A 57,671-nucleotide genomic window follows, 5' to 3' on the forward strand; every position below is an offset into this window, starting at 1 on the left:
GCTTAAAATATAATTACCAATTTTTTCATTGTTCGTATATAAACAATGGATTTTTTGACATGCACATTTTTAATAATTAATTTTAATTTACTTTACACTTGACTTCTATTAGCTGGTCTTCGACGCAGCTACCGCTGCTGAGCACCCTCCTTAAAACGGCAGGGGAAACACTTCCCCTACAACCCCTTCATTTTTTACTCTATAATAAATCTGTTTCATTAGAATATTTCTTCAAATCAATAACTTATCCACAGATTCAAGAATTTATAATTTCCTATAGAGCAAAAAAAGCAACCCAATCGGGCTGCCTAATTTATCAAACGTTATTTTTCCTCAGTATCAATAAATCTAATATAATATGCTACTCTAGTAGATTCTTCTGTTTTATTTACAACTTCATATTCTTTACCTTTAAGTTCTGCAACATCTTCTAGTGTTCCATCATAAATGTTTATTCTTATTATTTTGCTAGTATGATCTCTAAGTATTTTGTACTTTCCCATTCTTTTCTCCTTGTAAACGTTTCTACCTCTTATTCTTTCCAAGCGGTAGTTCCTTAGTTTTAAATTTGTTGAACCTAATTTATATATTGTTTCCAAAACTAGTATATTTTTAATCAACAAATATTACATTACTTATGTTATCACTTAAAATTATATATAATATTACTGTATCTGACAAGTGTTTTAGCAAACTTTCGACAAAAAATTCTTCACATTCTAAACTTGTAAAAAGCTTCCTACAAAAAAGAGCCTTAAAAGGCTCTGAATTTGTTGAAAAGTCACAAAATATTGTTTTAACTCTGTTTTAATCTTATTTAACTAATTAAACAAATTTTTGACCCAATTGATAAATCCTTTTTCTTCTTTTTCAGAAGACTTTTTATGACCCATAGTAGTTTTTCCTGATGCCACATCATCTTCATTTGCTTTGATTGCTTCTGTCTTCATAACAAATTTCACCTTACCATCCATGTTATCGCCAATATCAGTGAATGCTTCATAGTTCTCTGATAATTTTATTATTTCATCTTTTATATCTATTAAATATTTAACTTCTTCCATTTTTTCATCTAGTTCTAAGTAAGTTTTGTTTATTCCTTCTTCGTGGAATTTCTTCATATTAACACTTAATTCTTTAGTTCCACTTTCTAACTTTTCGCTTGCTTCATTTAATGCATTTCCACCATCAACAAGTTGATCTACTCCTGCTTTTAGCTCCGGAAGTTTGCTCTGTAATCCAAGAACTCCTTCATTGTAAAGTTTATTAAGTCCTTCAGAAACCTGCTCTGCACCAGCTACAAGTGTTGGGGTCTTTTCTGTTATTCCTTTTGCTCCTTGCTCTAATTTAGTTGCTCCTTCATTAAGACCAGCTAACCCTTCAGATAAGCCGCCTATTCCTGCATTTAATTGCTCTAATCCTACATTTAACTTAGTTGCTCCCTCTGTTAAACCTGCTGCACCAGCAACTAGTTTTTCTGAAGTAGGTTTTAACTGCTGTCCACCATCTGCAATAGCTTTCATTCCATCTGCTAAAGCAACACTTCCAATCTTTAATTCATCCATTTTCTTAGAATATTCTTTTGTTCCCTCTGAAAGCTTTTGTGCTCCTACATCTATTTTCTTTATGCCCTCATTTAATTTCACAATTCCATCATTTAGCTCATTCTGAGCTCCAACATATTGAGTAAATCCAACTTCTACCTTCTTAGCGCCTGCTTCCAATGCACCCATGCCTTTATTAAGATTATCAAGACCTGTAATAAGCTGACCACTTGATAACTTCAATCCATCTATAGCTTTTTTCTGCATTGCTAATTGAACTTCTAATTTCCCAACTAATTCTTCATTACCTTTTATCTTGCTTAATGCTTGTATTGTTTCTTGCAATTGAACATTAGATTTTAAAAGCCCCTCTATCAACTGTAGTTCTTTTTCTTTTCCATCCTTAATCTGCTTAACAGCCGCAACACTTTCACCTGTTCCTTTTGATAAATTACTCATTCCATCTTTTAATTCTTTATTTGAAGCTTGTAATTTATTCATTCCACCTGCAAGTAGTTCCGAATTTTTTGATATATCTTCAGTTCCATTTGCTATTTTAGCAGCATTAGAAGCTATTTCATTTGCCCCTTGAGATAATTTTTCTGCTCCTTGGGATAATTCTCTGCTAGACTTTTCAGCCTTAATACTTCCTTGTACCAGCGTACTAGTCCCTTCTGCAACCTTTAAAGAAGCATCTGCAAACTCACCAGTTTTCCCAGCTAATTCTTCTGCACCAGCTACAAAGTTTTTCCCTCCAGCCATGAACTGTTTTGTTCCCTCAACATACTTAACTGCTCCTTGTGAAAAACCCACTGCCCCTGGTCCAAACTGTTCAATTCCCTGAGCCAATTCTTTAATGCCTGCTGCTACCTGTTCTCCACCATCTTTTGCAGTCTTTGTCCCATCTGCAAGCTGAACAACTCCTTCACTAAGAGGTGTCATTGACTCTGCAAATGTATGCAATCCATCATTAAATTCTCCCATTTTCTCTGAAAATTCACTCATATTTTCAGAAAGTACACTACTTCCATCATTTAATTTTCCACTTGCATCCTTAAGTTCTGAAAGTCCATCCATTAACTCATCTAGAGTATCTGCTTTCTTAAATTCATCAGTAATGTTAATATTTGGTGTTGCAGTCACCATAATAGATCCAAGTTCAAAGTCTTCAGCATCTGCTGTAATCTCCAGATATTGTGGTAGATTCAAGGATTCCTTAAACTCTTTAAAAAGCTCACTTTCCTCAAAGCTCTCTTCAAGTCCTGGTAATGCTACGAATGTAACCACTTGATTATTCGCATCACCGATCATCTCTCCTCCATTTATCTTTACGTTTTTAAACTTATCTATAGGGAGATTCACCACTGTAATAGCTGCAAATGGAGTGTAGATTTTTTTCATTTTACCATCAACTAAAACCTCGTGTTCTTCTCTATTAAAGTACTGGATTTTAATTTTCACCTCTCCAGTTTTCCCTGCTATTTCTTCTGGTTGTATTTCCTCACCATCTAATGTATAAGTTATTTTGATCTCTAAAGGCAATTGCTTATCTGAATGTCCTTGATAAAATATATCATTATTATTAACTTTCCAAACAAGATTGCCATCCTTCTCTACAGGTAATTCTTCCCCTTTAAGATTGCTTACATTCTCCAAATCTGATCTATCATAAATTTCAATATTTTTTTCATCACTGTGAATCCAATCACTTACAATTGTTTTTTTAGCCTCACCATTTTCAGAAAGTATAACGTAAACTGATTCATCTTTATTAATAATGTCCTGTGCATATACAGCATTTGTTCCAACTAATGAAGCCGCGATTACTAAACAAGCCACTCTTTTAGACATACATTTCATTTTTGATTCCTCCGATTTTATATGATTAAGAATTATATACCGCTTCTTTTTTTGCTTCTTTATTTTTCCAGTTCCTTGTTGTTACTGATATTAATTTCTCACCAGCTAATAATAAAGATGGAAGAATAAATATTATAACAACCATACTTATTAATGCTCCTCTAGACATCATTAAGCACAATGACTTTATAAGTTCCATATCTGAAATAACACCTACACCAAATGTAGCCACAAAGAATGCTAGAGCACTTGTCACAATCGATCTTGCAGAACCTTTTACTGCAATCTCAGCTGCTTTAACCTTATCATGTCCATTCCTTAATTCTTCTCTAAATCTTGTTGTCATCAAGATAGCATAATCAACTGTTGCCCCCAATTGTATACATCCTATTACTATTGAAGCTATAAAAGGTATTGTGGTTCCAGTATAGAATGGTATACCCATATTTATGAATATTGCAAGTTCTATTGACATAACTAAAATTACTGGTATAGTAGCAGAGCCAAATATCAATAGTATTATTAAGAATATAGCTAATATAGATGCAAAACTTACTCGTTTAAAATCCGATTCAGAAATCTTTATTAAGTCCTTCGTAAGAGGTCCCTCTCCTGCGATCATAGCATTTTCATCATAGTTTTTTGCTATGTTTGTCATTTCCTCAATCTGAGCATTTTCTTCCGCTCTCGCCGCTTTATATTTGGAATTTGCTAATATCAATTTATATCCGTTATTTTGAACCATTTCCATTATATCTTGTGGAATAAATTCTGCTGGTATTTCAGGTCCCAAATATTTATCAACTGCTATAACCTTTTCTATTCCATCAACCTTTTCCATTTTCCCAACCATTTCTTTAACTTTATAAGAAGATAATTTATCACTTATAAGTATAAAATGTGTAGTACTCATGTTATATTGCTCTTTTAATTTATTTGTAGCTACAATAGATTTCATATCTCTTGGTAGCGATTCGTCTAGGTTGTAATACACCCCTGTATTTATCTTTCCATATATTGAAGGTATAAATGCTATTAAGAATATTACTATAAATAATTTATATTTCTTTGTTACAAAAGAAGCAGTCTTCTCAAAACTTGGAAGTAACGTTCTATGACTGAATCTATGAATAGGTTTATCAAAAACAAGTAGTAATGCTGGTAATACAGTTACTGTACAAATAACTCCAAATAAAACTCCCTTAGCCATTACTATTCCAATATCTTTACCTAGAGTAAGTTGCATTACACATAATGCTAAAAATCCAGCTATAGTTGTTAATGAACTTCCTGATATTGAAACTATGGTTTTCGATATTGCCTCTGCCATTGCTTCTGTTTTATCACTAAATTTTTCTCGCTCTTCATCATATCTGTGAAGTAAGAAAATAGAATAATCCATCGTAACTCCTAGTTGAAGAACCCCTGCAAGTGCCTTAGTTATATATGATATTTCCCCTAAAAAAATATTTGTTCCCATATTGAAAATTACCGCAAATCCTATACCCACCAAAAATACAAATGGGATAATTGTTGATTTCATTGTCATTGCTAGTACAAGAATTGATAGCACAACTGCAATAAGAATATACAATGGTGTTTCCTTATCTGATAAATCTTTAGTATCCTTCACTATGGCAGTAATACCACTTAAGAAGCACTGTTCTCCAGCTACTTCTCTAATTTCATCGATGGCTGCATGTGTTTCATCTGATATTTTTTCATACTCAAAGTTAATTAGCAGAATCGTTGAGTTCTCACTGAAAAGCACCTCTCTAATATCATCTGGAAGCATTTCATTTGGAACACTTACATTTAATAAATCATCAATCCATATAACATCTTTTATATTTTCAATGTTACTGATCTTACTTTTAAGTTTCAGTATATCATTGGTTTCCATTCCTTCTACAATTAACATGGAAGATTCTGCTGCTGTAAAATTCTCACTCAATATCTTCTGTCCCTCAGTGGAGTCAAATCCCGCTGGAACATAATCTAAAATACTATAGTTTATGCGGGTATTTATCATTCCATATATTGCTGGAAGCAGTAATACCGTAGCAATGATTAAAACCAAAACCCTCTGTTTGGCAATAAACCTTCCAAACTTTTTCATAATCCCATCTCCTCATATATAATTTATGACTTTTGGTCATTTTTTTATCTTAAAATCATTATACTCAAGAAATGACCAATGGTCAATTATTTTTTCTATTAAATCCCATGAATAAATTGTAAATAAAAAAGGCGCGTTTTACGCACCTTAATTTTGAATGATTTTTCTAATTGTCTTATAAAGTAATGGTTTCATATTTTGAATTTCATCTGGTTCTTTTAATATTATAGAGCTATATACTATAGCACTTGTAAGCTCCACAATCATAAATAATATTTTTTCAGCTTCATCTTTGGTAATTCCTTCATGTTCCAACTCGTCTATAAAATAATAAATTATTCTCCTTGCATTATCATACTGCTTAATATTTCTAAAAGCCGAATCGAATAGTCCCCATGAAAGATTTTTATGTATGAGTTTCAAAAGCTTTTTATCATGCCTCAATACTTCTATAATGTAATCAACAAACATAATAACCGAATCCACAAAACCCTTATTACCACTTTTGATAACTTCTTCCATTGCTTCAATTAAAATAGTATTGCTTTTTCTTACTACAATCAAATCCACTATATCATATTTATCTTGAAAATATAGATAAAATGTTCCTTTTGCAACACCTGCTTTTTTCACTATTTCGCTTATAGCAGTGTTGTTAATTCCTTTTGAAGTAAATAAATCATACGCAGCTTCAAATAATTTGCCTTCTTTCAGTAATTTATTTTCTTCACTCTTACTCATTTTTTTGTTAGTATTGTTATCTTCTTTCATAAATATCACCTTGAATTTCCATTATTATCAAATACATATTATAACCTTATTATAACCTAAATGTTATTTGAGTGCTATAGATAAACTACTTTGCATATTAATCTACAAAGTAAAAAGAAGAAACTTTCTGAATTTTATTCATTATTCAGAATATTTAAAATTTAAATCCATAAGGTACATGTCTACATTATCTAAGCTTATGAAATAAAAAACAAATGTTATCGTACCTATAATAGCTGATATTATTAGTATAAATATTATTTAAATTTTTATCATTAAGAAAAAAAAGCCTAATAATCAACTGATTTCCTTGATTACTAGGCTCTTTGAATATATTTGTAATGATAACTAATTTATTATTATAATCTTAACAAACCTGTTGTTCTTCAAATTGGCTATTATAAAGATTTGCATAAAAGCCTTTTTTCTCTAACAACTCTTCATGAGCACCTTGTTCCACAATGTCCCCATTATTCATAACTAATATTACATCTGCATCACGTATTGTTGAAAGACGGTGTGCAATAATGAAGCTAGTTCTATCTTGCATAAGGTTGTTCATAGCTTTTTGAATTTGTACTTCTGTACGTGTATCTACTGAGCTTGTTGCCTCATCTAGAATAAGTATCTTAGGATTTGATAATATAGCTCTTGCGATTGTTATCAATTGTTTCTGTCCTTGAGATACATTAGAAGCTTCTTCATTAAGTATCATATTATAACCATCTGGTAACATGTGTACGAAGCTATCTACATGAGCTGCTTTAGCAGCCTCTATAACTTCCTCATCTGTAGCATCTAAGCGACCATATCTAATATTCTCCATAATTGTACCGTTATACAACCAAGTATCTTGTAGAACCATACCAAATTGACTTCTTAAATCATTTCTTGTGAATTCACGGATATCTTCACCATCCACTAAAATAGCACCAGAGTTAACATCATAGAAACGCATTAGCAGTTTAACCATTGTTGTTTTTCCAGCTCCAGTTGGTCCAACAATAGCAACTTTTTGACCTGGCTGTATCTCAGCTGAGAAGTCATTTACTATGATAGTATCTTCTTTATATCCAAAGTGGACATTTTTAAATTCAACATGACCTTTAACATCATCAAGCTTAACTGGTTCTGTTGATTCTGCAATTTCATCTGATTCATCTAAGAATTCAAAAACACGTTCTGCAGCTGCTGCTGTTTGTTGAAGTACGTTAGAAATATTAGCAAGCTGTGAAATTGGTTGAGTAAAGTTTCTTACATATTGAATAAATGCTTGAATATCTCCAATCTCTATAGTTCTCTTTGCTGCAAGTGCACCACCAAGTACACACACTGCAACATATCCAATATTACCTACAATGTTCATAACAGGCATCATCAAACTAGATAAAAACTGTGATTTCCATGCAGTACCATACAATTTATCATTCATCTCATCAAACTCTTCAACACTTTTCTTTTCACAGTTGAAGGCTTTAATGATTAAATGACCACCATACATTTCTTCAATATGTCCATTTACATTCCCAAGATAATCTTGCTGTTTCTTAAAATACTTCTGCGATCTTTTTACAATGAACATTACCACAACCATGGAAACCGGAATAATACAAAGAGCCACTAAAGTCATCCATCCACTTATGCTGATCATCATAACCAAAACTCCAATTACAGTTGTTGCTGAAGTTATAATCTGAGATAAACTCTGGTTAAGCGTTTGATTCACTGTGTCTACGTCATTTGTAATACGGGATAGCACTTCTCCATGATTTGTACCATCAAAATATCTTAATGGCATTTTATTAATTTTTTCAGATATATCTTTACGCATTTTATAACTAACCTTCATTGAAACACCTGTCATGATGAATCTCTGAATGTATGAAAACAGAGCACTTAATCCATATAATCCAATTAAGATTAATATAATTCTACCGATGTAAGTGAAATCAACACCAGCTGATGCTCCTGATATTTTACCCATAACCCCTTCAAAAATCTTTGTTGTTGCTTTACCTAATAATTTTGGTCCATATATTGCAAATGCCGCACTTGCTATGGCAAATGTTATTACAATTATAAAGGATGCACGATAAGCTTTCAAATATGATAAGAGTCTTTTAATTGTTCCTTTGAAGTTCTTGGCTTTTCCTCCACCCATCATCATACCGCCTGGACCATGTCCTCCGCCGCCTCGTTTCATTCTTCTATTTACTGCTTTATCTTGCTGGCTCATGACAATTCCTCCTTCGACAATTGTGAAAGGGCAATCTCTTGATAAGTCTCACAAGTCTTCATCAATTCTTCATGGGTACCTAAGCCCACCATCTTACCATCATCTAATACAATAATCTGCTCTGCTTTTTTAATGGTAGATATACGTTGTGCCACAATCAGCATAGTACTGTCTCCAGTTTTTTCTTTTAATGCTCTTCTTAGGGCTGAATCTGTTTTAAAGTCTAAAGCTGAAAAACTATCATCAAATATAAATATCTTTGGTTTTTTAGCAAGAGCTCTAGCAATTGATAGTCTTTGCTTTTGACCACCAGACACATTAGTTCCCCCTTGAGAAATCTCTGTGTCAAAACCTTCTGGTTTTTCATTTATAAAATCCATTGCCTGAGCAATTTCAGCTGATTCTTTTAAATTTTCTGATGATGCATTCTCATCTCCATACTTTAAGTTTGATTCAATTGTTCCACTAAATAAAGATGCTTTTTGAGGAACATATCCAATAACATCTCTCACTTCATGTTGAGTTAAATCACGAATATCAATATCATCAATTGTTACTTTACCACTTGTCACATCATAGAAACGTGGTATTAAATTCATAAGAGTTGTTTTACCTGAACCTGTTGACCCAATAATAGCAGTTGTCTTTCCTGGTTCAGCTTTAAAGCTAATCTTCTTTATCATATCTTCTTGAGCACCTGGGTATCTGAATGATACATCTTTAAATTCCACAACACCGTTTAAATCTTCATCAAAATGTTTTGGTTCCTTAGGATCTATAATAGTTGGTTCTGTTTCAAGTACTTCTGCAATACGCTGTGCAGATACTGACGCTCTTGGTATCATGATAAACATCATTGAAAGCATTAAGAAAGCAAAGATTATTTGTAATGCATATTGCATAAATGCCATCATATCACCAACTTGCATTGCTGAATCAGCAATTTGATGAGCTCCAACCCATACTATCAATAAAGTTACACCATTCATAATTAAATTCATAGCTGGGAATAAAAATACCATTACTCTGTTAACAAATAAGTTTGTTTTTGTAAGATCTTCATTAGCTTTATTAAACCGTTGTTCTTCAAACTTCTGTGTATTAAAGGCACGAATAACCATCATACCTGAAAGATTTTCTCTAGTAACCATATTCAAACGATCCACTAATTTTTGTACCATTTTAAATTTGGGCAGCACTATTGAAAATAATATTGCTATCAATCCTAATAAAATTATCACAGCAATTGCAATAATCCATGACATAGAGCTATTTTTACTAGTTGCCTTAATTATTCCACCAATACCTATAATAGGAGCATAGAAAACCATACGTATCATAATCACCATTAAGGTTTGTATTTGAGTAACATCATTTGTACTTCTTGTAATTAAAGAAGCAGTTGAAAATTTATCAAATTCTCTATTTGAGAACCCCGATACTTTTGTGAATATATTTTTACGTAAGTTCCTACCTAATCCACCAGCTATTTTAGCTGCAATGAAACCAACAGTAATTGAACAAACTGCTCCAAGTAATGAAACCAGCAGCATTATACCACCAATTTTTAATATATAATTTCTTTGTATCTTCTCTGTATCCATTCCTAAAACTTCATAATTCTTTTGTACTACACTAATACCAGCTTGGATTGTCATAGCTTCATCCATCATTTCAAACTGTTTACTAGCGCCTTCCATCATTTGATTTCTCTGTTCCACAGGCATTTGACCTAAGACAACAAATAAATCTGTACCTGCTGGAATTTTCATGCCGTTAATCTCAATATCTCCACCATTGGCATCATCCATCATCTTGTTTATGCCCTCTACAGATAACAATGCTTTTGCCATTATTGGATTTAATTCATTAACTTCTGATTTATCAATATCTTTTAAAGTATAGATTACTTCTCCATCTAAGTTTGGATAAGTTTCTAAATAATCCTCATATTCTCTATCAGATGGATTAATTAAATCGTAACTATTATTTACTTTTTCCTTATTATCTTCATTTAAAAACAATATTAGTTTATCCATATCACTTTGCTTAAGAATATTCGGAACTGCGTGTTCCACTCCACCCTGTTGAATCCCTGTATTCACAATATTAGACATGTAATCTGGTAAAGCCAAATCAGTCATAGCTTGTGCATATAGGAGTCCAATTGCAACAAGGAGTGGTAGGATAAACGGTTTTAGAAATTTTACAAGTTTGTGCATATTGTTATCTACTCCTCACTATTATTATCATCCTTAACTCTATTTAATAATTTGTCTAAAATATCTAGCCCTATTAAAACTTTCTCTTCCTCTTCTGGTGTAGCAAGTTTCAAAACAGTTGATAAACTATCTTCTACAGTCTTAAACCTTTTTTCAGCTTCTTTTCTAAAGCTTTCAGTTACATCCACCATTACAACTCTACGATCTTCTTCACTTCTTTTTCTTTCCACAAATTTATTCTTTTCTAGTCGGTCAATAATGCCTGAAACAGTGCTGTTAGATAAAGCCATTTCTTCACTCAAATCACTTATTTTCATTTGCCCCTTACGTACCAATATTCCAATCAGCATACCTTGTGGTGCTGTTAAGTTAAGATCTTTGAATCTCTTGTGAAAATTATGTTTTAAAGATTCTTTTACACTTTTGATACTCCTTATAATTTCATAACTTTTGTCTAAATCTTTTATAATACTCACCTTCTTTAAGTTTATTTAGCATTAATTTTTTTCATATGCAATTATTTCGTATGCAATTGTTTCGCATACAATTATTTCGTATACAATTGTTTCGTATGCTAAATATATTTTATTCTTTATTCTGCTATGTGTAAATGCTTTTTCGAGATTTTTACATAAAATTCATTTTTATTTACATTTACTATATATTTTAAGTTTTATTTAATTATTTTACGTATGACTTACTAATTTGTACAATTTCCAAAATTGTTTTATTAAGTCCACCCCTTCCACATTTCGTCATTTATTTACATGATATACTCTTTGTGATAATATATAACCATAATACTTTTATAATCAAACTATAAGTATATCAAACAATTAATATACCTTATGTATGGTGTAAATTTAATCTAAATACTATATATAGTATAAAACTTTTAATTATAACACTTATGTTATTTGATTCTTACATAAGAATAGATTCTATTATTTAGGATCAACTTTTAATTTTTATAATTATTTTTAATTTAACACTACTTTTGATTATAAAAAACTAAGGAGGTTTTTATGGGTAATTTTTCATTAACAAAAAAGATGATGGCTTACTTTATATCAACTATATCAATTGCATTCACTATTTTCTTTTTAATAACTACATACAATTCTCTAAAAATCATTAATGAAGAAACCAGTGAAAAGCTTTCAATTACAGCTACTCAAGCCACGGATAGAATAAATTCTTTTCTATTAGAACAGAGAGTTAAAACAGAAATAATAGCTGATAGCGTACAAGCTTCCTATGATAATTTAAACCAGGATAATTTCAAAAATATACTTGAAAAATCCATCTCAGAAAATGACAATACCTTTGGAATGGGTATCTGGTTCGAACCAAGTATTTATAAAAACAAGGAATACTTTGCTCCTTATGGATATAGGGCTGAAGGTACTATATCTTATATGGACTATAGTAATGATTTCAAAGCATATAAAGATGAAAGCTGGTATATCCTAGGAAAAAACAAAGATAGAATTGCTGCTTGGAGCGATATATACGAAGATACTTCTGTAAATGTTACCATGATTACTGTTACAGTTCCAATGTATGAAAACAATACTTTTATAGGTAATATTACTGCTGATGTTGATTTAAATAGCTTATCAAAAACGATAGAGTCTTTAAATGTAGGAGATAATGGACACGCTTTCCTCTTAGATGCTAATGGAACATACCTAGCTGATAGTAATATTGAGAAAGTTACCAAAGGTATAAATATTTCTGCTGATACCACAGCTGGACTCGCTGAAAATTCATCAGAAATTCTTCAAAAGAGAACAGGAAACCTCTCCTTTGATGATAATGGAATAAAAAGCCAGTTGTACTATGCAAGTGTTCCTGAAACTAATTGGATTATAGGGATTGTACTCCCTCAAAGGGAAGTTTATAAGAAGTTAATAGGACTGATTGCAACCTTAGCTATTACTGCCTTGGTATCTATCCTTTCAATAATATTATTAATTATTTTTATTTCACGTAAGATAACTAAAGGAATTATCAATGTTAGTAAACTATCAGAATCTATGGCTACAGGGGATTTGACTTATAAGATTAATGTTAAAAGCAACGATGAAATAGGTCTTATGGCTAATAATTTTAATGATATGTCTGATAAAATAAATACAATTATTAAGAAAGTTGAAGGCATACTAAAGGATGTACTTCATTCTGCAAATGATTTATCTAGTATCGCACAAGATACACAAAAAGAAACTGAAATCATTTCAAATGCTATAGTGAATGTGGCTGAAGGTGCTGCATCTCAGGATAATATTCTATCTGATTCTGTTGAATCTGCTAACGAGATGAATAACGGTGTGGAACAAATTGCAAATAACATGCAGGAAATTCTAGCTTTTGCTCAAGAAACATCAGATATCTCAAATACAAATACTAAAGATATTGTTAAAGTAATTGAAAACATGGATGAGATAAATAAAAGCACTTTAGAATCATCTTCAGGAATCCATAAACTTAGCGCTATGTCAAATGAGATTGGAAATATAATATCATTGATTACTGATATTGCCGAACAAACAAATCTTCTAGCTCTTAATGCAGCTATTGAAGCTGCTCGTGCCGGAGAGCATGGTAGAGGCTTTGCAGTTGTTGCTGATGAAGTAAAAAAACTAGCAGAACAATCCAGTGGCGCTACATTAAATGTAAGTAAACTCATAGGAGATATACAATCTGAGATTGAGAATGTTGTTAACTCAATGGACAAAGGTACCTCTATTGTGCAAGAAGGAACTGCTCTTGTTCGCAACTCAGAGAAAGCATTTGTAGATATAAACTTAGCAATATCAAAGATTTTTGATCAAATACACGAAATTTCCTCAGTTACAGAGGAACTGTATGCTACAAGTTCAAATGTGAGCGATGGTATGATAAGTATCTCAGATATTTCAAAAGAAGCAATCGCTAATACGGAAGAAGTATCTAGTAATACTGAAGAACTTCTTGCTTCAATGAACTTAGTTTCAGAATCTGCTGATAAACTAACAGCGCTCTCAAATGATATAAAAGAAGCCTTTTCTTTCTTTAAAACTAAATAAAAAATTAAAACCCAAGGTTGATTCATATGGCGTATAACGCTATTTTCATCCTTGGGCTTTAATTTATGTTGTTATATCTAAGGCACATTGATATTTTAGTAAATATCAACTTCTCCATCATCTAATCTTTCACTTATTGTTTCATTTATAATACTTATTAATTCTTCTCTAGTCATATCTCCAATACTAACGTCTTGATTTTCTCCTTTTAATTCGGTTTCAAAATCATTCAATAAATATTCCTGTGCTTTATGTAATCTTTTCTTAATAATTGATTGTTTTATATATACTTCCCCATCTTTCTCAATACAATAATCTTCATTAAGGGAGCCATCATCATGAACATCAATTATACTAATAGGAAATATTGTATTATTATAAATATGGTCTTTAATATATTCAATTTGCTTTTCTGTAAAATCTCTCACTCTTATCCTCTCCTTAAATCATTGTCTTTCAGCTCTACATAAAGTTCTTTTTATTTTCTTTTGTTACATTGGTATTCTTTGCAATTATAGTCACTAATATTCAATAAAAATAAAAAAAAGCCACGCGCTACGTGCCTTGAAAACAAATACACTAATCAATAATCATATGTTGCATACACTTAGCAATTTTTATCAGTTCATTTTTTTATAAAAGTGATACAATTAATGTGGGGGTGGAAGAATGGATTATATAGATCACATACAGATGGCCATTGTGTATATAGAAGATAACCTAAAAAACAAGATAAATTTAACTGATTGCGCAAAAGTATCAGGTTATTCTGATTATCATTTTTTAAGAATATTTAAAGAATCAACAGGAATAACGCCCGGGAAATATATAAAGCGAAGAAGAATCAGTGAGGTTGCAAAACTCATAATGATAGATCACTCCTATATGTTCAAAGCTGCATATGAGTATGGTTTTAACTCCTATGAAAATTTTCTTCGCGCTTTCAAGAATGAGCATCATGTTACCCCCATTGAATATAAGTTAAATGATAACAGTCTACACCTTTATAACAAAATAGATCTGTACAAACTAAGAGATGAAAGAAATAATCTTTCCCCTAAACCACGAATAATCCAATTAGCTCCCATTCATCTATATGGATACCTCCATAAGTCATCCTTTAAAACCTCACTTAAGGATGTACCTACATTTTGGAACAGGTATAATTGCGGTAGATTAGGAGAGAAGCTACTTCCTCAGGCAGACAATACTAGAAGATATGATTATGGAGTAGCAATAGTCAATCATGAAAATGAATCATTTGAATATTTCATAGGTGTTGAGAGTTGTGAGAATATACCTAATACTGATCATATTACACTCCCAGCTGGGACCTATGTTTCATTTACGACCCCTACTGCAGATAGTTTTACTTTTGTTGATACCATCCATAGAACATGGAAGTATATAAATGAGTGGTTCAGAACAAGTGATTATATTAAACTCAAAGGATATGAATTTGAAAGATACTGTGAAAAAAGTTACACATATAGCGAAGAAATATTAATACCAGTTAAGAAAAAGGAGAGATAATAATGGAAAACTTAAAACTATCATGGGGTGATGGAATATTTAACCCTTATCTTCCTCTAACCCTATACCAATCTACTCCATATGGACAATATGCATACCTAGCAACTATGCTAATAAAGCAAAATATAATTAACAATTTTTATTAATACCAGTTAAGAAAGGATAGGACACTTATGAGTTTTTTTGAACAATATGGTAAAGTGCTTCAAGAATTATATGACATATCAAATCCAATAATTAAATATAAAATTGATAAGGAATTTTATGGAAAAGATAATATATCAATCGAGCAATATATTTCATTTGAAGACTCTTCAATTAAATATTGGTTGAACACATATAATAGCGATAAAATCCATGGCAGAGAGGACTGTGCATATGAAAATTCCATAGCTAAGTTATTGGAGTATGGTCTTACAAAAAATGATCAAACATTTAACCAACTATTTAGCATTTTGTTAGAAGATGAACATTGGAAAGTAGATACTTCATTTGAAGGAATTTTAATGAAAACAGTAAAATACCCATTCTTAATCCGTGCCGGTTATTACGATAACAAACATATTAATAGTTATTTCCATGATAGACTTCAAAAGATTGAAAAGGCAATTGAAACGTATGGATATGATTTTAAAGATATTAATAATAAAATACCTCAAAAGTATAAAGATCAGTTCATTTTTAAATTTAATAATAAATTAGAATCATTACCTACTTTTTACGATTTATATGCCTTTGCTTTTTATCCACACAATAATGCAGATACTACTAGACGAATCGAGAAAATAGTTCAATATTTACTAGATGAAAAATTTCAAAATATCCCTAAAAAAGCCTATATACACGACATTGAAAAGAAAAGGTATTATGCAGCTGGAAATGTTTATCATGCATGTATGATAGAAGAACGTAAGCTATTAACAATTTTTTTATTATCTCATTTTAAAACAGTAGGCGGAAATGACCTTTTTATGAATGAATTAAAGAAATTACTATCTTATCGTTGTCACGATGGATTCTATGAGTTTGATAAATCACTAATCAAGGAAAAGAAAGATGGTTATTATATATATTCAGGTAGTCATATGGGATTGGGCGAAAAAAGAAGTAATACGAATTGGAGAAAGATAGAATCAACTTTTTGGATGCTAAAAATATTATTAAACCTAGAAACTAATAATATAGAGGTACTACCCTAAATATATTAAGGAGAGATAATAATGGAAAACTTAAAACTATCATGGGATGATGGAATATTTGACCCTACTGGTTTCCTTCACTCATTTATTAAATCAATGGCATTATCATTGAACTTTAGCAACTTAACAACTTCACCTGAAGATATTGTTGCCACAACAGGATTTGCCTTTAGAATGTGGGTTCATAAAAACCTATGCCCAAGTGCAATGAGCATATTTGATTTCTCATTATGTAAAAGCACCCTTGAGAGCGCTGGGTTCTCATGCCACCATATAAGCAGATTATGGAATGAAGAAAATCTTGAACACTCAAGAAGAACAGAATCAGTACAATCTATAAAGAACTCATTAGATGATAATATTCCTCCTGTAGTGTGGGATGTTGGGATTCCTGAATGGGGCCTTATCACAGGGTATAATGATGTTTCTGAGAAGTTCACATACCTCTCTATAACTGGAAGTATTGATGAAATGGATTATGATAATCTAGGACGAGGTGAAATCCCTATCCTCTCAGTGACAATTCCCACAGGAGTGACTGATAAGAGTGAAATAGATATCCTTAAAGATACAATTAAAATAATTATTGAACACGCAGATGGGAAAGAGTGGTGCGATGAGAATGCCTCTGGTCTTAAATCGTATGATCTATTAATTGATTACATCACCAATACACCAAATGAATCTCTAGATGATTTTTCAATGAAATATTACCTAGGTACTTATGCTTCTTTAAGATATTATGCTTGGAGATACATGGATAAAATGAGCTCACTATGTACTGAACTGAACTCAGTAGCTAAGGGTTATAAAAAGGTTTATGAGTTATTGAAGTCAACATATGAAGTAATAGTTGAATCATCTAATGTTAGCGATATTAGAAACACCATAATATCTAATATTTCTAATGCTAGAGATGAAGAGACTCAGTGCGTGGAGATGCTTAAAACAAATGGAGAATTGATAATGTAGAATGGAGAATGATGGATGTTTCTGCTTCAGGGCAGAAACTACATCTCATTGTTTTGAAAATAATAGGATTTTACTCATTTTATCTGATATAAAATATTGTAATAAAACTACAATGTTTCATTTTTAATGAAACAAGTAAACTCGCATTATCCAAGGAACAATAAGATTATAATTTCACAGTGTGAAATATCAATCATTCTCCATTATCAATTATACATTATCCATTATGTTTTACTTAGCTTGCAGGATGCTCACCAAATTCAGTATTTATAATCCCCTCTAATTCACTTTGAGGAACACTTAACTCAATAAATTCTTTAGCACTATCATCTAAAGGCATGTAGTAAAATACTACATCATCCCCATTAAAGTAAACACGAATTCCTTCAGCTTCTAGTCCACCTTCAATTCCATTATCAATAGCCTTTTGATTTAGAATTTCTCTTACCTTAGTTTCAGTTTCTGCATCATTAACTAAATTGCTATATGCGATTTCATTTGTTGAAGTTATATCCAAACTTACACTGTTTTGTACTGTAACTTCTCCAACTCCATCAATTTTAGCAGTACCCTTGAATACTACACTTAGAATATTTTCATCCATACGTGTTATTTCATAGTCGATTTCTACATCAGAATAAGCTTCGTTATCTAAATATACCTGTGCATTTTTTATAAGACTCTGATTCAGATAATCTTTAGAAAGCTCACCTGGGAAATCTTTAATTTGAGGATAACTTACTTTTATATTTCTATCCTCATTTTCTAAAACTTCTCCTGATAGAGTATAATTTAGATCAGATTTTTTTTCATTTTCCGCTGCCTCTTTATTAGATTTATCATTTTGTACTTGTTTTTGATTTTGCCCATTGTTTGCTGTAGCTTCATTGCTTCCACATCCAGATAAAACAATTCCAGTACCTAATAATACTGCTGCAATCATTGCTTTTGTTTTCATCTTGTTGTAACCTCCTGAAAATTTTAATTATTATGTAGGTGTCTTGCCTACAATCTATATTATATAGATTTTTTTTCTATTCACATTACAGATAGGTTACAGAAGAAATATTTCTTGAGATATTATTTTTTATCTAATATATAATGCAATAATTATCCCTCCCACAATCAATCTATATATTGCAAATACCTTCATTGGCTTTTTCTTTAAATAATTTATAAATTTATCAACAACTATTAAAGCTACTATGAATGCAGTAATAAATCCAACAATTAGTACAATTATATTACTAGCAGTCAACTCTACTGATGTAGTTACTAATTCATATCCTGTAGCCCCCACCATTACTGGTAATGCTAGAAAGAAGGAAAACTCCGTTGCAGCATATGTTGAAAGTCCAGCTATCCATCCTCCCATGATTGTTGAAGCTGATCTAGACATCCCAGGCCATAAAGCCATACATTGAGCAATTCCTATTATTATTGCTTGTTTATAGGTAACATGATTTATATCTCTAGATACTTTTTTATCCCTTGTTCTTTTTTCCAATACAATCATAAGAATAGCACCTACAACCAAGGCAATTCCTACTGGTAATGGTTTGAATAATATTTCTTCAATTTTATCCTTAAATAATACGCCTAAAACTCCGAATGGTATTATAGCTATAAATACAGGAATCCAAAACCGCCAACCTTCTTTTTCAAATTTTAGAAAAGATATTACCGAAGTATAAATCTTCTTCCAAAACAGCACAACAATAGCTAATATCGCTCCTAACTGTATTACAACAATAAACAGATTTGAAAATGCTCCATCAAATTTTATAAAATCACGTACTATAATCATATGCCCCGTTGACGATACTGGTAAAAACTCAGTTATCCCCTCAACTATACTAATGATTATCGCCTTTATTAAGGTCATAAATAGCTCCATCTTTCCACTCCCTATTTAAGTATATTCCATTACATTCTACGCTTTTCTTTTACTTGTAACAACCTTTATAAATTTTTTAATAGCAAGTAAATAGAATATTATATATACCACGGCTAATACACCTATAGATATTGCACCTGGAACTATAAGACTTCTACTCATAATTAATGCTAATACTCTCAATGCAACTATTCCATGTATACTTCCTATCACTAAAGGTAAAATGCATTGTATAGCGCCCTGTTTTATGGCTGTAATCCAAATCTCCCTTTTAGTAACCCCAATGTTCATAAGTCTTATATATTTTTCCTTATCCATATATGCTTCAGTTATTATATTGAAATAGACCATTACTCCTGATGCAACGATGAATACAAATGCAAGTATCCCACCAAGGAAAAAATATACCGACATCTCTTTAAATCTATTTTCATCTAGGGATTCTTGTGATAATGCCACAACTTCTTCACTTTCTTTAAAATTATTTGTTATATCCTCCGTAATGGTTTTTAATTTATCCCTATTTTTTATATTCAAACCAGTGTATCTATATTCCGTGAATAGTCCCTTGTATTTCTCATAGTCCTCATCTCTCATAACTAATGCAGGTACATTAGCTAGCTTCCCAAATAATGGTGCATATATATTCTTCTCAATGTTTAGTTGCATCCCTTTAGAGTTTACATACTTTTCGTCTATAAAACTAACCAAAAGTCCTGGTCTCATTATAAAAGTAACTAGATCTTCTCCAATCACAACTTTAGATAGAATCTTATCTGCTTTTTTCCCTTCGATGGCTCTCACTATTTTCTCAAAATCTGAGTACCTTAGAGCAAAATAATCAGTGAAATAATACATGTTAGAATTCTTTTTCTCATTAACATTTACTTCATCTATATGCATTCCATCTATTGTTATTGAGAAATCAATATCATCTCCATTATCTTTTATTACTTCTTTAACTTTATTAGTATTCTCCTCATGTCTCTTTGATTCAGACATGAATGCTAAGTGAAAAGGTGCCTCATATCGCTTTGTAAGTGCCACATTATATTTGATTGAGTAACATGTACCAAAAGCGGTTACTGCACAAGCAACTAATATTGCAACAGCAGTAAGACTCTTATAATTCTTTCTTATTCTATATGCTAGGTTTGAAACTGCAATTATATTTGTTCCTCTATAAAATATATTTTTTTTCCCCTGTAACCACTTAATAACAGAGGGTATAAGTGCTTGAAATAACCAAAACGTTCCCCAAACAATTAGTCCAATAACGACAGGTATTTTAATTACAAGGTAAGGATCTATCTTATATGAGATAAAATAATATGCTCCTCCTATTATCATCACTGATAATATCCCTTTAATAATACTCACCTTCTGTTGTTTCTCCTCCATCTTTGAAGCATTGAAAAGGTCTATTAATTTACTTCTATTTATATTTATATATCCTCTAATAGATGCCACTATGAAGAATAAAGCGAAGAATCCACCGGTCTCTAAAAGACTCTTAGTTGATAAAAAAAACTCAATCTTAACATTACCAATAGCCACTTTTGCTAATGCCATTAAAAACAATTTGTTTAATAGTATTCCGCCTATTATTCCAAAGAAGAGAGCCGTTAGCCCCATAGATATGGATTCTATTACATACACCATTCCAATCTCTTCTGTTGTAACTCCCATAAAGGAGTACATTCCAATCTCTTTCTTTCTTTGTTTCAGAAATATGGTGTTTGAGTACCAAACAAAGAATGCTAAGAAAAGTATCAATAAAAAGGCTGCTGCGGATGAGGCCCCTTTAGCTGCATAATGAAGAGAATCAGAACCCAGGGCATCTGGATTATATTTTAATGTTGCGAAATTATAATATATTACTATTGAAAATATCATAGCTAACAAATGAACACTATAAGCTCTTATATTATTTTTAAAATTACTCTTTGCTAAATTAAACGCACTCATTTTCAACCCCTCCAAGAGCTCCCATTAGATCAATTATCCTTTGGTAAAATTCTTTTCTTGATGTATCCTTATTAAGCTTTGCATGTATCTTTCCATCCTTTAGGAATAAAACTCTCTTGCAGTAGCTTGCAGCAAAAGCATCATGTGTTACCATAATAACAGTGGTTTTAAAATCCTCATTCATTCTAACAAGACTCTTTAATAGATCTGCAGAAGATTTGGAATCTAATGCCCCTGTTGGCTCATCAGCTAGTACTAATTTTGGTTCAGTAATAAGTGCTCTTGCTGCAGCTGTTCTCTGCTTTTGCCCTCCTGATAGTTCATATGGATATTTGTTCAACTGATCATCAATACCGAAGAAGTTACTTATTTTGTTTACCTTTTCAATTATTTTTTTACTATTCTTCTTCCCTAATGCAAGTGGTAATGCAATGTTATCCATTATGGTCATATTGTCCAACAGGTTAAAATCTTGAAATATAAATCCCAACTCTTCTTTCCTGTATTTAGTCAATGATTTTTTGCTTAACTTAAGAATGTTATCACCTTTATAAAAGATTTCACCTGTAGAAGGTGTATCTATTGTAGATAATAAATTAAGCATTGTGGTCTTCCCTGATCCTGATGGACCCATTATAGCAAGGAAATCCCCCTCCTCTATTTCAATATCAATCCCATCTAGTGCTTTATACTTAACCCCTCTGCTTCCATATACCTTAGTTATATTTTTCACTTCCATTATTGTACTCATATTAAATACCTCCAATTTATATTTTGTAAAGCGCGCTATACATTACCTTAGTTCAAACATTCATCTATAAAAGCATTTACTTCCTTCGTCATTTCCTCTGAACAAGTCCAGTGCAAATAATGATGTCCTTCTAGAACAATTACTCTCCCACTATCTAAATCATTTAAATATGTTTCATAAAAAGACACACTAGTTTTACCATCTTCTCTCTTTTTGGATCTTTCATATGTGAAAATTAGGACTGGTAATTCCTTAGGATAAGACATCTTTATAGTTTTATCTAAGTTATTCTGAATTTCATTCACTTCTGATACTATATTTTTATTACCTAACTTCCAGCCTGAAATCATTTTTATTAAGTTCAAATCATCTTTTGAATAGGCTCCATCTCTTGCAATAGGCAAAAAACTATCTGGTGTTATTAATAATCCAAGCCTTGCAATTCCAGTTGGAACTGCCCAAGCTGTGCACTTAGGTAATGTCTTACTAGGTTCACCAAAATATTCACACATATTTGGCATTGAACAATCAATACCTATAATAGCTTTTACTTCTTCGGGGTATGTATTTGCATAATACATACTATAAACACCAGAGATTGAATGTGGCATTAAAATATATGGTCCTTGGATTCCTGATTTTTTCAATGCACTTCTAGTTTCTTCAACAATCTTCTCTACTGTTCTCTCTTTATCAGTTAAATCACTCCACCCATAACCGAAATTTTCAACAACTACTACTCTGTATTTTTTTGATAATTCGTCAGTTAGAGGCATAAAATCCAGTACTGGTGCCGCTGTTCCTAAACCACTAAGCAGCACAATTGTATCTTTGCCCTCACCTTTTGTGTAAACATGCATTTCTTTTCCATCTATCTCAACCATTTTTCCAATTGGTAAGTTATTCTTCTTTTCTATTACAGTTAAGATATTACTGATAAGTACCCATAATATAAACAAAATAATAATTACACACAAACTATAACCTAATATTTTTGTGGTCTTTCTCAAAATATTTTTTGTTTCCATTAATCTCTATAGCCCTTTCTAAATATTTACTTACAAATGTATGCACTTAATCATAAAGAATCTTTTTTCTTCTTTAAGCTTTAATATTTCAAAATTTCTTTTTCTTAATGATCATTAATTACCTGTTATCTATATGATACAGTTTTCGTAAACCTTATTCCATATTTTAGAGTTACAGTTTCATAATGGTATGTTACATCTTTGTAACATACCCTTAATATTGTTGTTGAAAAAAATAAGTATAATATTTACAGTTAAATCGTAAATCCTTTTTAATTTAGATTTGTTTTAAAAAAGTGTTTCTATTATGAAATAAGGGAACCTATTTTTACAAGGCTCCCTTAGCTCATATTTCATAAATAATTAATCAAAATTAGTTTTTTTCTTATGACTCATAACTCTTTTGCTGTGTCTTAACAAATTAGATGTTTATTAGTCTTTTACTTGGTATCATAAGAAGATAGTGTAATAAAATCAGCATATATTTTATTTATTTTCTTGGATTATATTGGTCAGCATATGCTTTTTTTGCCTTTTCTGTATACTTTAAAATAAAATCAGATTTAGCATCTGTATATCCATCTCGGTTATGCTCATATTTTTTTATCAGTTCTAATTTTAGTTTACCATATTCTTTAACAACTTCTTCATGTTCAATAAGATAGTCTCTAAAATACAATTCATTCCAGTTATCGTTGTAGCGAACATGCAAATGATATACTTTTTCTGCAAATCCTTCTTTTGTATATCCTTTATTAAATGCCATTCTCATACATGGATTATTTTGAGACGACATCAATCCCCAACCATTATGTAGTAAGGTATTTTTTAATTGTTCAATATTACTTTCATTATCTATTTCCAGTAAAATATCAACTGTTGGCTTGGCAATCAGTCCTTTAACAGCGGTGCTTCCTATATGATTAATACGTACAATATCCCTTTTATCAAGGCAACTTAAAAGTTTTTGTTTTTCAATTTCATACCAATTTTTATAATCTGCATTATGTTCTTTTAGGATTATAGGAAATAATTCCCACAATTCTTCCAGCGTCATTTCTGACAATTCTTTTCCCATATCTACATACCTCCACTCAAAAAATGTGAATAATCTTTGCTTGACAAAATAAATATTATATGCAACCATTTGAATCATTTCATATTTATCAATACTTAGATTTTGTGCAAACTTAATATAACTCATATCTTTAGATAATCAGAAAACTTATTAATAGATAGTGTAAACTCAGTGAAGTCTCCTGCCTCAGATTCCACACTTATTTTATAATTAAGCTTGTTACACATTTTCTTAACTATATATAATCCCATTCCTGTAGCCTTTGTCACATTTATTCCTGAATCGCCAGTGTATCCTTTATCAAACACCCTGTCCAAACTCTTTATGGGAATCCCTACCCCATTATCCCTTATCTTTAGTTGAATATAATTCTGATCATCCTCAGCATAGATTTTCACATTCCCATTCTCCTGTGTATATTTGCAACTGTTATTTATAAGCTGCTCTATCATATACCCAAGCCACTTTGAATCTGTAGTTATTTCATAATTTAAGTCCTGTAATTCAAGGCTTATATTCTTATCTATAAACAGATATGAATTCTTCCTCACAATCTTTTTGATAAGTTTATCCAAATCTATTTGAGCTATTGTAATATCCTCTTCAAAACTCGATGCTCTACTTGTATATAGAACCTGTTCTATATAATACTCTATTTTGTTTATCTGTTCTGTTAGTCTTTTTATATCATTAAGTGAACAACTTTCATCCATTCTTTCAAGAACAAGATTACACACAGATACAGGTATCTTAATCTCATGTACCCACTTTGTTATATAATCATTTAGTTCCCTTAAGGAGTGCTTGCATTCCTCTGCTTCCTTAAATTTTTCACTATCTTTTAGCTCTACAATCTTTCTAATAATTTGAAGATAGTAACTATCCCCTTTGATATCGTTTTCAATGATACTTTCACCATGATTCAGTTTTTGTTCAATAACAGAAACTTCTCCCCTCCACTTTACAAATCCTATAATGGTAAATATCCCAACAATAATAAACACAAGAGAATTTATATATATAATTTCTTCCATGCCCATACTTAAAGGAGCACTTGTAATAAGCACACTGTTTATTACAATAATACTAATTAAAAAACAGCATATGGTTAATTTAATTGTTTTAATATATTCCAAAATCCTCATTGTACAACATACCCCAGTCCTTTTTTAGTCTGAATGAACTCATCTAGTCCAATATCTTTTAATCGCCCTCTCAGTCTATTTATATTAACAGTCAATGTATTATCATTTATGAACTGGTCATCATCCCAAAGTGCTCTCATTATCTTATCTCTTGACATTATTGTCCCTTTATTTTTCATAAGAAGTGACAATACCTTAAGTTCATTTTTTGTTAATTCAATTTTATGGTGCACATATATAAGAGTTCCCTCTGAAACATTAAGTATAGCTCCTCTATGTTCAATTGTTTCTTTCATACTCTCCCCATATGAGTAGCACCTTCTAAGCTGAGCAATTATCTTTGCGATTAAAATATCCATTGCAAAAGGCTTAGTCACAAAATCATCCCCACCCATATTTATTGCCATAACAACATCCATGTTGGTATCTCTTGATGACATAAATATAATAGGAAGCTTGGACAATTCTCTAATCTTCCTACACCAATGAAACCCATCGAAACTTGGAAGATTTATATCCATCAAAACCAGATGAGGCTTCAAGTCAACAAACTCCTTATCTATATCTGAAAATTTCTCAATTCCAAATGCATCATATCCCCATTTCTTAAGAGATAGTATAACCTCTTCACATAAATTCTTATCATCTTCAATCACTAATATTCTGTACATATGCTCCTCCATATTAAAATACATTTGTCTTTATTGTTCCCCTTGTTATTACCTTTATTATACAACTATACATGAAAATATCAACTTCTAAGAAATTGTCCATTCTCTGTTTTAATTTATTTATGAACTAAAACTATGATCACCTCTAAATTTATACATATTAGACATTCCAACATTTTGTCCACACCACTTGTGTGAATTATCTGACTTTTTCGAAACTTTTCCACAGCTTTTCCCCACAATACCAATCCTATTCTGAAAGTTTTCCACAATACCTCAACGAATTATCAGACTTTTTAGAATCTTTTCCACAACTTCTTCGTATATTGAGTGACTTTTCAGAAAGTTTTCCACAACTCTCTTTATTATGCTCTAAATACTCAATTTTTGTCCACTTCTACCCAATCTTTAATATAACAAATAAACTCACCCAGAAGTTATTACCCCTAGGTGAGTTCTTTTACTTTTTCTATTAAATCTACTCAATGTGAAAAACTGAAACGACCAATATCTTCAAAGATTTCTTTATTTATAACCAGAACTTCAACAGGTATGATCTCTTTTATGCTATCATGCTTATCATTTCTATATTCTATCTCAACTGTAATTTTCACAGTTTTATCATACGCTCTTATATCATGTTTAGCAAAATTAGACATCATCCTTGGTATCTCATATAACCATTGCCCATTTTCATTCTCATTAAATATTGAAGTTCCACCTAGATTATTAACACTATAGCAGTCACCACATAAATATTCTTCTCTATTTTGTCCTTCCCTTTTTACAGTAACCCGTGGAGCAAAAAATGTCATATTATCAAGTTCTTCCTTACTTCCTAAAAATTCTATTGAGCCTGTTCCTGTAATTTGGTATTGATCAAAGTTAAAGACTTTAAAATCTTTTAGTTTCCAGTTCTCACTCTCTCCATTAATTATTACTATTTCCTCAAGTTCACCAATATCAACTTTATGCGCTATAAGTTCATCGCTGTTATCGATTGTGACTCTCGTTTCTCTTTTATGAACAATATGGGATTCTAAAAGCCATAAAAATACTACCATTAATATCACTATACAAATTAAAACATACTTGAAAAGATTTTTCATAATTCCTCCACCAACACTTTTAGGATATATTTCCATTCACATTATACTCTTATATATTTTTTTTATCAATATTTTAGTTAATATGTTATAAGCAAATTCCTTCGCATCTTTAACTTGTACAACATTTCTATAACTTATCACATATTTTCACATAATCTTACCATAATTATTCTGAAATTAATGATTATAATAAGTTCATAGATTAAAACACAGCAAACTTACAAAATGATTTATCCTCATAAGTTACATAAATTCATTTTCCATCTAACAATAGATAAATCACTTTGTATCAAACACGAAAAAACAATTACAAAAATAAAACAAAATTTCTAGGAGGAATTAATTATGAACAAAATCAAAAAGTACTTTTTACCAGTATTATTAGGGGCTATGATTACAGTACCAACTGTATCAGCATTAGCAGAAGGAACTACTGAATCAACAACTTTAAGAAAGTCAATGAGAATTGAAAACAAAGAATTCAATAAAGGCTCAAAATTATCTGAAGAGCAAAAATCTCTTTTAGGTGAGATCAGAGAGCAAGTTCAGAATGGTGAATTAACTAAAGAAGAGGCTAATGCTAAGCTTGATGAAGCAGGTATAAATTTCTTTGGAAGAAAAGAATTTGATGATTCTAAAGGAATAAGCTCGAAAGCTAAAAAAGGTTTCAAACTGAACCTTACTGATGAACAAAAAACGTTATTACAAGAAATAAAAGAGCAAGTTACAAATGGTGATATTACTAAAGAAGAAGCTAACGCTAAAATCGAAGCAGCTGGTATTGAACTTCCAGAGAGAAAAGGTCCTGATGTTAAATTGACAGAAGAGCAGAAGTCATTAATTTCTGAATTAAAAGAGCAACTTAAGAACGAAGAAATCACTAAACAAGAATTTCTTCAAAAACTTAAAGATGCTGGTATAGAAGGAATGGGATCTAAAATAAAACATAAATTCCAACAAAACCTTACTGAAGAACAAAAATCCCTTTTACAAGAAATAAGAGAACAAGTTGAGAATGGTGATATTACTAAAGAGGAAGCTAGAACAAAAATAGAGGAGGCTGGTATTAAGCTTCCTAACAGAAAAGGTCATGGTGTTAAATTAACTGAAGAAGAGAAAGCGTTAGTTTCTGAATTAAAAGAGCAACTTAAGAATGAAGAAATCACTAAAGAAGAATTTCTACAAAAACTTAAAGATGCTGGTATAGAAGGAATGGGCGCAAGAATGAAACATAAATTCCACCAAAACCTTACTGATGAACAAAAAACTCTTTTAGATCAAATCAAAGAGCAAGTTGAAAATGGTACTATCACTAAAGAAGAAGCTAAAGCTAAGATTGAAGAAGCTGGTATAAAACTTCCTAACAGAAAAGGACATGGTGTTAAATTAACTGAAGAGCAGAAGGAATCAATCTCTGAGTTAAAAGAGCAAGTTAAAGCTGGAGATATCACTAAAGAAGACGCTTCAGAATTAATTAAAAATATATTAAATAAATAATAACTCAGGCTCAGGCTATTGAAAAAGCCCAATCTCTGCGTCACTAAGGCTCTCTGTGCTGCTCAAGTACATAATTCGTACATTCCGCTGCTCGTTCGCCTTGTTCCTTGATCTTGAACTTTTTCAATGCCTGAAGCTCTAAAGATGTAAAATAGAGTCATAATTTTTCAACAAACTCATCCCCCCAAGAACATTCCTTAGGGGGGTAAAATCTTTTTATCTTTTCCTTGTAACCACTCCAATAAATTTTTTTATAGCTAAGAAATAAAATACTATATAAACTATTGATAGAACTGCTATTGAAATAGTAATAGGCACTATTTGACTATTATACAAGATATTCGAAAGCATACTTAAAGCAACCCACCCATGTATTATTCCAACTATAAGTGGAAGTACACATTGAATAGCACCTTGTTTAACTATAACAATCCAAATTTCTCCTTTTGTGACCCCTATATTCATCAGTCTTTCATATTTTTCTCTATCCATATATGCTTCACTGATTATATTAAAATATACCATAACTCCTGATGCAGCCATAAATACCATTGCCATTATTCCACCTAAGAAAGCAATAACTATACCTTCTTCATAATCTCTAGGATTAATAAATGATTTGGAATAAAATTTATCCTTATTCATCTGACTTTTAAGATTTTTACTTATCAGCTCAAGTTTTGATTCATCTTTAATATTTACACCAGTGTAGGTATACTCTGTAAAACGACTCTCATAATTCTCATAATCCTCATCACTCATTATTAACATGTTTTCATCATATATCTTACCAAAAGTTGGACATGATACTTCTTTTATTATTGAAAATTTCATATCATCCCTCTGAAGATTTATTAACCCAGTAAAAAATATTACCCCTCCAGAATTTCTGATATTCACTACTTTTCCTTCTCCTACCTCTATGTTCTTTAAAATTTTTTCTGCTTTCTTTCCTTCAATAGCTTTCACTAATTTTTCAATCTCTGAATATTTGATTACGATATTGTTTACAAGATGTGTATCTCCTTCTTCCATTAACCCCATTTCAACAAAGTCTACTGAAATAGTATCCCTAACCTCTGTATTCCTCACTTCAATTTCCTTTATAATGGTCTTTACACTACTATAATCCTTCCTCTTCTCAGATATAACCCCTAAATGGAATGGCGCATCTAATCTCCTTGATATATCCATATCATATTTAAATGAATAACAACATCCAAAAGCAGTTATAGCACTAGCAACCAAAATAGCAACTGCAGTCAAACTCTTGTAATTCTTTCTTATTCTATAAGTTAAATTTGATATAGCAATTATATTACTCCCTCTATAGAATAACTTCTTGTTTCTCTGAGCCCTTTTTATCACAGCAGGTATCGATGCTTCAAATAACCAAAATGTCCCCCACACAATCAACCCAACAACAACTGGTACCCTATCTATATGTGTAAGATTAAAATCATAAGCATAGTAATAATATGCAAATCCTATAATTCCTATAGATAATATTCCTTTAATAAGGCTAATATCCTGTGGCTTTTCCTCTGCTTTAGCAGCATTAAAGAGATCTATCAACTTACTTCTACAGATATTTATATATCCTCTAAAAGAAGATATTAAGAAAAACACTGCAAAACATAAAGTAGTCTCTATTAGACTTTTTACTGAAATATAAAAATCTACTTTAATCTCCTTAGACAATACTTTTAAGAAAATCATTATAAATAACTTATTAGTTACTATTCCAAATAGTAACCCTAAAAAGATAGCAATAATTCCAATAAAAATTGTTTCAATAGCATATATCCTTCCAATTTCTTCTCCTCTTAGCCCCATAAATGAATAGATTCCAATTTCTCTTTTCCTATGTCTTAAAAAAACAGAATTAGAATACCATATAAAAAAAGCTAAAAATAATATCAATAAAAATGCACATGCTTGAGAAACCCACTCAATAGCTGTTCCTAATCCACTTGAGCTAATGAACCCTCTATTATGTTTTAATGATGAAAAATTATAATAAATCATAACTGAAAAAATCATAGCTACCAAATGTATTCCATACGCTTTTATATTGCTTTTCATATTTTTACTCGCTAAAATAAATGTATTCATACTTAATCCCCCTAAGCTAATCAGTTCATAAATATATAATACAATCTTTACCAATGATAATCCATATATCTTCATTACACTTTTTACTTTAAATGTTACATTGATGTAACATACACTATATACTCTATTAAGGTATCTTATGACTAACTACGCAGAATCTAAATGAACAAAAAAAAGTTGCACAAGATATATCTTGTACAACTTCTTAAAGTTTTAGCCCTGCAATTCCTTCATTCTCATAACTATACTTTTAAGAGCCTCTGCATTAGATGCTATTTCCTCAGCTCCTGCAGCACATTCATGTATTCCTTCTATTAACTCAGTATATTTAGTTATTGTCTCTTCTGTTATATTATCAAGTTTCTCATTAAAGTGAACAATCTCCACAGTTTTCACAGACTGCTCATCCTTTATTTGATTTATGATACTTATATGATTACCAAGTTCATTTAATCCACTTATCATGTTTTTTACATTTTCCACTGACTTTGACACATAACTTGATCCATATGTTAGATTTTTCTCATTAGTAGTCATAGAATTCTCTATCTTTGAAATATTATTATTCAGCTCTTTAATAATTTTTGAAGCATCCTTAAGGAAAGTACTAGTATTCTCAGATAATTTCTTAATTTCATCTGCCACAACAGCAAATCCTCTTCCTGCCTCACCAGCTCTAGCCGCCTCAATTGATGCATTCAATGCAAGAAGGTTTGTTTCTTCAGCTATTGCCCCTATCATCACAAGTATTTCATTAACCTTCTTTGATCTGTCATAGAGTTCCTTCATATCACTGGCCGTCTCTTCCATACTTCTGTTCATATCATCAAGTACATCAAGAGTATTTCCCAAACTTTCCTCATTCTCCTTAGACTTATAGATGATAACCTTAGATGCTTTATCACTTAATTCTATCTTTTCTGAGATAGTACTATTTATTTTTTCAAGATCATCAATACTCAGTTTATTCAGCTTTGCCTCTTCGATCATTCTCTCATTAAATTCTCTAAGTATATTCCCAGTGTTAGTACTATCCTGAAGAGTGCAACTCTCTTCCTCTGCTATCTCAGATAAACTCTCACTAGAAAGAAGTACCTCAGTTGATAATTCTTTTATATTCTCAAGAAGTTTATTTATATCATCATTCTTCTCTATTAAAACCTTCTCATTTTCATTAACATTCTTTAATAGTGTTGATGCAAAATAAGTAAATAACAATATCCCTGTAACAATAAAGCCTATTATCATTCCTCTCATTATCAGCTCTTGTAAGAACATATCTTCGTTAGGAAGAGTTTCTGGTATAAAATAGAACACAGCAATCTGCGTTATTATCCCCATAACTGAAAATATTATATTAATCTTCATATCAAGAAACAATGCTACCAAAATCATGAAATAAAAAATACACATCCAAAGCACTTTTGATGGTATTATAGATACAAAATATAAATAATTCACAAGACACATAACTACAATTATAACCTTTAATACCCCGAAATACTTTAAGTTAAATGTTCCACCCTGTGTAATTTTCCTATGAAAAAACATAAAAAAGACTGTTTCACATATCACTATCCCTGTCAATATAATAAGATTCATATTAGTATATGTATCATATAAACCTACCCACTTCATTATAAAAAAAGCACCTATTGCTAAAAATCCACTAGCCGAAAAAGCTGAAAGCACAAATTTTAACGTTTTCTTCTGATATTCTAAAATTCCATTACAATTCAAATTTTTACCTCCTAGTAAAAACTATATATTTTTTCTTCTACCACTTATAAAGCATAGCCCCCATTACATATCCCGCTCCTACTGAACAAAATATTATATGATCGTCTTTCTTAAAACTTCTCTCTTTTAATGTATCATTTAAGGCCATTATAGGACTAGTAGTTCCCGTATATCCATACTTGTCTGCAACAAAAGTAGCTTTTTCATTATCAACACCAAGCTTGTTCATTGTACTAATTATATCGTCTTTTGAAAATTGAGACATGAAGTATCCTGAAACATCATTAGCTTTAATATCCTGTTCCTCTAGTAATGATTCAATAAGTCTTGTCCACTCTCCTGCTAAGAAACTAAAATCAAATGGATTCCATTGCATTTTATTCTCGTTAGTATCAGTTTCCTCTTTTATTATGTTCTGAAGTCCACAAGCTGGGAATCTTATCGTGTCATTATACCTATCGTCAGTCAACATTCCTGAACTTAAGAATCCTCTTTCTTCCACGTCTTCTCTTGCTTCTAATATAATAGCCGCTCCTCCATCTCCTACTAATGGTGATGTTATCATATCATCTTTTTTAGTGAAAGGACTGACAACAAGTGATCCTACAACCATAGCTCGCTTATATTTTTTATCTGTTTTAAGATATTTCCACGCTACATCCATAGCATTAACCATACCAACACAATTGCTATTCATATCAAAAGTAACGTTAGCATTCTTTGCACCAATTTTATTTCTTATTATTAGTGCACATGAAGGCATCAAGTACTCAGGTGTATCTGTTGCTGAAATTATAATGTCTATATCCTCTGCTGTTATTCCAGCGTTTTCAAGTGCTCTATTTGCAGCTTCAACAGACATTGTTATACTTGTCTCACCTGCTTCAGCATGAGTTCTTACTTTTCTTCCTACCTTACTCATGAGATGCTTCAAATGTTCATCCTGTCCATACTGCTTGAAATGAGTTATAAATTCTTTATTTTCCACTTTATACTTTGGGTGATACGTTGCTACTCCTTTTATATGCACATTATTAAACACATTAAATCCCTCCAATATATTCATATATCAAAATCCAATTAATGTAAAATCTATTTTTTATATACATATTATATCATTTTTATCTGTTTTGTTTTGTCATAATTTGCTGTGAAGTTTCCATTTCAAACACTTAATTTCGATGTTTTTCATTGTAATATTCTTTTATTCTCCCCTATTACTTCAATGCACTATAATCCTCTTTAAATTATCAACCTAGTTTTTGACGATATTCTTATAAAAAGTGAATTTTTATATAAATTCATTAAAGTTTTTTTGTGGATTATGTCGATGTATACTGTTGTCTCTTTGTCTCTTTATATATTTACAACAAAAAAGACCATAAGAAAGTTTGCTTCTCATAGTCTAAAATTCTTCTATAAATCAGTTTTATTGATTATTTCTTCAATGATACCTTCTTTCAATATAACAATTCTATCTGCCATGGCTCTACAGTCTTCTCTATCATGGGTAACAAATATACATGTGATTCCACATTGTTTTATAATATTTTTTATCTGAGCTCTAATACTCTCTTGAAGATCTTTATCTAAGTTACTAAAGGGCTCATCCAATAATAGTATTGATGGTCTTGGAGCCACCGCTCTAGCAATTGCTATTCTCTGCTGTTGTCCACCACTCAACTCATATGGATAACTTTTTTTATACTCCATCATATCCACAAGAGCAAGAACCTCCTCAACTCGCTTTTTCTTTTCATCTTTCTTCATATCTTTAAGTCCAAACTCAATGTTCTTCTCAACAGTCATGTGAGGAAAAAGAGAATAATCCTGAAAGACCATACCTACTCCCCTATTTTCAGGTGCTATGAATTGTTCCTTATCCACCATTACCTTATCATCTATTTTTATATACCCTTTATCTGGTATCTCAAGTCCACTTATTATCCTGAGCATTGTACTTTTTCCACTTCCACTTTTACCAAAGATGGATATTACCTCTCCCTGTTTAATTTGGATATTGAAATCTTCTATTGTATTTCTTTTAGCATTTTTATATTTAAAGAACAATTCTTTTATCTCAACAAACATTTATCTCACCTCGTCCTTTTCCGTTCTGTAGAATAAAAACACAGCTATAACTCCTATGATTATTATGAATATAGATGCAATAGCAGCCTCATGTATCATTTCATCATTTGCGTATTCAAAAGTTTTTGTTGCAAGTGTTTCGAAATTAAAGGGTCTTAATATTAAAGTTAATGGTAGTTCCTTTAAAATATCAATGAAGACTAATAAAAATCCACTTAGAATCGCTGGTCTTATCATCTTAAAGTCAACCTTGAAGAATGTCTGGGTAACATTCATACCTAACATTCTAGATGCCTCGAAATACTTCTTACCTACCTTCTCAAATCCCGCTTCAACTGTATTAAATCCTACTGCTAAGAACCTGATAATATATGCAAATATAAGCATAGCTAGACTGGTAGTTAACACAAGCTTTCCTCCACCTTTATCAATCATTTCATATAACCAACTCATTTTATTATCTATTAGTATGAAAAAACTGATTACTCCAATGGATATTACTGATCCTGGTATAGAATATCCTAAGGTAATAACCCTGGAACATATTCTAGCCAAGCCACCTCTACTTATTCTACTGAAATTAGCAACTATAGTTGCTATCATTATTATCAGTACGGAAGCAATAATCCCAACAATTACAGTATTCTTTATAAGAATCAGAAACTTCATTGTAAGAATCTTTTCATATGATAAGCTAAACCAGTGAATAAGCTGTGCTGTTGGTATGATAAATCCTAAAGAGAATATTATGAAACAATAAGTAAATGCAGCTCCCCCTTTAACTCCTTTAAGTTTTATTGGATTTAAAGGTTTAATCTTTGAACTCGTATAGGAAAATTGCTTTCTTCCCCTTAGTACCTTTTCTCCAGTTAAAACCACAATTACAAACATCATCAACAGTGCTGATAACCTTATAGCTGAATCTATATCTCCTAAGGAGAACCATGTTTTAAATATGGCAGTACTGAAGGTTGTTACACCAAAGTATTTAACAACTCCATAGTCATTCAAAACTTCAAGAACAACAAGGGTAACCCCTCCTGCAATAGCTGTTCTTGAAATTGGTAATGCTACTTTGAAGAATATCTCCCATGTTGAATTTCCAAGCACTCTTGCACTCTCAATAAGATTAGATGATTGCTTCGCAAAGAACGCTTTAGTTATTGTAAACACATACGGAAAAAGAAACATAGTAAATATGAAAATAGCCCCTTTGATTGACGTGATATCAAAATATTTTTGTTGAACTGTTATGTTAAAGGAATTTCTCAATGCACTCTGTATCACACCTGTATAATTCAACATTCCATCATAGGTATATGCTGCGATATAAGGTGGTATAGCAAGTGGTAAAATCAATCCCCATTTAAAAAACTTCTTGAATGGAAAATCATAAATTGTAACAATCCATGCTAAAGTAACACCAATAACCACTGTTAATAAGGCAGTCCCTATAACCAGTATTATTGTGTTAATCATACTGGTTTTCAATAAATATTCCTTTATATGATCCCAATTTTCATTTGCTCCTTTAAAAAGATTCATGAATATATTTATACTAGGAAACACAATAAGAAGTACCATAATCGTACTACTTACACTCCAGAAATTTGTTTCTCTTCTTACTTTTTTCATGTTTAACATTTCTCCACCCCCCTGTTAATGAAAAAAGCACGCTCTGCGTGCTTTATATTTACTTCCATCCTATTTCGTTAAATATCTTAACAGCTTTGCTATTGTTCTGTCCTAATTTAGAAAGATTAATTTTCTGTGTTTCAAACTCGCCCCAAGACTTTAATAACTCAGATGCTTCAACATTTGAATTAACAGGATACTCATAGTTTGCTTCTGCATATTGCTTCTGAGCTTTTTCACCAGATAAGAATTCCATAAGTTTCAAAGCATTCTCTTTGTTCTTAGCTTCTTTTGTCATTCCAACTCCACTTACATTAACATGAGTACCATCTCCACCTTGGTCTGGGAAGAAGATTCCAACATTCTCACCAACTTTAACTTCTTCTGGATTTGAAGAGTTTAACATCTTACCAATATAATAAGTGTTCATTATAGCTAGGTCACCTTCTCCAGCAACAACTGCAGTAGCTTGTGCTCTATCATTTCCTTCTGGGTCTCTTGCCATGTTCTTAACTACACCTTCTGCCCACTCTCTAGCTTTTTCTTCACCATGAATTTCTATTAATGATGCTAATAATGACTGATTATAGATATTCTCAGATGATCTAACTAAGATTTTACCTTCCCACTTTGGTGCAGTTAAGTCCATATATGTGCTTAACTCCGCTGGGTCAACTCTATCCTTTGAGTAAACAATTACTCTTCCTCTCATAGTTAATCCGAACCAATTGTTGTCCTCATCACGTAGATTTTCAGGAATATTATTGAATAAAGTTTCACTCTTAACTTCTTGAAGTAATCCTTTTTCCTCTGCCCTGTATAATCTTCCTGCATCAGCAACAACTAATAAATCTGCTTCAGTATCTTTACCTTCTCTATCTAATCTCTCTATAAGCTCATCAGCTTTTCCCTTTACAACATTAACTTCAATACCAGTTTCTTCTGTGAACAGCTTGTACAATTCTTCATCTGTATCATAATGTCTGTCAGAGTAAAGATTTACAACTTGCTTCTCATCACTCTTCTCAGTCTTTTCCTCAACTGCATTGTTTTTAGTGCTGTTTTTAACCTCATTATTCTGGCTTGTACATCCAGTTAGGGCTGTCACCCCTATAACAGCTGCCATACCAATGGCAGTTAATAATCCTTTAACTTTCATAAAATTCCTCCTATTGAAAATGATTTTCACTTTCTTTCCTAAAGCAAGTATAAATGATAATCATTTTCATGTCAATGCTTTTCTCACTTCCATTTTTTACTTTTCAATAAAAGGAATCTTATATCTCTTTACAACATTGAACCCACTTTCTTCTATGTCTTTTCTAGTAATATGTTCATCAAGATGCATACAATAAACTTTATTTCTATATTCCATACTGATTAACTCTTTAAGTTTTCTTAAAGACATATGAGCATTTCCTTTATAGTCTGCTCCACAGGTATCCTGATATAATCTATCAATCTCACCCTTTTTTAGTTTTTCTAGTATCCTATGCTCAATATTATTAGAATCACCACTGTAGTAAAAAGTCTCATCATCTATTTTCATTATAAATCCATAACATGGCATTGTTTTGACATGAGAAACTGGCAAAAATTCTATGGCTATTTTTCCAAATTCTTTATCATCAACCTTCACAATATCATTATTTTCTAGATAATACTGCTTACTAGTTGCACCAATAGCACTCAAAAATCTTTCAATAACTTCCTTATTAGGAAATACTATAGTCGCTTTTTTCTTCAAGATATTATACAAATAAAATATCACCTCTCCCAGACTTCCAACATGATCCGGATGGGTATGCGTAACTATAATATATAAATTATCTACTTCATCCAACATATTTAATTCTTGTAATCTTTCAAAAACTGTTCCACCACAATCAATAAGAATTAAACTTTTATTCTTCTTTATAAACGCACTATTGTTGCCAAGTTTAGGATTAAATGCACTTCCAACGCCTATAAAATCAAGTTGTAACATATTATGTAATCCCCCTTGAAAATTTATTCACAACATGATTAAAAGGAAATGTATAATTGATAATGGAGAATGTATAATGATGGATGCTTCTCACTTTGGTGAGAAACTACATTTATATTATTCTTTAGTACAAGATATTTTCACTCATTTTATTTGGGATAAAATATTGTATTTAAAATACAATATTTCATTAAAAATGAAACGAGTAAAATCTTTTTGGTCCACAAAACAATAAGATTAAAATTTCTCGGAGAGAAATGTCCATCATTCTCCATTTTACATTATACATTTTCCATTATGTTTTTACTGTATTACGTATCCTGTGTTTTCTATACTATTTTTTATTTCCACTTCTGTTGTTTTTTCGTTATACTTCACTTCTATTGTTCCTCTAGGTACATCAACAATAACATTTTGAACACCCTCTATTTTGTTTAATGCATTTTTAACTCTTGTTTTACTTTCAGGACCTGCAAGTCCGCCTATATTATAATGTACAGAATTCATAAAATCCTCCTTTAAATTTTTTAAATTCTTAAAAATTAATCTTTTCAATAATATTCTTCGTCCTTATATAAATTTTTATGTATTACATTTTTTAATGCACGTATTCAAGGCACATGCAAATAATCTCATTGATTGTATTATTTTTTAAGGATTAATTAAATTTTATTACAAATAATAATTATATAGATATCTCAGCTCAAAAATTAATTTATGCGTGTCCATAACTCATTGAAACGCTGAGATTTTGGAACAGGCATAAATTAAATTGCGCGGTAGGATATCTATATTGATGATTTTTTTATAGAAAGGAGAAAGCCAATGAAAATAGTGAAAGTAAGAAAAAATCAAGATGGAGATATTACAAATATAATGACTAATACTGGTGAAGTATTAACTGCAACTCAAGCTGTTGCAGCAACTAGAGCTGGTCAACTTGATTCTACTGTTGTGAAAAAAAACAGACATGGAGTAGATGTAATATCATCAACTCCAAGAACAAGTCCAGATCAAATATTAGATAATCTTCCAAATTTCTAAAATAATAATAAGAGGTGATTAACTGTGGATGTAAGAGATATAATGAGTAGAAATGTAGTAACATTAAGTAAAAGTGATACAGTAGAAAAAGCTGCAAGATTAATGAAGGAGCACGATATTGGATCAATTCCTGTATGTGAAAATAAACAAGTTATTGGTGTCATAACTGATAGAGATATAGCTATAAGAACTGTTGCAGGTAGTAGAGATACAGCTGCACCTCTAGTAGAAGTAATGTCTAACTCAATTGTAACTGGAACTCCAGAAATGGATGTAAATGACGCTGCAAGATTAATGAGTGATCGTCAAGTTAGACGTCTACCTATATGTAGTAATGAAGGACTTGTGGGAATTGTTGCACTAGGAGACATGGCTATTGAATCTCAAGCACAGGATGAAGCTGAAGAAGCATTAACTAATATTTCACAACCTGCGCAACCACACAGGTAAAAAAGAAACGGACAGTTGACAACACAAAAGAACTAATATAACCTCTGTTATATTAGTTCTTTTGCGTGTAAAAATATAATACCCCTTAATTATATTATACCATAAAATTCCTTTTGAAAACAGTCTTACATTTTCCATATATTACATGTAAAATAATAGGAGTGTCGTCCATCTTAATCTATAAAATATTTAGGGGGTTTGTCCATGAAAGAAAAGACAATTACTACTGATATGGTTACAGAATTAAGTTATTCTGAAATCAAGTTATTCTCTGTAATAGTTAGATTAAACCGTACAAATCGAGAAGCTACCAAGTCAAATATTGATTATATCATCGATAGACGAATTGGCAGTTTAATAGGAAATTGGAAACACCTAGCTATATCCCTACTTAACAAAGGAGTAATAAATATTAAAGAAACAAAAGAAAATGAAGACATATATTTTTTAACTGAGTTAGGTGAACATTACCAAAAAGATGTAGTAAAAGATCTTTATTCAAGTAAAATATTTTATAATGAGTTTTATCCATGCGCTGAAAAAAGCCAAGCACATAAAGCATTTTGTGAAATAGCCTATGGTAAAAACTTATGTCAGCATGGTATGTTGAATATGTATCAATTAGAAAAAATTATAGAGTTATTAAATGTACGTAAAGAAGATAAAATTCTTGAACTGGGTTGTGGAAATGGATATATTACAGAATATATTTCTGATATAACAAATGGAAATATTCTAGGAATCGATTTAGCTTCCGATGCAATCGATAGTGCCACTAAAAGAACTCTCCCAAAAGCTTCAAGACTTCAATTTGAATGCAAAAATATTGAAACCATTGACTATGAAACAAATACTTTTGATAAGATTGTGTCAATAGATTCTTTATATTTCTTGAGAAACTTAGAAAGCTCACTTTTAAAATTAAACAATATATTAAAAGATAATGGATTCATTGTAATGTCATTCTTCTTTCCTGGAAATAAAGAGAATTTAAACACCTTAGATGTAGTATCAAATTCTCATCTAGGAAAAATACTTGAAAAGCATAACTTCCAATACGATATCTTTGATTTTACTGCTAATAACCTTGAACACTGGGAATTAGTAAAAGAAACATTAGACAAGTTAAAGCCCAAATTTGAAGAAGAAAGTCAAATGTTCTTATATAATAATCGAAAGGAAGAGTGTCGTGGTGACTATTTAACAAAGGCTCATAGATGTTTGTTTTTAATTAAGAAGAAGAGTTGATAATAATTCTAATAAAAACCCCACAAAAATCTTGCGGGGTTTCATCTATATTTTGAATCTATCCGTATCATTCCTAAGTTCATCAGCTCTATTATTCACCTCTTGAACACTTGCTGTAATCTCTTCCATAATACTCACTTGGTTTTCTATTGAATTATTCATATTGTTTACATTGTGTACGTTTGTCTGAAGAGCTTGAGATATATTCTCCATTGCACTGCTCATTTCTTCACTGCCATTTGCCTGTTGAGAAGATAAGTCATAAATCTCCTCTGATTTTGCAGTTATTGATTCAACCCTCTTATATATTCTGTTGAATCTTCTCTCTATCTCTGCTGATCTCTTAACACAACTATCCACAATATTCTTTCCTTCTGCAGCTGATTTATCAGCATTAATTATATGAAGCTGAATCTCTCTCACTATCTCAGTAATATCAACTGCAGAATTCTTACTCTCTTCTGCTAGCTTTCTAACCTCATCTGCAACTACTGCAAATCCAGCTCCATGTTCACCAGCTCTTGCTGCCTCTATTGCTGCATTTAAAGCTAAAAGATTGGTCTGTTCTGAAATATCTGTTATTACCTTAAGAATCTGTCCTATATTCTCTGAAGACTTTGATAATTTTTGTATAACATCATTTACTGTCGTTATTGAACCCTCAAGTTCCTCATTATTTTCTGAAAGTGCTTTTACCCTTCTTCTTCCCTGTTCAACTATCTCAAAGATTTCCTTACTGCTCTCCACAGCTGTATGAGATGCCTCTTTCATTACCACAGCACTATTCGCCACCTCTTCAAGATTAGCATTTATTTCCTCAACAAGTGATGCATTACTTTCACTTGCCACTGCCACTTCTCCAACAGATGTGGAAACCACCTCTAAACTATGATTATTTTCATTTATAGCTTCTTCAATCAATGAAGTATTTTCACTAAGAGTTACAGCACTATCTTTAGCATCCCCTATCAGCACTCCTATCTTTCCAATGAATATGTTAAACCAGTTTGAAAGTTCACCGACCTCATCTTGTGATACAACCTCCAACCTCTTAGTAAGATCTCCTTCACCCTCTGCAATATCTTTTAACATCACTGTAGTCTTTTCTATAGGTTTAGTTATTTTATTTGCTAATATATATATGATTGCTAATATTATGATTAATGTAATTATATTTATAATTCTTAATTTATCCCTGGTATTGTTTGATATTTCACTGAGTTCATCCTTTGGTATATCTACCAAGAATGCCCATAAATCATCCATTCCTTCAATATTTACTGGTTTAATTAATCTATGTACTTTTTTATTTAGAAATTCAGACTTACTTTCGTCATCAAATTCTTCCCCACTCACAATACAGTTTCTTATTTTCTCATCCTCTTTAAATCCTATAAAATCTTCACCAAGAAGATCCATGTTTTTATGAGCAACGAACTTCCCATCACTTGATATCAATGCTGCATATCCACTCTCAAGTATTTTTACATCAGTAAGCTGATCTTTAAGTTTTGAAAGTTTTATATCTATCCCCATTGCTCCAAGGAACTTATTATTATGAATTATTGGATAAACTATTGAAGTTATCAATTCTTCTTTATCATCAAATATACCAATATGAGGATCAGTTATCATAGGTTTCTTTGCATTTTTTACTTTAAGATAATATTCCCCGTCTCCTTCTTTATCATAATACTTGAATGTTTCCACACCTATACCAAATCTTGATTTAACAGCGCGAGGTATTAAGCGCCCAGTCTTATCATGATTCTCAGTATATTGATAGTTATAATCATTATTATCATATGAGTTATCTTCCCAGCATGTCCACACTCCAACATACTCATCATTATTCTTCAATATACTCTTCAATATATCTGTAAGCATCTCCCTTGTAGCTTCATTCTCTTTAAGAATTAAGGCTGTATCCACCAATTCCTTTGCATCTTTCGATGCCATCGATAACATTTCCTGTGCCATTAAAGAATACTTATCAATTTTTTCATGAGATGCCTCATTAACAAGCTTATCAGTTTTTTCTCTCATAGCACTTATGGTAAGATAATTTCCAGCAATGGAACATATCATAACTGCCACACCAATAAATAAAAGCATTTTATATTTTAATTTTTTTAATCCTATTTTCCCCATTTTAATACCTCCTCCCTTACTACTATTTTATTTTATTTTTATGCATTTTTCAAGTTTCATTATAATTGGGATAATATAAAATTAAAGGTTTTCTAGGGAATATTGTCTTAATAAATACCTATATTTTATAAATATTTATTCATTTCCTGGGAAATCACCAAAAACAGACTGCCTAGCTAAATAGAATTCCAACTAAATATTACCATTATTAGTTTTGTGCAACAATGCACTATTTACAGCGATATTAGGATTTTTGTCAGAACCATAATTTTGTAGCTCTAGAATTCAATTAACCAAAAAGAGGCTACTAAAGTAACCTCTCTTAATATTTTCTTTGTCGACTATTATTTATTTCTTTCTTTATCTCTATTAAGTTCTTCCTGTGTGTAGTAAACAATACCTAACGCCCCTGGTCCTACATGAGTTCCTATAACTGGTCCAATGGAACATATATCCACAGCTTTTCCTATATACTTCTCTATCATAGCAGCAAATTTTCTTGCCTCATCTTCACAATTTATATGATGAACAATAACCTCGCCAATACCAAATTCAGTAATATTATCAATTAATTCATCTATCATTCTCTTAAGTGCTTTCTTTTTTGTTCTTACCTTATCCAGAGTGGTTGTCTTTCCATCAAGGACAGTAAGCACAGGTTTAATTTGAAGGATTGACCCTATAAGAGCACTTGCCGTTCCAATCCTACCACCTTTTTTAAGATATTCCAATGTGTCAGGCGAGAATACAAATTTACTTCTCTTAACGTTCTTCTCCGTTAACTTAATAACCTCTTTTAAAGATTTCCCTTCAGTCGCAGCTCTTGCAGCTGTTAGTGCAGCATATCCTAACTGCATACTATTTGATTTTGAATCAATAACCTCAATTTTGGCTTCTGGATAATTCTCTAGAACCATCTCCTTTACCATTAAAGCAGAATGATATGTTCCACTCATATCCGATGATAAAAATACCGCTACGACTTCATCGCCATTCTTTATGTGTTTTTCAAAAGTTCTATAAACCTCATCTATTGATGGTTGTGATGATTTAGGAAATACATTATATTTATCAAGTAATGTATAAAATTCCTCATTTGTTATTTCACTTTCTTTATAAATATCATTATCAAAAGAAACACTTAGAGAAACAACATCAATCCCATATTCCTTCAACATCTCTTTTGGTATGTAACAAGTACTATCGGTTACTATTTTAATAGCCATCTTAAATCCTCCAAACCTAATCAACATTCATATATCCTATGTTTTATTTAATTCATTATACCATATTTTATTATTTTTTATACATATAGTTAGATATGCGTTTACTTCTTTTCATATCTTACTTAATTATATTTTCTCAATAATTGTTGTAATTTATCCCCTCCCACCGCATTGTTTAACCAATACATTTATGCTATAATAAACCAATCTTACAATAACAATGAATGAGGAAGATTATGAAAATTGGAATTATTGATGGTCAAGGTGGAGGCATAGGAAAAACTATAGTCTCTAAGCTCAAGAGTAACTTTAAAGATGATATTGAAATCATCGCGCTAGGAACGAATTCCCTAGCAACCTCAGCAATGTTAAAAGCAGGTGCTGACTATGGAGCAACAGGAGAAAATGCAATTATTGTGACCAGCAAAAAAATGGATGTACTAATTGGCCCTATTGCTATAATAAGCGCAAATTCCATGTTGGGAGAGATAAGTCCACTTATAGCCAATGCAATAAGTGATAGTTCTGCTGAAAAATTTCTTATCCCCCTTAACAGATGTGGAATACACATTGTAGGAACAGAAGAAATTAGATTCAACACAATAATTGATTCTTTAATAAAAGATTTAACTAATTTTATAAAAAACAAATAAACTATTTCAATATAAACCACGAAGGTTTTCCTTTAGTGGTTTTTTATTGCAAAAAATGAGGAGGCTTTACTATGAACAAGAAAAAAATAAGTATTTTAGTAGTTGTATTAATTGTATTAATAACATTCTCTGGTTGCATTAATAAAAAAGATATCCCTAATGAACCATCACTAAGCTCAGAAACTTCAACTGGAACATTGATTTTACAAGCAAATGGTGAAGATTTCGTTAGACAAGGTTTCACGTCAAAAGATGGATGGAATATAGCATTCGATCATGTATATTTAACTTTATCTGAAATATCTGCCTATCAACTTAAAGAAGATTACAATGCTGATGGTGGAACTCCAATCTCTTCAAATCCAACAATTAAATCAGCTAAATCGTACACTGTTGATTTAGCTGAAGGAGATGAGTCTGCTAATCTTATTAAAGTTGATGAACTTACAGCTCCTATTGGTTTTTATAATGCCCTTTCTTGGAATGTTATAAAAGGAAATACTCCTGAATCAAAGGATATTTCATTATCAATTATTGGAGTTGGTAAAAAGAGCGGGGAAGAGATTCCTTTCAAACTTGATTTCACCTCTGAATTTTCTTTCTCTGCTGGTGAATATATAGGAGACGAGAGAAAAGGTTTCTTAGAAGAAGGTGAATCTGGAGAACTTGAAATGACTTTTCACTTTGATCACATTTTTGGAGATGGTTCTCTTCCAATTGATGATTCAATGAACAAGGCTGCTCTTGGATTTGAACCATTACTTCAGTTTTTAACTGATGGTAATATTTCGGTTACAGAAGAATACCTAAAAAATTCACTGGATACTGAAGAATACAATAAAATCATTGATTTAATAGCTTCTCTTGGACATGTTGGCGAAGGCCATACACATGTAGAAATTATAAAATAAAGGGGTTTACTAATGAGAAAATTTAAAAATCACATATTATCCTTACTAGTATTATTATTATTGATAAATTCAACTGCTTACGCTCATGGAACTAAAATCAGTTGTGATGAAAAAAAAGTCTACTCCATAAAAGCAACTTTTGATGATGGCACTGAATTAAAAAATGCTCAAGTAATAATCTTCTCCCCTAAAGACCCTAAAAACCCTTGGGGTAAGGGAGTAACAGATGATACTGGTAATTACGAATTCGTACCCGATACATCAATTGAAGGAAAATGGACAATCCAAATAAGACAGGCAGGCCATGGCGGAGTTATAAATATTGATACAACTACTAAAGGAAACAATTCTATTTCCAATGGCAATAATATGTCCACTTCCACTAAGATTATAGTAGTAATTAGTGTCGTTTGGGGATTCATTGGTACAGCCCTTTTCTTTTTAAGGAGGAAAAAATAATGCATATACCTGATGGATTGCTCCCTCTATCCATATGTACTATTGGATACGGTGCTACTTCACTTATGCTGAGGAACTCATTCAAAGAACTAAGAAAAGCAAAAGATCTTACACAAATACTCCCTAAAATATCAATGGTTACAGCAGCTTTTTTCATTGGAACGCTGATAAACATCCCCTTTCCTCCTACCAGTATTCATCCACTACTGGTGGGGCTAAGTGGTGTAATTTTAGGAGTGTATGCACCACTATCCATATTCATATCACTCCTATTTCAAGCAATCCTATTTAAACATGGTGGAATAACCACCTTAGGAGTAAATACTTTTATATTTTCACTACCAGCACTTATTTGTTATTGGAGTTATAATAAAATTAAAATTTTAAGAAATGAAAACCTTGAAATCTTGAAAAATTTCATAATAGGTTCACTAAGCACCTTATTAAGTGTTCTTATATATTCACTCCTAATGGCAATTTATATTCCATCATATTATAACAGAGCCGCTGAGTTGAGTGCCCTAATTTTTCTTATAATAGCTCATATACCACTTGTACTAGTTGAAGGGTTGCTATTTGCATTTCTTCTTAAATCAAAAAAACTACAATCTGTAAGATTTTAAAACACCCTGGATGTTTTTTTATAAGGCGTGTGAAAATAAATAACAAGTCAAAGATACGAAGTATATTTTACAAAATATATCGAGTCGGATTCAGCTGAAAGTAGTATTTCAGTGGGTTCCGAGGATGAAATAGTTTGCAAAATACACGAGTATATTGACTTGTTATTTTAGTATATACTTATTTTGTTTGATAAAAAATAAAATGTGATAGATTATTTATGACAGTTATTGTTATAATTATTAATAGAGATAAAACATAGGAGGTGTTAAGATGAGTTGGTCTTCTTTAGATAATGCTGCCAAGATGTATGCTTCCCTACCATCAACAAGAGTAACCACATTATTTAGGGTTTCATCTGCATTAAATTTTCATGTAGATAAAAATATTCTTCAAAAAGCCTTGAACTCAACATTAGAACGTTTTCCTTATTTTAATGTATCTTTAAAGACAGGATTATTCTGGAGTTATTTTGATAAAAGTAATGAAAAGCTATTAGTGGAGGAAGAAAAATTCTATCCATGCATGAACTTGAATGTAAAAAAACATCATTTTCCTTTTAGAGTTCTCTATTTCAATAACAGAATATCTCTTGAATTCACACATGCTTTGACAGATGGCACTGGTGCAATGATTTTTCTTCAATACCTACTCCAAGAATATTTAAAAATAAAAAACTTAATTCATAAAGACGTTTTAACTTATATTAATGATACTCCTACAAAAGGAGAGTTTGAGGATTCTTATAAAAAAAATTTTGATAGGAAGATTCCTACTAAACGAGTGAAAGTAAAAGCTTTTCATTTCCCTTTTAAACTCAGTGAAAAAGGTGTCTACCATATTGTAACAGGAATTTTACCCGTAAAAGATTTATTGATTAAATCCAAAGAATTTAACTGTTCATTAACTGAGTTGTTATGTGCTCTTTTTATTGACTCAATAATAGAGTTAATCGATAAAAATGGTTACAAAAAGAAACCTATAGCACTTAATATTCCGATTAATTTACGTTCAAAATTTTCGTCAAAAACCATGAACAATTTTTTTATTTCACTAACCCCTACAATCGATCCTAGATTAGGAGATTATACTTTAGAGGAAATAGTTGAATATATTCATAACTACATGAATCTAAATAACAACACAAAAGTTCTAAAACAATTGTTATGTAAAAATGTGCGTAGTGGAAATAATATATTTTTAAGAATAATTCCTTCCTTTATTAAAGATTTGATAATGCCATTTGTTCATAGTAGTTTTGGAGAAGCAAACTATACTTCGGGTTTTTCTAATATGGGACTTGTGAGACTTCCAATTGAAATGGAGCAACATATAGAAAGATTTGATGTTTATCCTCCTCCAAGCAGAGGAAACAAAATTAAAGTAACAGCTATAAGTTATAAAGATAACATACATATAACCTTTGGTAAGATGACATATAGAAAAGATCTTGAAGAAATATTTTTCTCAAAAATTCGAAAAATGAATATTCCTATAAAAATAGAAACAAATTACGTATAGATAAATTTTGTTTGTAAAACAACCTACAGGAGGTGTATATATGCCCTATTGTTCAAAATGCGGAGTGGAGACTGATTTCGGAGTGTATGAATGTCCGCTATGCAATTATCCTATTCCAAAAGATTTGGCTGATAAAAAAGAAAAAAAAATACTATTCCCAAAAGCTATAAATGTTCATTCTGAAAAGGTAGCAGAGAGAAAAAAAGGAGCTTTCTTCATAATCTCCACAACACTAATTTCAATAATGCTTCTACTATCATTTATAGATTATAGTTTATCCTATAATCTCACTTGGTCCAAATACAGCAGTATTTCAATGTTTTCAATTATTATTTATACATTTGTATTTTTAGGTTTTGGAAAAACATTTTTAATGTCATTAAACATTTGTTTCTTCAATACTCTAGCCATGCTGCTTATGTTCGACAGAGTAGACATAACAATGAGTTGGTCATTAATCTTTGGTTTACCTATAGTATTACTACTATATTTAACTATAATATTATCTTACTTTATTATTAAAAATCTACCATCAAAAGGAGTTAATATTGCTGGTATAGTACTGGGGGCAATCACAGTATTTTGTTTGATCCTAGATATTATAATCACATTTAATATATTTAACACCCCAAAGATAACATGGTCACTTGGAATATTGGCTTCAGTTGGCCCATTATCAATAGGCTTAATTCTACTTCATTATAAAATGCCTGAAAAAATGGAGATTTACTTAAAGAAAAAATTCCACCTGTAAAAAAAATCACGGCGAACCGTGATTTAAAACAAGTTGAGAGTGGTGAGTTGAGAATTGAGAACGATGGATGATTTTCACTTTGGTGAAAATCTACATCTTATTGTTCTTTAGAACAAGAGATTTATACTCATTTTCTCTTGGATAAAATATTGTATTTAAAATACAAGGTTTCATATAAATGAAACGAGTAAAATCCTATTGTTCCTTGGACAATAGGATTAAAATTTCTCGAAGAGAAATGTCAATCGTTCTCAACTCTCCATTCTCAACTCTCAACTACTCTTTTATATTTCATTACGCAACTTCAATTTCAGTTTCATGCTTATCCTTTAAGTATCCTCTGAAATGGAACGCCATCACAGCAGTTAATATTATTGTTAAGAAATCTGCTGTTGGTTGTATTAATGCTACTCCGGTAATTCCAAATATATTAGGTAAAATTAATGCTGCTGGTATTAAGAATATACCCTGTCTTGCAACAGAAAGTGCCAATGCTTGCTTGCCTTTACCCAAAGCTTGGAATAATACTGCATATACATTTTGAAATCCGAACAACGCAGTGAATAAACACATATATCTTAACATCATACTTCCAATTCTAATAACCTCTGGATCGGAACTAAATACTCCTACTACTGCTGGTGCAAATGCAATTAATAATACTGAAGAGATTGTACAGAAAATTGTTGTCACCTTCAATGAATATTTAATTGCCCTATTAAGCTTTTTATATTTCTTAGCCCCGTAATTATAACCTGCCAGTGGTTGGAATCCTTGACTATATCCAAATACAACATATATTACAATGGACATTATTCTCAAAGTTATTCCTACTGACGCTACTGCTGCTGTTCCATATGGATTTGCAGCATTATTTATAAGTCCCATTGATAAACTTGATAATGCTTGTCTTGCAAAAGTTGCAATTCCAATTTGCATTACCTGAGCGTATATTCTTTTACTGAATGTGAAATTCTTAAGTGTAATTTTAACCGTACTCTTTCCTTTAAGGTAATATGAAATAAGAAAGATAGTTGAGATACCCTGTCCTAACACAGTTGCCAGCGCTGCGCCTTTAACACCCATATCAAATACAAACATAAAGATTGGATCAAATACAATGTTTAATAAAGCTCCCATACTTATAGCTATCATACTATACTTAGGGCTTCCCTCTGCTCTTATCATATTGTTTAATGTCATATTTAATATAGTGAATGTTGCTCCTAAAATTAATATTCTACTGTAATCAAGAGCATAAACCATTACTTCATCTGAAGCACCAAATATTGTCAACAAATTATTCATAAATAGGAATCCAAAAACAGTGAAAAGCAACGCTACCACTATAGCTGTAAAGAATGTGGTTGACCCAGCCCTATTTGCCTCTTCCATATCTTGCTTACCCAACAACCTTGATATATATGATGCTGCTCCCACACCAAACATCTGACCCACTGCAGAAATCAATATAAATAAGGGAAATGCCACCGCAACAGCTGCCATAGCCTCTGAACTGTTTAACATTCCAACAAAATATGAATCTACTATATTGTAGATTGCTGATATCAACATTGCAATAATACCCGGTACCGCCAGTTTATTCAATGTTTTTTCTACATTTTCACTTTCAAATAATTGTCTTCTTTTGTCTTTACTTGCTTCCATTAAAATCCCTCCTACATATCACTTCATTACTTTAATTTTTTACCTTTCATATTCCTAAAACAACATTTTCTCCACCATAAAATCAATAAACTCTAAATTTTTCTCATGCTCTTCTGACTTTTCATTAATCAGAAGAAAACTGTTATAAATAAGCGTCATACTTACTCTTTCATTAAATTCTTTCGCTTCATCACTTATCTCTTCGCAAGCGTTTATTATATCAATCACTTTATAAAGTACCCGCTCTCTTAGCTTGTTAAATACTACACCCTGCTCTGAGGTTCCTTTAAACATTTCACGACCAAGCCCTCTTCTATCTATCACATCTTTATATATAGTGACTAATACTTCTTTTATCTTTTTTTTCCCAATTTCATTGCTATTAGATATTTTATCAACCTTTTCAAAAGTACTGTTCCAACTATCGGTTAATATTTTTCTATATAGTGTTTTTTTGTTTGGATAATAATTATATAATGTTCCAACGGCAATTCCTACATCCTTTGATATAGCTTTCATCTCAACCTTGTCGTATCCAAGTTTATAAAACAAGTTAAGTGCTGATTTATATATTTTCTCATCTAAATTTTTTATAATCTTTGGCATATATTTCCCCTCATCATTTTTAATGTATTATTAAAATGTTTTTTATGAATCAATGTTCATTTAAATACTATGTATTCATACTACACTCAATAAACACAAAAGTCAACTTAAATGAATAACAGTTCATAATAAATTCAAAAAATATTTTACTGCACTATTCACAATTAAAAACTACCTCCACAGATTACTCTGTATGAGGTAGTACATTATTTTATGTCTTAGTGATTGTTTTAAAAAAGCACACTACTTACTCCACTTCACTTTTTATGATATCCTGCAAATCAAAATCCTCAATAATTCCTTGGATTAAATCTTCTAGCGTACTCTTATCTATCTCATAAGAATTCTTTTTATTAGCTTTGGTTACCTTGAGTATCTTATATGTGCTCATAAGATTAATATGATATGACACGGTCGCCCCAGTAACCTCTAGCTCATTGATAATCTCATAAGCACTTATTTCAGGATTCTCAGCTATTAATTTAAGCATTTTATATTTAGTCTTATCACCTAATGTCTTCAGTATTCTTAATCTCTTTTCAAGTTCAAATTCTTTTCTCTCTTTCATCTTACTAAACATTTCTTCCACTTTATATCCCCAGTGTAATATCATTGTATCTTCAATTTCTCTAATCATGATCATATCACCACAAACATAGCTTAATGCAAGAACTCCAGTAGTATTTTGGGTATTTTCTTTATCAAAAAAATCATCAACTATACTATTCAAGAATTCGATTCCATCCTTTTCTAGCTTCTTTACGAACCCTTCCCGATATTCCCCTATTTCTTTTTCTCCTTGTATCCATAATTTATCGAACTCTGGTTTTATCTTCCTCATGAATTCCACATAGTCCTGGATGTATTTTACAGGGTCTTCAATTGCACAAAACATATTCCATTTCATACTTGGAGATATTGATGTATTTTTAACTGTTGATAACATGAAATCCTTATCCTTATGTTTTTCTTCCTCAACAGCACTATTAATCATATCCTTCTTACCAATCTTAAACATTAATATCTTCAATAAATTCTTTCTTATAGTATCCTCATCTTGGTCTAAAGCGCTATTAAGATATTCCTCAATGCTATTACTTTCAATTAATATATTCTGACCAATAATTAACGTTATCGGATTAAATTCTTGTGAATAGAATTGTTCTATAACTTCATAATGATTCTTCATCTTTTTCTGAATGTCTTTTGTTAAATCTTTACATTCATCAATTTCGATATCAATATCATCAAAAAATTGATTTCTTTCCAACTCATTATGAAATCTTCCCATGTAAGGATAGTAAATAAAATCCAAAATTTTTCCTAACTCATTATTAATTATAATTTTCATTTATATCAATCCTATCATTTTATTTTTTAAATTTATTCAAATTAATCATTTTTCACTACATACTGCAATTCAAAATCTCGAATGATGCCTTGAAGAAAATCTTTCAATGTGTTCTTATCAATCTCAAAAGAATTTTTCTTATTTGATTTATTTATCTTAAGTATCTTATATGACCTCAAAAGATTAATATGATATGATACTGTTGCCCCTGTAAGTTTTAGTTCATTTACAATATCATTTGCACATATTTGGGGATTGTCAGCTATAAGTTTAAGCGTTTTATACTTTGTCTTATCACCTAATGTTTTTACTATCCTTAATCTTTTTTCAAGTTCAAATTCTTTCCTCTCTTTGATTTTAATAAAAATCTCTTCTACTTTATATCCCCAATGTAGAATCATTTTATCATCTATCTCACTCATAGTTATTGACCCACCACCTATATAGCTTAATGCAACAACTACAGTAGTATTGTTCATGTTATCTATATCAAAAATCTCATCAGTTATATTGTTCAAAAATTCCATTCCATTTTTCTCAAGCTTCTTTGTAAATCCTGGCTCATATTCAACTAACTCTCTCTCTGCCTGTACCCATAATTCCTCGAAATCAGGTTTTAACATCTTCATGAAATCTACATACTCTTGGACATATTTAATTGGATTTTCAATTACACAATAAATATTCCACTTCATACTTGAGGATATTGAAGTTTCTTTAACTTTTGATATCATATAGTCCCTATCCATATGTTTATTTTCTCCAATTAAATCCTCAAAAATTTCTTTCTTACCAATAATACGAATTAATAATTCCAGTAGATTTTTTTTTAAAGTTTCCTCATCTAATTCTAAAGCTCCATTTAGATATTCCTCAATGCTATGGCTTTCTAATAATAAATCTTTCCCAATAAGATTTACAATTGGGTTAAATCCCATAGAATAAAATTTATCAATAACTTCAAAATAATTCATCATCTTTTTATTTAAATCTTCTAATATATCTTCATATCCCCCTACTTCAATATCTAGCTCATCAAAAGTCTGATTTTTTTCTAACTCTTCATAAAATCTTCCACAATAAGGGTAATTAATAAAATCTAAAATTTTTCCTAATTTTCTATCAATTATAATTTCCATGTACTCAATCCACCTTTTCGTAATTTTAGATTCTTTTTAAATTTTTAAAAATCCATATCTTAAGTTTTATCTAATTACATTATATAATTAGATAAAATTCTAAGTCAATAATATTCTCTTATTTTTTAACAAATATAATATATTTTGGAGACCACACTTTGCTTCTCTCATATTTTAGAAAAACCACCTTAAAGGGGGAACCAAAAGGTAGTTCTTCTATAATCTATTACATTTTCTTAATTTCTTTTTTCCTAGACATTGAAACTGTTAATATGAACATGATGGTACCTGCAGTTATTGGAGTTATAAATACTGGTAAGTATTCCATCATTATTCCTGATAATAAGAATGCAACTGGCATTGCTACAGTGGCTAACATTCCTATTACCCCAAATATTCTTCCCCTCTTATCTGCTGGTATCATCTTCTGAAGGGTAACATTTATCGGAATATTAAATGTTGTAGTTGCTATAGAAGCAGCTGAATATATTGTTATGAATATTATGAAATATCCTGTCATAGATAATTGAAGGAACTCCGGTATAATAAGCACTCCCATACTTATTACACATACACTAGTTACACATAGGCCAAAAATAAGTTTTCTGTACACACTCTTAGCTTCTGGTAAAAGAGATATAATCATGGCAGTAACTAATGCAGCCGCAGGGAAAGCCATATTTATTATTCCAATAACCTTTGGATCAAAACCAATAACATTCATCATAATATAATTTCCTGGTACTCCTATTCCCATTCCACACAAGAAATTAATTGCGATAATATAGGTCATAAAAGTTCCTAACCATTTCTCTCTTTTTAGATATTTTATTCCTTCTAGAAAATTTACCCAATACTCAATCAAAGTACTTTTTACTGATTTTTTTTCTTCTTGTTTATTATTTCCCTTAGATTCATCAACTTCATTAAAACTATTTTCCTGATGCACTTCTTCATTTATACTGTCTTCATTAAAACACTCTTCATTTATCATTTCTTCAACATTAAAATTCAAGAATATCTCTGAAATTCCTGATAATATGAATGATACTCCATTTACCAACAAGAATAATCTTATATCTATCAATGCAAATACGATTCCTCCAATAAATGGACCAGATATTCTCGTTATTGATGAAACTGCCTCATTCCACGAATTTATCTTAGTTAATTTTTCCTTGTTTATCAAACTAGGAATAGCAGCTGTCATAGGTGTGTCAAAGAACACAGTACAGATCGCAAGTAAAAAGGTAGCTGTATAAATATAGCTTATTTGAAGACCATTTATCATGGAAACTCCAAATAATATCAAAATCACAATTCCACTTAAAATATCCATTGAAACAATCATCTTTTTCTTATCTACCTTATCTGCAATAACCCCTGAAATAGGTGCAAATAAAACCTGTGGCAGTATTACTAATACCAGATTTATTGAAAAACTCATGCTTGATCCAGTCTTAGATAAAATATACATACTCATAGCAAAAGAATAAATATTTGATCCAAAAAGTGATACTAATCTCCCCATGAGCATTATAACTATATTAATGTTAACAACATTATTCAACTTCTTATCTATACTATTATTTCTTAACACATTAGCTTCCATTTTTAACTCTCCCTTAATCACTAATTTTATAATAGCCCTCATATCCCCAATTGTATGCTTACTACTACCTTATTTTTTATATCTTACTACTTTCGCAAAACCATCATTTAGACTGCCAAAATTATCATATATAATTTCTATAACTTCTCTTTGACCATTTTCATCATATCTTAATAAATAATCTATATTATTTTTATTTTCTTGCTTTTTATTAAATTTAAATTTCATTTAATTCACTCCTAATTTATTTTTAATTTTTAATAAATTTAGATACTGATCTTATCTTAAATCTTATTGTATACATTTAAATAATAATAATAAAAACTACCATCATTTCTAAATTCTTTTTCACATTCTGCAGCATATTCTAGTCTATTATCTGTAGTATTTTTAAATTTTGATTTCTTTTTAAATCTAAATTTCATTTTATTCACTCCTAATAATATTTTTCTATAAAAACTCTTAACTAACTTTATATTTTTAGAAGTTCATCTAATATAAAGTTGATAATCTTTGAAATCTTACATCCACATTTTACACTTGTTGTTCAAACTAGTATTGTGTGTATCTCCATAGAGGTCTTTTGGCATATCAATTTTGTTATCTAATATAACTAGCTCTTTATTTTTTGAAATATTCTTCTTAAATCTTAATTTCATTTAAACCACCTCTTGTTTTAGAAATATTAATGAGATACTTTTAATTTGTTATCTCAATCTAATTATATTATATGCTTAGATATCCATCTAAGTCAATACTTTTTTTGATTATTTTTACAATTTTATGAAGTTTTTTTATTTTTATCTAAAAATACATTCATAGGACAACCTCCTTCTAAAATCTTTTGTTCATTTTCAAAAACAATTAGGCACTTTGAAATAAATAACTTGTCAAAGGAAATTCATTCCGCACATCCACTTAAATTTTTGAACAAAAAAAAAGAATCTATAACATAGATTCTGAGTTTGTTGACAAAGTTACAATATATTCTTTTCACTCTGTTTTCTGTCTTTATAACTTCCGTTCCTATTCATCTTTATTTTTATAAATAAAGAATATTATAAAATGCAACAATATTAATACTCCGAAAACAGAAGCTGCAACATACTTTATATTATCTGGTAACATGATAACTGCTGAAATCAGTGAAATTAAATATAAAACTATTAGTGCTATCATGAAGTGAATTTTTCCCTGACCTATTTTCATCAATAACACAATATGAAATATAAGTGTAATAACTTCTCTTATATAGTTTATTGATGTATATACTGTTGGAACCCCTCCAAAATAATTAGCAATTATTAAGATATTCATTAATAATACAGCAAATAATAATCCTCTACTTTTAGAATATGGATTTACCCATACTTTTCTTGTACTAATCAGTTTTCTACCTGCTATTCGCTCTCCCCAAGTCATAAATCCTACTTTATCAGCCATAACTATACCATAAAACATTACTATCACCAGCGTTAAAACTAATATTATGATACCATTTTGTTTGTAAAAAAAGTCCTTACCTACTATTTCTTCGCCCATAAATGTATTTATCAAAGACAATAATCCTAAATATATCGAATAAACAATAACAAAATTAACTATACCTGAAACAATTCCATGGGGCTTTGATTCCTCGTATTTGAACACTCTTCTACTTCCTCTACCTATACCGTACACGTTTTTCCTCCTAAATTGTTTATATTAAAACAAAGAAATTCTTTGTTTACCATAGCATCATTTTTGTTCCTTACTATTAATTCTATAATCTTTTTCTCATCATTTCAATTATTATTATCTTAACCTTATAACATAGCTCTCTTTTCTATCTTTTTATTGCTTCCAAAGTATATGCCGGAACTTCCATGCCACCCATTTCTATAAAAATATCACCCTAACAATAGGATGATATTTCTATTTTAACATATTTTTATCACTAATTAGCTATCTCTTTTATTCCTTTAATTATTATCTTAGGATTATCCAGATTAATCATGTGACCACACTTCTCAGCTATT

Annotated in this window: 53 protein-coding genes (1 of these 53 running past the window's edge); 15 read left to right on the forward strand and 38 right to left on the reverse strand. The window is 30.8% G+C overall.

The window, feature by feature from the left end; genetic code table 11:
* Positions 1-323: 323 nt before the first annotated feature.
* The 7 genes from KDK92_RS17000 to KDK92_RS17030 all read right to left on the reverse strand — a co-directional run bounded on the left by KDK92_RS17000 (position 324) and on the right by KDK92_RS17030 (position 11,228).
* On the reverse strand, positions 324-503 hold the full coding sequence (locus KDK92_RS17000) for a hypothetical protein (RefSeq protein WP_250860556.1): 180 nt from the start codon (positions 501-503) through the stop codon (positions 324-326).
* Positions 504-821: 318 nt separating this feature from the next.
* Positions 822-3,404, reverse strand: coding sequence for a coiled-coil domain-containing protein (locus KDK92_RS17005; RefSeq protein ID WP_250860557.1), 2,583 nt, complete (start codon positions 3,402-3,404; stop codon positions 822-824).
* A gap of 25 nt (positions 3,405-3,429) precedes the next feature.
* Positions 3,430-5,523, reverse strand: a complete 2,094-nt coding sequence (locus KDK92_RS17010; RefSeq protein ID WP_250860558.1) for an efflux RND transporter permease subunit — start codon at positions 5,521-5,523, stop codon at positions 3,430-3,432.
* A gap of 147 nt (positions 5,524-5,670) precedes the next feature.
* Positions 5,671-6,294, reverse strand: coding sequence for a TetR/AcrR family transcriptional regulator (locus tag KDK92_RS17015; RefSeq protein ID WP_250860559.1), 624 nt, complete (start codon positions 6,292-6,294; stop codon positions 5,671-5,673).
* Between the two features lie 367 nt (positions 6,295-6,661).
* A complete protein-coding gene (locus KDK92_RS17020; RefSeq protein WP_250860560.1) occupies positions 6,662-8,530 on the reverse strand; it encodes an ABC transporter ATP-binding protein in 1,869 nt (622 codons plus the stop codon).
* Positions 8,527-10,752 carry an ABC transporter ATP-binding protein gene (locus KDK92_RS17025; RefSeq protein ID WP_250860561.1) on the reverse strand — a complete coding sequence of 742 codons (2,226 nt, stop codon included), beginning with the start codon at positions 10,750-10,752 and terminating at the stop codon, positions 8,527-8,529. Before KDK92_RS17025 ends, KDK92_RS17020 begins: the two co-directional genes overlap by 4 nt.
* A gap of 8 nt (positions 10,753-10,760) precedes the next feature.
* Positions 10,761-11,228, reverse strand: coding sequence for a MarR family winged helix-turn-helix transcriptional regulator (locus KDK92_RS17030; protein WP_250860562.1), 468 nt, complete (start codon positions 11,226-11,228; stop codon positions 10,761-10,763).
* Positions 11,229-11,777: 549 nt separating this feature from the next.
* On the opposite strand from KDK92_RS17030, the gene KDK92_RS17035 reads away from it, so the two are divergent.
* On the forward strand, positions 11,778-13,823 hold the full coding sequence (locus KDK92_RS17035; RefSeq protein WP_250860563.1) for a methyl-accepting chemotaxis protein: 2,046 nt from the start codon (positions 11,778-11,780) through the stop codon (positions 13,821-13,823).
* A 95-nt stretch (positions 13,824-13,918) separates the two neighbouring features.
* Here the strand turns inward: KDK92_RS17035 and KDK92_RS17040 are convergent, their stop codons facing one another.
* On the reverse strand, positions 13,919-14,251 hold the full coding sequence (locus KDK92_RS17040) for a hypothetical protein (protein WP_250860564.1): 333 nt from the start codon (positions 14,249-14,251) through the stop codon (positions 13,919-13,921).
* Positions 14,252-14,492: 241 nt separating this feature from the next.
* On the opposite strand from KDK92_RS17040, the gene KDK92_RS17045 reads away from it, so the two are divergent.
* Genes KDK92_RS17045 through KDK92_RS17060 form a run of 4 tightly spaced genes read left to right on the forward strand, consistent with a single transcriptional unit; the run spans position 14,493 to position 17,527 of the window.
* Positions 14,493-15,356 carry an AraC family transcriptional regulator gene (locus KDK92_RS17045; protein ID WP_250860565.1) on the forward strand — a complete coding sequence of 288 codons (864 nt, stop codon included), beginning with the start codon at positions 14,493-14,495 and terminating at the stop codon, positions 15,354-15,356.
* A 2-nt stretch (positions 15,357-15,358) separates the two neighbouring features.
* Positions 15,359-15,502: a hypothetical protein gene (locus tag KDK92_RS17050; protein WP_250860566.1), complete on the forward strand. Its 144-nt coding sequence runs from the start codon at positions 15,359-15,361 to the stop codon at positions 15,500-15,502.
* Between the two features lie 27 nt (positions 15,503-15,529).
* The gene (locus KDK92_RS17055) at positions 15,530-16,555 is read left to right on the forward strand and encodes a hypothetical protein (protein ID WP_250860567.1); all 1,026 of its coding nucleotides are present in this window, start codon (positions 15,530-15,532) and stop codon (positions 16,553-16,555) included.
* A gap of 21 nt (positions 16,556-16,576) precedes the next feature.
* On the forward strand, positions 16,577-17,527 hold the full coding sequence (locus tag KDK92_RS17060; protein ID WP_250860568.1) for a hypothetical protein: 951 nt from the start codon (positions 16,577-16,579) through the stop codon (positions 17,525-17,527).
* Between the two features lie 235 nt (positions 17,528-17,762).
* On the opposite strand, the gene KDK92_RS17065 is transcribed toward KDK92_RS17060, so the two are convergent.
* From KDK92_RS17065 to KDK92_RS17110, 10 genes are all read right to left on the reverse strand, one after another.
* The gene (locus KDK92_RS17065) at positions 17,763-18,485 is read right to left on the reverse strand and encodes a hypothetical protein (RefSeq protein ID WP_250860569.1); all 723 of its coding nucleotides are present in this window, start codon (positions 18,483-18,485) and stop codon (positions 17,763-17,765) included.
* A gap of 129 nt (positions 18,486-18,614) precedes the next feature.
* Positions 18,615-19,424, reverse strand: a complete 810-nt coding sequence (locus tag KDK92_RS17070; RefSeq protein WP_250860570.1) for an undecaprenyl-diphosphate phosphatase — start codon at positions 19,422-19,424, stop codon at positions 18,615-18,617.
* Between the two features lie 36 nt (positions 19,425-19,460).
* A complete protein-coding gene (locus KDK92_RS17075; protein WP_250860571.1) occupies positions 19,461-21,392 on the reverse strand; it encodes an ABC transporter permease in 1,932 nt (643 codons plus the stop codon).
* A complete protein-coding gene (locus KDK92_RS17080) occupies positions 21,379-22,143 on the reverse strand; it encodes an ABC transporter ATP-binding protein (protein ID WP_250860572.1) in 765 nt (254 codons plus the stop codon). The genes KDK92_RS17075 and KDK92_RS17080 overlap by 14 nt, the downstream gene beginning before the upstream one ends.
* A gap of 47 nt (positions 22,144-22,190) precedes the next feature.
* Positions 22,191-23,171, reverse strand: a complete 981-nt coding sequence (locus tag KDK92_RS17085; protein WP_250860573.1) for an alpha/beta fold hydrolase — start codon at positions 23,169-23,171, stop codon at positions 22,191-22,193.
* A 490-nt stretch (positions 23,172-23,661) separates the two neighbouring features.
* Positions 23,662-24,249, reverse strand: a complete 588-nt coding sequence (locus tag KDK92_RS17090) for a GrpB family protein (RefSeq protein ID WP_250860574.1) — start codon at positions 24,247-24,249, stop codon at positions 23,662-23,664.
* Positions 24,250-24,371: 122 nt separating this feature from the next.
* Positions 24,372-25,394 carry a sensor histidine kinase gene (locus tag KDK92_RS17095; RefSeq protein WP_250860575.1) on the reverse strand — a complete coding sequence of 341 codons (1,023 nt, stop codon included), beginning with the start codon at positions 25,392-25,394 and terminating at the stop codon, positions 24,372-24,374.
* Positions 25,391-26,065 carry a response regulator transcription factor gene (locus KDK92_RS17100; RefSeq protein ID WP_250860576.1) on the reverse strand — a complete coding sequence of 225 codons (675 nt, stop codon included), beginning with the start codon at positions 26,063-26,065 and terminating at the stop codon, positions 25,391-25,393. The genes KDK92_RS17095 and KDK92_RS17100 overlap by 4 nt, the downstream gene beginning before the upstream one ends.
* Positions 26,066-26,185: 120 nt before the next feature.
* Positions 26,186-26,335 carry a hypothetical protein gene (locus KDK92_RS17105; RefSeq protein WP_250860577.1) on the reverse strand — a complete coding sequence of 50 codons (150 nt, stop codon included), beginning with the start codon at positions 26,333-26,335 and terminating at the stop codon, positions 26,186-26,188.
* 212 nt (positions 26,336-26,547) lie between these two features.
* Positions 26,548-27,174 carry a hypothetical protein gene (locus KDK92_RS17110; protein ID WP_250860578.1) on the reverse strand — a complete coding sequence of 209 codons (627 nt, stop codon included), beginning with the start codon at positions 27,172-27,174 and terminating at the stop codon, positions 26,548-26,550.
* 345 nt (positions 27,175-27,519) lie between these two features.
* On the opposite strand from KDK92_RS17110, the gene KDK92_RS17115 reads away from it, so the two are divergent.
* Positions 27,520-28,671, forward strand: coding sequence for an SHOCT domain-containing protein (locus tag KDK92_RS17115; RefSeq protein ID WP_250860579.1), 1,152 nt, complete (start codon positions 27,520-27,522; stop codon positions 28,669-28,671).
* A 216-nt stretch (positions 28,672-28,887) separates the two neighbouring features.
* Here KDK92_RS17115 and KDK92_RS17120 read toward each other — a convergent pair whose 3' ends face one another.
* The 8 genes from KDK92_RS17120 to KDK92_RS17155 form a co-directional block, all read right to left on the reverse strand.
* Positions 28,888-30,786 (reverse strand): FtsX-like permease family protein, encoded by a 1,899-nt coding sequence (locus KDK92_RS17120; RefSeq protein ID WP_250860580.1) that lies wholly within the window; start codon positions 30,784-30,786, stop codon positions 28,888-28,890.
* A 213-nt stretch (positions 30,787-30,999) separates the two neighbouring features.
* Positions 31,000-32,526, reverse strand: coding sequence for a methyl-accepting chemotaxis protein (locus KDK92_RS17125; RefSeq protein WP_250860581.1), 1,527 nt, complete (start codon positions 32,524-32,526; stop codon positions 31,000-31,002).
* A 37-nt stretch (positions 32,527-32,563) separates the two neighbouring features.
* On the reverse strand, positions 32,564-33,568 hold the full coding sequence (locus KDK92_RS17130) for a ketoacyl-ACP synthase III (RefSeq protein ID WP_250860582.1): 1,005 nt from the start codon (positions 33,566-33,568) through the stop codon (positions 32,564-32,566).
* A 374-nt stretch (positions 33,569-33,942) separates the two neighbouring features.
* Entirely contained in the window at positions 33,943-34,617 is a 675-nt protein-coding gene (locus tag KDK92_RS17135) for an ABC transporter ATP-binding protein (RefSeq protein ID WP_250860583.1), read from the reverse strand.
* Positions 34,618-36,261: an ABC transporter permease gene (locus tag KDK92_RS17140; protein WP_338115277.1), complete on the reverse strand. Its 1,644-nt coding sequence runs from the start codon at positions 36,259-36,261 to the stop codon at positions 34,618-34,620. It lies immediately after the preceding gene.
* Positions 36,262-36,310: 49 nt separating this feature from the next.
* Positions 36,311-37,411 carry a Fe(3+) ABC transporter substrate-binding protein gene (locus KDK92_RS17145; RefSeq protein WP_250860584.1) on the reverse strand — a complete coding sequence of 367 codons (1,101 nt, stop codon included), beginning with the start codon at positions 37,409-37,411 and terminating at the stop codon, positions 36,311-36,313.
* Between the two features lie 96 nt (positions 37,412-37,507).
* A complete protein-coding gene (locus tag KDK92_RS17150) occupies positions 37,508-38,239 on the reverse strand; it encodes an MBL fold metallo-hydrolase (protein WP_250860585.1) in 732 nt (243 codons plus the stop codon).
* 303 nt (positions 38,240-38,542) lie between these two features.
* On the reverse strand, positions 38,543-38,746 hold the full coding sequence (locus tag KDK92_RS17155; protein ID WP_250860586.1) for a heavy-metal-associated domain-containing protein: 204 nt from the start codon (positions 38,744-38,746) through the stop codon (positions 38,543-38,545).
* A gap of 318 nt (positions 38,747-39,064) precedes the next feature.
* Here KDK92_RS17155 and KDK92_RS17160 point away from each other — a divergent pair, with 318 nt between their 5' ends.
* The 3 genes from KDK92_RS17160 to KDK92_RS17170 all read left to right on the forward strand — a co-directional run bounded on the left by KDK92_RS17160 (position 39,065) and on the right by KDK92_RS17170 (position 40,981).
* On the forward strand, positions 39,065-39,283 hold the full coding sequence (locus tag KDK92_RS17160; RefSeq protein WP_250860587.1) for a DUF3892 domain-containing protein: 219 nt from the start codon (positions 39,065-39,067) through the stop codon (positions 39,281-39,283).
* A 24-nt stretch (positions 39,284-39,307) separates the two neighbouring features.
* Positions 39,308-39,733 carry a CBS domain-containing protein gene (locus tag KDK92_RS17165; RefSeq protein ID WP_250860588.1) on the forward strand — a complete coding sequence of 142 codons (426 nt, stop codon included), beginning with the start codon at positions 39,308-39,310 and terminating at the stop codon, positions 39,731-39,733.
* 204 nt (positions 39,734-39,937) lie between these two features.
* Entirely contained in the window at positions 39,938-40,981 is a 1,044-nt protein-coding gene (locus KDK92_RS17170) for a class I SAM-dependent methyltransferase (RefSeq protein WP_250860589.1), read from the forward strand.
* A 45-nt stretch (positions 40,982-41,026) separates the two neighbouring features.
* Here the strand turns inward: KDK92_RS17170 and KDK92_RS17175 are convergent, their stop codons facing one another.
* Positions 41,027-43,132 (reverse strand): methyl-accepting chemotaxis protein, encoded by a 2,106-nt coding sequence (locus KDK92_RS17175; protein ID WP_250860590.1) that lies wholly within the window; start codon positions 43,130-43,132, stop codon positions 41,027-41,029.
* A gap of 344 nt (positions 43,133-43,476) precedes the next feature.
* Positions 43,477-44,358: a DegV family protein gene (locus KDK92_RS17180; protein ID WP_250860591.1), complete on the reverse strand. Its 882-nt coding sequence runs from the start codon at positions 44,356-44,358 to the stop codon at positions 43,477-43,479.
* Between the two features lie 236 nt (positions 44,359-44,594).
* Between KDK92_RS17180 and KDK92_RS17185 the strand changes: the two genes are divergently transcribed.
* The 6 genes from KDK92_RS17185 to KDK92_RS17210 all read left to right on the forward strand — a co-directional run bounded on the left by KDK92_RS17185 (position 44,595) and on the right by KDK92_RS17210 (position 49,277).
* On the forward strand, positions 44,595-45,011 hold the full coding sequence (locus KDK92_RS17185) for a DUF3842 family protein (protein WP_250860592.1): 417 nt from the start codon (positions 44,595-44,597) through the stop codon (positions 45,009-45,011).
* Between the two features lie 71 nt (positions 45,012-45,082).
* Positions 45,083-45,922 carry a DUF4382 domain-containing protein gene (locus KDK92_RS17190; protein ID WP_250860593.1) on the forward strand — a complete coding sequence of 280 codons (840 nt, stop codon included), beginning with the start codon at positions 45,083-45,085 and terminating at the stop codon, positions 45,920-45,922.
* Positions 45,923-45,934: 12 nt separating this feature from the next.
* A complete protein-coding gene (locus KDK92_RS17195; RefSeq protein ID WP_250860594.1) occupies positions 45,935-46,381 on the forward strand; it encodes a hypothetical protein in 447 nt (148 codons plus the stop codon).
* Positions 46,381-47,004, forward strand: a complete 624-nt coding sequence (locus tag KDK92_RS17200; protein WP_250860595.1) for a CbiM family transporter — start codon at positions 46,381-46,383, stop codon at positions 47,002-47,004. The genes KDK92_RS17195 and KDK92_RS17200 overlap by 1 nt, the downstream gene beginning before the upstream one ends.
* Positions 47,005-47,275: 271 nt before the next feature.
* Positions 47,276-48,523, forward strand: coding sequence for a hypothetical protein (locus KDK92_RS17205; RefSeq protein WP_250860596.1), 1,248 nt, complete (start codon positions 47,276-47,278; stop codon positions 48,521-48,523).
* A gap of 40 nt (positions 48,524-48,563) precedes the next feature.
* On the forward strand, positions 48,564-49,277 hold the full coding sequence (locus KDK92_RS17210) for a DUF6320 domain-containing protein (RefSeq protein ID WP_250860597.1): 714 nt from the start codon (positions 48,564-48,566) through the stop codon (positions 49,275-49,277).
* A 294-nt stretch (positions 49,278-49,571) separates the two neighbouring features.
* Here KDK92_RS17210 and KDK92_RS17215 read toward each other — a convergent pair whose 3' ends face one another.
* The 10 genes from KDK92_RS17215 to KDK92_RS17260 form a co-directional block, all read right to left on the reverse strand.
* The gene (locus tag KDK92_RS17215; protein WP_250860598.1) at positions 49,572-50,945 is read right to left on the reverse strand and encodes an MATE family efflux transporter; all 1,374 of its coding nucleotides are present in this window, start codon (positions 50,943-50,945) and stop codon (positions 49,572-49,574) included.
* Between the two features lie 54 nt (positions 50,946-50,999).
* On the reverse strand, positions 51,000-51,551 hold the full coding sequence (locus KDK92_RS17220) for a TetR/AcrR family transcriptional regulator (RefSeq protein ID WP_250860599.1): 552 nt from the start codon (positions 51,549-51,551) through the stop codon (positions 51,000-51,002).
* A gap of 247 nt (positions 51,552-51,798) precedes the next feature.
* Entirely contained in the window at positions 51,799-52,902 is a 1,104-nt protein-coding gene (locus KDK92_RS17225; RefSeq protein ID WP_250860600.1) for an ArsR/SmtB family transcription factor, read from the reverse strand.
* Positions 52,903-52,943: 41 nt separating this feature from the next.
* A complete protein-coding gene (locus tag KDK92_RS17230) occupies positions 52,944-54,041 on the reverse strand; it encodes an ArsR/SmtB family transcription factor (protein ID WP_250860601.1) in 1,098 nt (365 codons plus the stop codon).
* Between the two features lie 226 nt (positions 54,042-54,267).
* Positions 54,268-55,653, reverse strand: coding sequence for an MFS transporter (locus KDK92_RS17235; protein ID WP_250860602.1), 1,386 nt, complete (start codon positions 55,651-55,653; stop codon positions 54,268-54,270).
* Positions 55,654-55,722: 69 nt separating this feature from the next.
* Positions 55,723-55,881 carry a hypothetical protein gene (locus KDK92_RS17240; protein WP_250860603.1) on the reverse strand — a complete coding sequence of 53 codons (159 nt, stop codon included), beginning with the start codon at positions 55,879-55,881 and terminating at the stop codon, positions 55,723-55,725.
* Between the two features lie 56 nt (positions 55,882-55,937).
* On the reverse strand, positions 55,938-56,078 hold the full coding sequence (locus tag KDK92_RS17245; RefSeq protein WP_250860604.1) for a hypothetical protein: 141 nt from the start codon (positions 56,076-56,078) through the stop codon (positions 55,938-55,940).
* A gap of 96 nt (positions 56,079-56,174) precedes the next feature.
* A complete protein-coding gene (locus KDK92_RS17250; RefSeq protein ID WP_250860605.1) occupies positions 56,175-56,312 on the reverse strand; it encodes a hypothetical protein in 138 nt (45 codons plus the stop codon).
* 367 nt (positions 56,313-56,679) lie between these two features.
* Positions 56,680-57,333, reverse strand: a complete 654-nt coding sequence (locus KDK92_RS17255; RefSeq protein ID WP_250860606.1) for a hypothetical protein — start codon at positions 57,331-57,333, stop codon at positions 56,680-56,682.
* Positions 57,334-57,589: 256 nt separating this feature from the next.
* Positions 57,590-57,671, reverse strand: the 3' end of a protein-coding gene (locus KDK92_RS17260; protein ID WP_250860607.1) for an alpha/beta hydrolase. The gene runs 851 nt beyond the window's last position; only the last 82 of its 933 coding nucleotides appear in the window; its start codon lies beyond the right edge, outside the window — the gene reads right to left on this strand; the stop codon is at positions 57,590-57,592.

The sequence above is a fragment of the Oceanirhabdus seepicola genome, assembly GCF_023684385.1.
GTDB lineage: Bacteria > Bacillota > Clostridia > Clostridiales > Clostridiaceae > Oceanirhabdus > Oceanirhabdus seepicola.

What these genes read in the sequence shown, in the direction of transcription:
- KDK92_RS17000 (WP_250860556.1), bottom strand. Translation starts at nt 503, where the DNA reads ATGGGAAAGTACAAAATACTTAGAGATCATACTAGCAAAATAATAAGA.
- KDK92_RS17005 (WP_250860557.1), bottom strand. Translation starts at nt 3,404, where the DNA reads ATGAAATGTATGTCTAAAAGAGTGGCTTGTTTAGTAATCGCGGCTTCA.
- KDK92_RS17010 (WP_250860558.1), bottom strand. Translation starts at nt 5,523, where the DNA reads ATGAAAAAGTTTGGAAGGTTTATTGCCAAACAGAGGGTTTTGGTTTTA.
- KDK92_RS17015 (WP_250860559.1), bottom strand. Translation starts at nt 6,294, where the DNA reads ATGAAAGAAGATAACAATACTAACAAAAAAATGAGTAAGAGTGAAGAA.
- KDK92_RS17020 (WP_250860560.1), bottom strand. Translation starts at nt 8,530, where the DNA reads ATGAGCCAGCAAGATAAAGCAGTAAATAGAAGAATGAAACGAGGCGGC.
- KDK92_RS17025 (WP_250860561.1), bottom strand. Translation starts at nt 10,752, where the DNA reads ATGCACAAACTTGTAAAATTTCTAAAACCGTTTATCCTACCACTCCTT.
- KDK92_RS17035 (WP_250860563.1), top strand. Translation starts at nt 11,778, where the DNA reads ATGGGTAATTTTTCATTAACAAAAAAGATGATGGCTTACTTTATATCA.
- KDK92_RS17045 (WP_250860565.1), top strand. Translation starts at nt 14,493, where the DNA reads ATGGATTATATAGATCACATACAGATGGCCATTGTGTATATAGAAGAT.
- KDK92_RS17050 (WP_250860566.1), top strand. Translation starts at nt 15,359, where the DNA reads ATGGAAAACTTAAAACTATCATGGGGTGATGGAATATTTAACCCTTAT.
- KDK92_RS17055 (WP_250860567.1), top strand. Translation starts at nt 15,530, where the DNA reads ATGAGTTTTTTTGAACAATATGGTAAAGTGCTTCAAGAATTATATGAC.
- KDK92_RS17060 (WP_250860568.1), top strand. Translation starts at nt 16,577, where the DNA reads ATGGAAAACTTAAAACTATCATGGGATGATGGAATATTTGACCCTACT.
- KDK92_RS17065 (WP_250860569.1), bottom strand. Translation starts at nt 18,485, where the DNA reads ATGAAAACAAAAGCAATGATTGCAGCAGTATTATTAGGTACTGGAATT.
- KDK92_RS17070 (WP_250860570.1), bottom strand. Translation starts at nt 19,424, where the DNA reads ATGGAGCTATTTATGACCTTAATAAAGGCGATAATCATTAGTATAGTT.
- KDK92_RS17075 (WP_250860571.1), bottom strand. Translation starts at nt 21,392, where the DNA reads ATGAGTGCGTTTAATTTAGCAAAGAGTAATTTTAAAAATAATATAAGA.
- KDK92_RS17080 (WP_250860572.1), bottom strand. Translation starts at nt 22,143, where the DNA reads ATGAGTACAATAATGGAAGTGAAAAATATAACTAAGGTATATGGAAGC.
- KDK92_RS17085 (WP_250860573.1), bottom strand. Translation starts at nt 23,171, where the DNA reads ATGGAAACAAAAAATATTTTGAGAAAGACCACAAAAATATTAGGTTAT.
- KDK92_RS17090 (WP_250860574.1), bottom strand. Translation starts at nt 24,249, where the DNA reads ATGGGAAAAGAATTGTCAGAAATGACGCTGGAAGAATTGTGGGAATTA.
- KDK92_RS17095 (WP_250860575.1), bottom strand. Translation starts at nt 25,394, where the DNA reads ATGAGGATTTTGGAATATATTAAAACAATTAAATTAACCATATGCTGT.
- KDK92_RS17100 (WP_250860576.1), bottom strand. Translation starts at nt 26,065, where the DNA reads ATGTACAGAATATTAGTGATTGAAGATGATAAGAATTTATGTGAAGAG.
- KDK92_RS17110 (WP_250860578.1), bottom strand. Translation starts at nt 27,174, where the DNA reads ATGAAAAATCTTTTCAAGTATGTTTTAATTTGTATAGTGATATTAATG.
- KDK92_RS17115 (WP_250860579.1), top strand. Translation starts at nt 27,520, where the DNA reads ATGAACAAAATCAAAAAGTACTTTTTACCAGTATTATTAGGGGCTATG.
- KDK92_RS17120 (WP_250860580.1), bottom strand. Translation starts at nt 30,786, where the DNA reads ATGAATACATTTATTTTAGCGAGTAAAAATATGAAAAGCAATATAAAA.
- KDK92_RS17135 (WP_250860583.1), bottom strand. Translation starts at nt 34,617, where the DNA reads ATGTTTGTTGAGATAAAAGAATTGTTCTTTAAATATAAAAATGCTAAA.
- KDK92_RS17140 (WP_338115277.1), bottom strand. Translation starts at nt 36,261, where the DNA reads ATGTTAAACATGAAAAAAGTAAGAAGAGAAACAAATTTCTGGAGTGTA.
- KDK92_RS17145 (WP_250860584.1), bottom strand. Translation starts at nt 37,411, where the DNA reads ATGAAAGTTAAAGGATTATTAACTGCCATTGGTATGGCAGCTGTTATA.
- KDK92_RS17150 (WP_250860585.1), bottom strand. Translation starts at nt 38,239, where the DNA reads ATGTTACAACTTGATTTTATAGGCGTTGGAAGTGCATTTAATCCTAAA.
- KDK92_RS17155 (WP_250860586.1), bottom strand. Translation starts at nt 38,746, where the DNA reads ATGAATTCTGTACATTATAATATAGGCGGACTTGCAGGTCCTGAAAGT.
- KDK92_RS17160 (WP_250860587.1), top strand. Translation starts at nt 39,065, where the DNA reads ATGAAAATAGTGAAAGTAAGAAAAAATCAAGATGGAGATATTACAAAT.
- KDK92_RS17170 (WP_250860589.1), top strand. Translation starts at nt 39,938, where the DNA reads ATGAAAGAAAAGACAATTACTACTGATATGGTTACAGAATTAAGTTAT.
- KDK92_RS17175 (WP_250860590.1), bottom strand. Translation starts at nt 43,132, where the DNA reads ATGGGGAAAATAGGATTAAAAAAATTAAAATATAAAATGCTTTTATTT.
- KDK92_RS17180 (WP_250860591.1), bottom strand. Translation starts at nt 44,358, where the DNA reads ATGGCTATTAAAATAGTAACCGATAGTACTTGTTACATACCAAAAGAG.
- KDK92_RS17185 (WP_250860592.1), top strand. Translation starts at nt 44,595, where the DNA reads ATGAAAATTGGAATTATTGATGGTCAAGGTGGAGGCATAGGAAAAACT.
- KDK92_RS17190 (WP_250860593.1), top strand. Translation starts at nt 45,083, where the DNA reads ATGAACAAGAAAAAAATAAGTATTTTAGTAGTTGTATTAATTGTATTA.
- KDK92_RS17195 (WP_250860594.1), top strand. Translation starts at nt 45,935, where the DNA reads ATGAGAAAATTTAAAAATCACATATTATCCTTACTAGTATTATTATTA.
- KDK92_RS17200 (WP_250860595.1), top strand. Translation starts at nt 46,381, where the DNA reads ATGCATATACCTGATGGATTGCTCCCTCTATCCATATGTACTATTGGA.
- KDK92_RS17205 (WP_250860596.1), top strand. Translation starts at nt 47,276, where the DNA reads ATGAGTTGGTCTTCTTTAGATAATGCTGCCAAGATGTATGCTTCCCTA.
- KDK92_RS17210 (WP_250860597.1), top strand. Translation starts at nt 48,564, where the DNA reads ATGCCCTATTGTTCAAAATGCGGAGTGGAGACTGATTTCGGAGTGTAT.
- KDK92_RS17215 (WP_250860598.1), bottom strand. Translation starts at nt 50,945, where the DNA reads ATGGAAGCAAGTAAAGACAAAAGAAGACAATTATTTGAAAGTGAAAAT.
- KDK92_RS17220 (WP_250860599.1), bottom strand. Translation starts at nt 51,551, where the DNA reads ATGCCAAAGATTATAAAAAATTTAGATGAGAAAATATATAAATCAGCA.
- KDK92_RS17225 (WP_250860600.1), bottom strand. Translation starts at nt 52,902, where the DNA reads ATGAAAATTATAATTAATAATGAGTTAGGAAAAATTTTGGATTTTATT.
- KDK92_RS17230 (WP_250860601.1), bottom strand. Translation starts at nt 54,041, where the DNA reads ATGGAAATTATAATTGATAGAAAATTAGGAAAAATTTTAGATTTTATT.
- KDK92_RS17235 (WP_250860602.1), bottom strand. Translation starts at nt 55,653, where the DNA reads ATGGAAGCTAATGTGTTAAGAAATAATAGTATAGATAAGAAGTTGAAT.
- KDK92_RS17240 (WP_250860603.1), bottom strand. Translation starts at nt 55,881, where the DNA reads ATGAAATTTAAATTTAATAAAAAGCAAGAAAATAAAAATAATATAGAT.
- KDK92_RS17245 (WP_250860604.1), bottom strand. Translation starts at nt 56,078, where the DNA reads ATGAAATTTAGATTTAAAAAGAAATCAAAATTTAAAAATACTACAGAT.
- KDK92_RS17250 (WP_250860605.1), bottom strand. Translation starts at nt 56,312, where the DNA reads ATGAAATTAAGATTTAAGAAGAATATTTCAAAAAATAAAGAGCTAGTT.